Below are 57671 nucleotides of genomic sequence, written 5' to 3'. Positions count from 1 at the left end.
ATGATCTCATCTACGGCATACGGCGCTGCGTTTTGCGTGAGCGTTTCATTATAAATCGTAGGCTGCTCGTTCATCGCAAGCTCATATTCGGTCTTATTTATCCAGCCGAGCTCATGCATCCTATAAATCACGTTATTGGCGCGCGAAAGCGACAAATCCAGGTGCTTAGTAGGATCAAAGCTGCTAGGAGCTTTCGGCAAGCCCACTAAAATCGCGATCTCTTTAAGGCTTAAATCTTGCAAATCCTTTTTGAAATATCCCAAAGCCGCCGTGCGGATGCCGTAATATCCGTGCCCGAAATACACCTCGTTGAAGTAACGCTCTAGAATTTGTTCCTTGCTTAGGGCGTTTTCTATCTTAAGCGATAGGATCGCTTCTTTGATCTTGCGATCAAGCTTCTTTTCGCTAGAAAGAACTAAATTTCGCGTGATCTGCTGCGTAATCGTGGAGGCTCCTTCGACGAATTTCATCGCTTTGACATCCTTAATAATCGCCCTAAAAATCGCCTCGACATTCACACCGCCGTGTTCGAAAAACGCCGTATCCTCGATAGCTACGAGCGCCTCGATCACGCGGCCTGGAATCTCGTCGAATTTTACGTAAATTCTATTTTGTTCATTAAAAACATTGGCTATCAAATTGCCGTTGCGATCGTAAATTTTAGTCGTGAGCTCTGGATGATAATTGATTATGGAGTCCGATTCCAAGCGGATCTGCGAATAAAAATACAAAAAGATGCCGCCTGCTGCGAACGCGCAAACCGTAATAAAACTAAATAAAACTCTTACCATATAAACCTCTTTAAAATTTCCAGATCAAGCCCCATCGCCGTGAATTTTGACCCACGCGAGCTTTTGATATATTTTTCGTTAAAGCCTTCGATACTCATCGCACCCGCCTTGCCGCGCCAATCACCGCTAGCGATATAACCTTTTAAATCCGCTTCAGTAAATTCCGTAAATTCAAAGCTTGCGACGCTAAGTGCCGAAAGCTCTAACGCCTTACTGCAAAAAATCATCGCAGTATAAACGGCGCAGCTAGCACCGCTTTGGGCTCGCAGCATCCTTAACGCGTCCGCTTCATCCCGCGCCTTGCCTAAAATTTCGCCGCCGGCAAGCACAGAGCTATCGGCAAACAGCACTCTATCATAATTTTTATAAATTTTAAAAAACTGCACTTTCTTGGCTACAGCAACGCGGTAAGCATAGGTGCGTGCATCGTCCTTACTAACGCCGCTTTCGTCGAAATTAAAAGGAATTTGCGTAAATTCTACGCCGCTATCCTTTAGAATTTGTGCTCTAGTAGGCGAACTGGAAGCTAAATAAATCATCAAAACTCGCCCACCGTCACGCCTAGATAAACGCAAATCAGCGTGACTACGATATTTAACGGGATGAAATATTTAACGACGATGATTAAATGCTCATTCGCCTCAAGCTCATCGCCCGCATCCAAAGCTCGCTTCAAAGATGAAATTTTATAATGCATGTAGATAAAATTTAGTAGTATAAAGCTGGCGCCAGCCCACAACGTGGCAATCGCACCTTTTACCATAGGATCTGAAAATTTAAAACTTCCGCCGTCCGCAAGAAAAAATCCACTTACGCAAACGATCACCAAAAATAGTGCAAAGAACTGCTCATAGCGTTTCATATATCGCAAAATTTCTGTAAATTTTACATCCTTCGCATCTGCTTGGCTTTTACTGCTTAAATTCATAAAAATCCGCGCGATCAAAAATACGCAGATCTGCGCGCAGATCAAAAAAATCACGCTTAAAATGTGAATCAGCGGCAAAATTTGCGAGGCTTTGATGAAGCCGGTATCTATTTCGTTCAAATTTTACCTTTTGCGTAAGAGATCGCCTCTTTGATCGCTTCTTCGATTTTTAGCACGTCCTTGCCGCCTGCGGTAGCAAAATCATCGCGTCCGCCGCCGCCGCCACCTAAAATTTGCGCTGCTAGCTTAACCCACTCGCCCGCTTTAATAGGCGCGTTTTTAACGCCTGCTGCGATTGAAATTTTGCCGTCGGTGCCCACTTGCATCAGCATTATCGCCGCCTTTTCGTGGCTATTTTTAAACTCATCTATCATAGTTTTTATATCACCGCTTTCGACCGAGGATACGCAAAGTTTGGTATCACCGACATTTAGAAAAGCCAGTGCATGGGAACTGCTTGCATGCTTGATCTGATCTTTTAGCGATCTGATCTCATCTTTTAATTTCTCAATCGCGCGGAGAGGCTCGACCCCCTTTAACTCCGCAGAAATTTCAGCAAGCTTAGCGCGATTTTGAAGCGCCGAATTTAAAGCAGCGCGAGAACAAACTGCCTCGATACGCCTAACGCCCGCACTTACGCCGCTTTCTTTGACTATAAAAAACGACCCTATTTCGCTTAAATTACGCACGTGAATTCCGCCGCAAAGCTCCTTACTAATCTCTCCGAAGCTCACAACGCGCACTTTTGAGCCATATTTTTCGCCAAAAAGCGCAATCGCGCCGCTGTTTTTAGCGTCATCTATATCCATAATCTCAGTTTTTGCCGCACAGCCCTTGCAAACGGCGTTATTTACAAATTCCTCGATTTTAGCTAGCTCCTCGTCGCTAAGTGCCTTAGGATGCGAGAAGTCAAATCTTAAGCGGTCCGCTTCAACCAAGCTTCCTGCTTGAGCGATATGAGCCCCTAGCACCGCACGAAGCGCCGCGTGCAAAAGGTGCGTCGCACTGTGATGACGTGCAATCTGTTCACGCTCCTCAGAAACCTTAAGCCCGACTATATCGCCGATTTTCAGGTTACGATTAAGGCGCAAGTGGGATAAATTTAACCCATAAAATTTCTGAGTATCAAACACATCGGCTATGGACTCCACTTCGCCGCTATCGCCCGTCTGACCGCCACTTTGTGCATAAAACGGAGTGATATCAAACATCGCCCAGCCGATATCGCCGGCTTTGAGCTCATCCACTTCCGCAAAATCCTCGTTAAGTAGTGCTAAAACCTTGCTCGTGCGGCTAAGCTCTTCGTAACCGCTAAATTTATTCTCGCCGAATTTCTCTAGCAGCGCCTTGAAATCGCCACGGACGTTTTTATCGCCACTGCCCTTCCATGCGGCTTTAGCTATCTGCCTTTGCTCGCTCATAAGCGCGTCAAATTTAGCCTCATCCACGCGTAAATTTTTCTCGCGCAGCATATCAGCGGTCAGATCGAGCGGAAAGCCGTAGGTATCATATAACTTAAACGCGACCTCGCCGCTAAAAATTTCTTTAGTGCGCGCAAGCTCCTCGTTAAAAAGCTCGATACCGTTTGCAAGAGTGGCAAAAAACCGCTCCTCTTCGAGTTTAATCTGCTCCTTTACGGCTTGCTTTTTCTCGTTCAGATAGGCATAGTGCCCGCCCATCAGCTCGCATACTTTATCCACGAGGCGATACATAAAGGGCTCTTTTATACCGAGCAAATAGCCGTGGCGAACGGCACGGCGCAGAATTCTACGCAAAACATATCCTCTACCCTCGCGATTAAAATTTGTTCCCTGCGCTAGCAAAAACGTAACCGAGCGGATATGATCGGCGATGACGCGATAGCTCGCGCCGCTTTCATAAACGTAAGGTTTGCCGCAAAGCTTTGCAACCTCATCAATTAGCGGCATAAAAAGCGAGCTGTCGTAGTTGCTAAACTTGCCTTCTTTAATCGCCGTGACGCGCTCAAGCCCCATGCCCGTGTCGATGCTAGGTTTTGGTAGCGGAGTTAGCTTGCCGTCGCTACTGCGCTCGTACTGCATGAAAACTAGGTTCCAAATTTCAAGAAATCTGTCGCCGTCGCCGCCCATGTAGTCCTCAGGCGTGTTAAAGTGCTCGCCGCCTTGGTCGTAAAAGATCTCCGAGCACGGTCCGCACGGTCCCGTATCGCCCATCGCCCAAAAGTTATCGTGATCGCCGAAGCGGTAGATGCGCTCCTGCGCTATGTGCTGCGCCCAGAACCCAAACGCTTCATCGTCCTTTTCATGCACGGTGACGTAGAGTTTGTCTTTGGGAAGCTTTAAAATTTCGGTTACGAACTCCCACGCATAGGCGATCGCCTGCTCTTTGAAATACTCGCCGAAGCTGAAATTTCCAAGCATCTCAAAAAACGTATGGTGGCGCGCGGTGTAGCCGACGTTGTCTAGGTCGTTGTGTTTGCCGCCGGCGCGGATGCAGGTCTGACAGCTCGTGCGGATAGGCGGCGTCGGGCGCGGAACGGCTCCTGTAAATATGCTTTTAAAGGGCACCATGCCCGCGTTTGTAAACAGCAAGCTATCATCATCCGGCACCAACGGCGCGCTGGGGATGATCTGATGCCCCTTGCTTGCAAAGAAATTTAAATATTCGCTTCTAATATCCATGATTTGTCCTGATTTCAAGTTAAATTTTAAAGGCGCATTTTAGCTAAATTAGATTTTAAAAATTATAAATTTTAACCATTCTTAGTTATAATGGCGCGAAAGATTAAATTTAGGGCATGGCGATGAAAAAAAAGATAGCGATCATAGGTATGGACGAGCTTGGTCAAAAGCACTTCAGCGAGCTAAGAAGGAGCGATTATTTCGAGCTTGTAGCGCTTTATCATAAGGGCAGCAGTGAAAATTTCGGCCCGCGCTATCCGATCTTTGATAATCTAACCGATCTTTTTAACGTCACTAAGCCCGACGCCGTAGTCATCACAGCCCCCCCGCCATCGCATAAAGAGCTGATTTTAAAATGCCTGCCGTTTACCAAAAATATCTTTGTAGAATCTCCGCTCGCACAAAGCCTAGCCGAAGCCAGAGAGATAAATTACGCAGTCACCACTAACGGCACGCGCCTAGCCGTAGGCTACTCCGACCGCTACAATCCTGTCATCGTATCCTTGCTACGCGAACTAGCCAAGGGGGATAAAATTTTTTCGATGAGCTTTGTAAGCGGTTTTGCAAACGATGATAGAGCAGATATCGTAGCCAATGCCCTTTTTAGAGATATCGATCTTGTGAGGCTGCTTTCTCACAGCGAGATCGCCTGCATAGAACTTAGCAAAAATATCTCTAAAGAGCGCACTCTAGCCGCATGCGCGACACTTCACACAAAAAGCGGCTGCTATTGCACGCTAATGCAGTCCAATCTCTATCCGATCAGGCGCCACGGTATCGAAATTTGCACCGACAGCGGCGTGTATTTCGGCGATCTAATCTCAATAACTCTTTTTAAAATTACGCCTGACGGGCGTGTAAATCTGCGCGTCGATCGCGACGATTTTTCGCTACGCCGCGAACACGAAGCGTTTTGCGAGATGTGCGACAGCAGTACTAATGCAGGTCTTGCAAGCGTAGAGGATGCGATAAAAATCAGAGAAATCATCTCATGAAAAAAGCCCTAATCCTGCTGAATATGGGCGGTCCGAACAATCTGAGCGAGGTTGAAGTTTTTTTAAAAAATATGTTTAACGACCCCTTTATTTTGGGCATTAAGAGCGATTTTTGGCGCAGCGTTTTAGCCGCACTCATCGTAAGAAGTAGAGCGGCGGCGGCGCGTAGCAACTACGAAAAACTGGGCGGACGCTCGCCGATATGCTCCATCACCGAAGCGCTTTGCGAGCGAGTAAATGAACTAGCGCGAGCAAAATTCGGAGCGGGGTTAAAATTTGAAAATGCAGCGGATGCAAGCGCCGCGAATGAGCCGCTGCAAGACATTTCATTGCAGAGCAAGCCGATGCAAGACGTCCCGACGCAAAACGAGGCGCTGCAAAACGAGGCGCCGAAGGATGAAAAACCGATAGATGAGCTAATTTGCGATTATGCGATGAATTACACGCCGCCATTTGCGGAGGACGTGCTTAAAAAATACGCGGATTTTGACGAGATAATTTTGATGCCTTTGTATCCGCACTTCTCGAAAACTACGGTGCAATCGAGCCTGTGTTCTGCCGAAGCGGCACTTAAACGGCTCGGGATAAAAAATTATAAGATAGTTGATATTTTCTACGACAGCGCCGCTTACAACGAAATTTTATTAAATTTGATCGCGGAGTGCGTCGCAAAATTTAGCGCGGATGAAATTTCGCAAATTTCACTCATATTTTCCGCACATTCGCTGCCGGTAAAAATGGTCGCCGCGGGCGATCCCTACGAGGCGCAGGTAGAGGCGCACGTAAAAATTTTAAAAGATCTGCTGGCTGCGCGCGGGATTAAATTTAAAGAGATTATCTTGGCGTATCAATCGCGCCTGGGCCCCGTGAAGTGGCTAGAGCCCAATATCGCGGACGTTTTGCGAGATTTGCAGAGCAAAAAAGCGCTGATATTCCCGATCGCGTTTTGCGTGGATAACTCCGAAACCGATTTTGAGCTGGATATTTTTTATAGGGCCCAGGCGCGCGAGCTGGGTTATGAATACTACGAAGTGTGCAAATGCCCGAACTCCTGCGAGAATTTTGCGAAATTTATACTCGCGCAGGCGCTGTAAATTTAGGAATTAAATTTAACTTTTCTATTCGAGCCTTTTAAACTTTTTGCGGAGTTTGCAAGCCTAATACAATGCCGATAAAATCGGCAAAATTTCATTTTTGAGCAATCAGAAAGAGCCTTAAAATTTAATTATTTCGCAGCGAGTTGCGTAGCCGCTTACTGCTTTTGATCCTCCGCTTCCTTACTAAATAAATTTCTTTTATATTCTTTATAGTCGTTAGTTAGCCTCTCGACTTCCTCTTTAGATATATGAAAGTTGGGGTTTTTGATATTTCTTTCATCTGCCGTAAATTCTATCACGCGAACTTTTTTCCGCTCTACCGCAAATAGTATATACTCTTTAATATTTTTAAAGGTAGCGTTCTTGTCGGAACAATGTTTTTGCAAAAAAGCAAGCTGAAACCTAGCTTTGGTTGCTTTCTTATAATATTCGCTTTCTACATCATACCTATATTCCTTATAACACCTATCATCATACATTCTTTTTAAAAATTCATCGCTTGGGATTCCGCCGATATCGTATTGCAAAAGTAGATCTATCATAGCGCCGGGCTCGGGTACGTCCAGCAGATCGCCATATACCGACATATAAAGCCTAAACTCCTCTACCCCATACTCCTTGTTAGTATTTTTTATATTTTTATAGCCGGATATCTCCTCTAGTTTATTTGAAACATAGACCTCTCCCATATTGAAAGTGGAGTAGGTATACGGTCTATAACCGCTCTCTAGCACCATTTTCATTATATCGTACATATTGTTTCTAACTAGGTGGGTGATAAAATAATATGGCTCGCCTCCGCCGCTAAAAAGAACCTCTTTGGTACGGTAATGTATGATCGGCGTAGCGTTTTCGTCAAAGCTTATAGAATCTATCCAGTTTTCGACATCCATAATGCCGTAGGTTTCCTGCACGATCTCTACTTCGTCAAACTTAACTCCGCTATCTAGCAAAAGCCTGACCGACTTAGTGGCGTTATTTTCCATAGCGTATGCCATAGGAGATAGCTCGTAATTATCTTTCTTATGAGGATCGGCACCCATCTCTATCAGCTTTTTTGCGGTTTTTTCGTCATTGTAAAAGCTAGCATACATCAAAGGGGTAACGCCGAAATGAAGAGGGGTATCTACGCTTATATTATTATCCTGCATAAATTTTAAAATTTTATCCGTATCTTTTGATTTTAAGCTCCTGCGCAAAAGTTCCATCGTGGGATTATCTCTAACCTCCTCTTCGTCTATATCCCAATATCTATAGCCAACTGCGTTTATCTCCTTTTGCGTTACATATTTAGCTAGCTCGGAGTTAGGATCTACTTTGGTATTTGCAGTGACGGTATAGTGATGGGAGGTTGATTTAAATCTGCCGGTCTGAACTTTGAGCGCCAAGGCAAAAAGACCTATAAAAACAACTATATAAAATATACCTTTAAAGATGTTTTTTATGATTTTAAGCAAGGTCTTCAAAAAGGTCTTCAAATTTGATCCTTCAGCCTTAAAACACTAGCCTGTAAATAGCTCTAGCTTTTAAGCAAAACCTAAAGCGACAACAACTCGTTTTATTCCCCCGAAAGTGCCGCGATTATATAACGATGAGGATTAACTTTCACTTATACCAAAAAATTTTATCTATTTTTGTAGCTTAGTATCGTGTTTGAGCTTCAAACTTAGAAAGCAAACTACATTAATAAAGTCTAAATTTAACCCCCAAGCTAAATTTCAGAGCTTTCCTTGCGCGCCTTTATAGACGTTTTTTACGTCGTAAACCAGCGAGCCTGCGTAATCAAGCTCGAAAAATTGCTTATGCGCCACGGCGATTACGACGCAGTCAAATTTGCGCAAGTCGGGCTTTTGCAGCAGATCAATGTCGTAATATCTCTTGGCGTCGGCGGCGCTCGCCCAAGGATCATAGACGCTTACCTCGCAGCCGAAATTTTTAAGCTCGTTTATCATATCCACAACGCGCGTATTGCGGGTGTCGGGGCAGTTTTCTTTAAACGTCAGCCCCAAGATCAAGACCTTCGCGCCCTTTACCTTTTCGTCGTATTTTATCATCATCTTAACGACCTCCGTAGCGACGTAGCTTCCCATATTATCGTTGATGCGGCGGCTTGAGAGGATGATTTCGGGGTGATAGCCCACCTCGGTCGCCTTCTGCGCCAGATAATACGGATCGATGCCGATGCAGTGTCCGCCCACGAGACCCGGACGGAAGCTTAAGAAATTCCACTTCGTAGCCGCCGCGTCTATAACGTCGTTGGTGTTGATACCGAGCTTGCCGAACAAGATCGCAAGCTCGTTGATAAAGCCGATATTGATGTCGCGCTGGGTGTTTTCGATCACCTTCGCGGCCTCGGCGACCTTGATGCTGCTAGCGCGAAAGGTGCCGTTTTGCAGTATGCTAAGATAGACGCTATCTACGATGTCCAAAGCCTCCGCGGTGCTTGCCGAGACGATCTTTTTGATCTTAGTGACGGTGTGAATTTTATCGCCCGGATTGATCCGCTCGGGCGAATATCCGCAGAAAAAATCGCGGTTAAATTTAAGCCCGCTCGTGCGCTGCAACACCGGCACACAGTCCTCCTCCGTAGCGCCCGGATATACGGTGCTTTCATACACGACGATGTCGCCCTTTTTAAGCACGGCTCCGACGCTTTCGCTGGCCTTGATTAGCGGCGTAAGATCGGGGCGATTTAGCCTATCTACGGGCGTCGGCACGCATACGATATAAAAATTGCTCTGCCTCATATCATCTAACTTTGCGCTAAATTTAAGCCCGTTTTGAATCGCCGCAGCAAGCTCCTCGTCGCTAAGCTCCAGCGTGCGATCGTGCCCGCCGCGCAGCTCGTCTATGCGCTCTTGCGAGACGTCAAAGCCCACGACCTCGTGTTTCGCGGCAAACGCCGCAGCCAAAGGAAGCCCCACGTAGCCAAGCCCAATTATCGCTATTTTCATTTTTCCCTCATTTGCTTTCATGTTTTCCTCTTTTCTTTGCGTTAAATTTCATCGTTAAATTCCGCAGCCAAACCCGCTAAATTTCATGCTCGCATTGCGCGTCATAAAAATTTAAAGCTGCAAGCTCGCTCGCCGTTTTACTTGCGTTACTTGCGCGGCAAATTTAAAATTTTGCCTTGACGCGGAATTTTACGCCACGTAAAATTCCGTGTCGCGATAGAATTCCATCTTCGTGCCGTTAAAATTTTGCGCCGATAAATTCTATGCGCCAAAATTCCGCGCCGTAAAATTTAAACGTCTTAAAATTTCAAAAAGCCGCGCCAAATTTCGCGAATTTTCGTCGTCGCAAGCCGCAAAATTTTAAAAAACCTCGCGAAATTTAGCAAATTTAATCTTTAATTTCAACTGCCTCATCCTTGATCTCGACCTTTTGCGTGGCGTTTGCGTCGGCTGCGGGCTTTAGATAGCCCTCCTCTATCAAAATTCCTACCGCCCGCTTAAAGATCGGCAGCGCATTTTGAGCGGCGTAGTAGCTGCCCCTTTTAGGCTCGCGCACCAAAACGCCGATCGTGTAGCTGGTGTCCGCGTCGTTGGCAAAGCCAAAAAACGAGCTATTATAGGCGCTCGAATAGCCGCCCCCCTTAGCGATACGCGCAGTGCCCGTCTTGCCGCCGATTTGCAGCCCCGCTACCCGCCCTTTGCGCCCCGTGCCGCTCTCAACCGTTTTGATTAAAATTCCTTTTATTACGTCAGCGGTAGGTTTGGAGATTACCTGGCGGGTTTCGCTTTCGTTAACGGTGTAGGTTTTGCCATTATTTTCGAGATTTTCGACTAGGCGCGGGCTGATCATCACGCCGCCGTTGTTAAAGACGGTATAGGCATTGAGCATCTGAAGGAATGTCATCTGCGCGCCATAGCCGTAGCTGATCGTGGCTTTGTAAATTTTATTATTCAGGCTTTTGATACTAGGTATATTTCCGCTTTGCTCATACGGCAGATCGATGCCCGTTTTTTGCGACATACCGAAGTTCATAAGCCCATCATAAATAGCCTGCCCCTCCAGCCGCTCTGAAATTTTAATCATTCCAATATTTGAGCTGTGGATGATGATCTCCTCGCCGCTCATCTGCTTTGCAGGATGCGTGTCGCGGATCGTGCGAGTACCAAGCTTATAGCTGCCGTTATAGGTATTAATGATCTCGCCCGGTTTGACGGCTTTGGCATCATAGGCGATTGCGAAAATTATCGGCTTCATAATCGAGCCCACTTCGTAGGCGTATTCGCTCGCGGTAAAATTTAAATTCTTAAGATCGTTTTTCGTGATGTTTGAGGGGTCATAGCGGGCATTGGTCGCAAGGGATAAAATTTTGCCCGTTTTGGAGTTCATAATACCCACCACGATTTCTCGCGCATCGTAATTATCAGCGCCCTCATCGCTTAGGCGCTCTATCTTTCTTTGCAGCGTTAGTGGCACGCTTAGACGGACGTTGTAGCCGTCGATCCTGCCCGTTTTTTTGCTGCTACGCTCTAGGATGATGTTGCCGCCGATATCGCGCGGGCCCACGATAAACTCATCTCTAACCGGCGCTAGATAATACTCATAGTACTTCTCGATCCCTTTGATACCACTAACCTTTGTAATGCCATCAACCTCTTTTTTATTGATATAGCCGATTAACGGAGTGAGCGAATCGCCGACATTGTAGCTGCGCTTCTCGCCGCTTTCGGTCACGCTCATGCGGATAGGCGGATTTAACCTGCCGTTTGAGCCCATAAAGCTAACGAATACCTTTTTTAAATTTAGCTTATATGCAAGCTCTTTTAGATGCACGGCGGTTTTGGCGTCGATCTTATACGACAGCACGGTCGTGCCGCCAGAGCCCTCGATCGCGCTTTTGACACGCTTTTCGCTATCACCCGTGTAGATGCAGTATAGCCGCACGAAAAGATCAAGCTTGTTTTTATCGATGCTGCGCGCATCGACGCTAACTTTATAGAGTTTGACGGAATTTGCCGCGACATAATTATCTTTTGCGATTATCGCGCCGCGGATCGCGCTGTTGGTTTCATTGACATCCAGGCGCGGTAGCTTGCGCTCAGTGCTACCCCAAAAATATAAAATCGCCAAAAATACGAAAAGCGCCGCCGGCACGAATATAAACATCACGATGATCATACCGACTGAGGAGCTTTTATCTCTTTGCCACATCTTATTTCTTTAAAATTCTAAATTCCGCGCATTTTTTACGCTGCTGCATCTCAAGCTTTGACTCAATGCTGCGCTCCGCGCGGAACTTTAAGATCTGCAAAGCGCTCAAAGCCGCTATCTTGCGCACTAAGCTCAGCAAATAGAGCGAGGAATTCCGCTCGCGGCATCTCTTTAGCACCCATAAATTTCAGATGCTCGTTCATAATCTGACAATCGATTAGAAAGCCGAAATTTGCAAGCACCTCACAAAGCCTAATCAGCGCGACTTTCGAAGCGTTGCTCTTTAGGCTCAGCATACTCTCGCCGCAAAACACACGCCCAAAAATTAGTCCGTATAGCCCACCCACAAGCTCGCCGTCCTCGTACGCCTCGACGCTGTGAGCGTAACCGTCTGCTGCCAAACGCGAGTAAGCCTGCACGATCTGCTCGCTGATCCACGTGCCGTCGCTCTCTTTTTTTCGTACGTCTTTGCAGCGCTCGATGAAGCCCTTAAAATTCGCGTCAAATTTCACTTCATATCGCTTAAGATAGGGCTTGATGGACTTTTGCACACGCACTTCACACGGATCAAGCACTGCGCGCGGATTGGGCGACCACCATAAAATCGGCTCATCCTCGCTAAACCACGGAAATATCCCTGCGCTATAAGCGCTAAGCAAGCAATCCTCGCTCAGATCGCCGCCGCTTGCAAGTGGCGCAAAATCGGGCGCATCCATAGGATCTGGAAAATCGTAAAACCGAGCCATTATTTAACGACACTGCTTTGAGCTAGTGCGGGTTGCTTTTTTTCTATCTGCGGCAAAGGCGTAGAAGTAAAGCTAAAGCTTAGCTCGCCATCTTTTACGCTCACGCTAACTAAGCCGCCCTCTTGCAGCGCGCCAAAAAGCAGCTCGCCGCTTATATGATCGCTGATCTGAGAGCTGATCTCGCGCTTTAAATTTCGCGCTCCAAACTCGTCCGAATAGCCGCGCGAGATAATCAAATCTTTTGCTTCCTTGCTTAGGCTAATCTTTACGTTTTTTAGCTGCGACTCCAGCTCACCGATAGTTTTATCCACGATCTTTTCTAAAATTTCGCCGCTTAAGCGGTTGAAATTTATGATTTTATCGATACGATTGCGAAATTCTGGCGCAAAAAAGCTTTTTATGGCACTATCTACTTTATAGCTCTCGTCCTTCGTAAATCCAACTTGCGGCGCTTCTTTCGTGCCTAAATTCGACGTCATTATTATGATCGTATTTTTAAAATCGGTCGTAACGCCGTTGTTATCGGTAAGACTTGCGTTATCGAAAATTCCTAAAAAAATATTCGTCATGCTAGGATGAGCTTTTTCTACCTCATCAAATAAAATGACGCTGTAGGGGTGCTTTTTAATGTTATTCGTTAAAATTCCGCCATTTTCAAAGCCCACGTATCCAGGAGGTGCTCCGATGAGCCTAGAGACGCTGTGAGCTTCCATATATTCACTCATATCGTAGCGCTCAAAATGCACTCCAAGCTGCGCGGCTAAGACCTTGGCTAGCTCACTTTTGCCCACACCGCTGCTACCTGCAAATAAAAATACGCCGATTGGGGAGCTTGCGCCTCCAAGCCCGGCGTAAGAGCGCAAAAGCGCCTTGCAAAGGCTGCTAACCGCCTCATCTTGACCGAAAATTTCACGCTTGATATTGGCTTCCAGATTTTTTAGTACCTGTTTATTATCGACGCTACTGCTTAAATTTGCGATATTCGCGCTAATCGAAAGTGTATTTACTAAATCATCCTTACTGATTTCAAGCGGAGCTTCGTGCGGCTTAAACGCAAAGCTCGCGCCCACCTCGTCGATGAGATCAATGGCACTATCGGGAAGAAATTTATCGCTTTGATATTTTTTAGCAAGCGTTACGCTATCACGCAAAATTTCGTCGCTAAATTTTACGCCGTGAAATTCCTCATATTTTTTGGCTACGCCTTTTAAAATTTCGACGCTATCGTCAATGCTAGGCTCGCTTACATCGATCTTGCAAAACCTGCGGCTAAGCGCTTTATCCTGCGAAAACGAGCGGTATTCGCCGTATGTAGTAGCGCCGATGACCGATAGCTCGCCGCTTGCAAGCGAAGGTTTTAGGATGTTTGACATATCAAGTTCGTTGCGATTGCCCGTACCTGCGCCAACGATCGTGTGAATTTCATCGATAAATAAAATCGCATTTTGATTGGCGCTAAACTCGTCTATGAGATCCTTTAGCCTCTCCTCAAACTCCCCGCGCAACGTAGTGCCTGCGATCAGCGAGCCAGCATCAAGGGCGTAAATCACCTTGTTTTTTAGCTTTTCTGGCACTTCGCCGCGGACGATTTTTAGCGCGATACCCTCGATGATCGCGGTTTTACCAACTCCTGCTTCGCCCACTAAGATAGGATTGTTTTTCTTACGGCGACAGAGGGTTTGTAGCGTCTTTTCGATCTCTTTTTCGCGTCCGATGAGTGGATCGATCTTACCCTCAAGCGCGATTTTATTGAGGTTTGCTGTATAAAGTGAACTAGGCGAATCCTTTTTAATATCGCGCTCGTTTATGGCGTCCTTTTCGCCCTCAAACGCAGGCTCAAATTCCGTATTCTGCCACTGCCTGCGGCTTTCGTCATAATTCATCGCATGCGTGATATCATCGATATCGTATGAGTTTAGCTTAATCGCTGCGGCTTCGTCGCGAGAAACGACCTCATCACGGTGATCGAAAGCGGATTTGTACTTTCGCACAATGAGCTCAAAAATCGCGGCATTGATACCGTAGTGATTTAAAATTTTAGTGCAGTCGTTTTCCTTATCATTTAAAATTTTAAGCATAAAATCAAGCTCGTTTTTAGGCTCTTTGGCATTATTTAATTCAGTATAGAACTGCTTAAATTCTATCGTCTGCGCCGGATCCTTACCGCTTGATTTAGGCATCATATCCAAAAGCCCGCCCAGATTATCCAAGATATTTAGATAGTTAATATCCGGAATTTCTTTGGCGATGAGCCCATGGAAGGGCTTATTGTATTTAAAAATCGCATAAACTACGTGCGAAGTAGTGATGTATTCGTCCTCGCCGTCGTTTGCAACGCTGATTGCTTGTTCAAAATGTTTGTTTAAAAAAAATCCTATCATTGCTTTCCTTTAAATTTAATCCTCTTCGATCTCACATCTAAGAGGGAATCCTGCGGCCTTTGCCGCTTGTAAAACCGCTTGTTGCTTGCACTCGGCTATCTCTTTAGGATACGCGCCGCAAACCGCGCGACCCTGCCTATGAACTTTCATCATTAAATCTACGGCGTCGTTAAAGTTTTTGGCGAAAATCTCCATTAAAATATAAACCACGAAATCCATCGTCGTCACGTCGTCGTTTAGCAAAATTACTTTATACGGACGAGGCACGAAAGATTTTGTTTTGGCGCGAGTGTGAATCTGCACACCGGTTTTAGTTGCCATTTTTTATCCTGGCGATATCGCTTTTTATCACATCGGTATCGACCATACCTAAGTAATACGGCTTGCCCCGCTCATCGCCTTCATTAATGTCGGTAAGTCTTTGATATTTTCCGTCTTTAAGCACCACTTTAAAAGGGATCGAAAGCGCATGACGATAACCGATGTCGCTTAAAATTTGACCCACTATGCGCTCGTTTTGTTTGGAGTTGGCGATGAAATAATATGCGTTGAACTTTTTCGTAAAATTTTCGATCACCTGCGCATCGGTAATGTCCTCAAAATAAATCAAGCCGACCATTAGAAAATCCGCGGAATTTTTTAGCTGAAAGTCCATCAGATGCGGCGCTTCGATGCGGCACGGCTGACAGTATGTACCAAAAATATCAAACATTAAAATTTTATCGCTGTCCGCGAGCTTAAAGCCCTTTTCTGTCCGCTCGATCGTTACCTCGCCGCCTACGACGCTTTTAAGCGTAAGGCGCTCTCCCGTTTTAAACGGCGTAAAAGCTACCTCCTCGCCGCTCTCGCCGCCAATACGCTCGCCATTTTTATCTTGAGCGGAATTTTTTGCCATCTGATTCTCGCTCGCGGCGGAATTCTCGCCCGCAGAGCCCGTCTTTTTCTGCGAATCATCTCCGCAGCCGCTTAAAACAAAAATCGCCAAACATAATAGTAAAAATTTCTTCATTGCATTTCCTTGGAGTTTAAATTTAAGCCCGCATTTTAACCAAAGTTTTGTGAATTTAAAATGAATGCTTGTCGTATCGCTTCATCGCGCTTTGCGCTTCGCGGTCGGCTTCCTTGCGCTTTAGCGATTCGCGCTTGTCGTGCAGATTTTTGCCTTTTGCCAAAGCGATACGCGCCTTTACGCGGTTTTTATCATTCAGATACAGCGACAAAACTACGATGGTAAGGCCCTCTTTGCTAACCGCGCCTAAAAGCTTATCGATCTGCTTACGATGCATTAAAAGCTTTCGCGCCGCCCCCTCGTCTGGACGAAAATGGGCGTTTGTGCTTTCAAGATAGCTGATATGGGCGTTTAGCAAAAACAGCTCGCCGCGGATCACGCGACAAAAGCTATCTTTGAGATTGCCCCTGCCCGCGCGCAGAGCTTTGACCTCGCTGCCCTTTAGCACGATGCCCGCTTCAAAGCTTTCAAGTATCGTAAAATCGTGAAATGCCTTGCGATTTTTACTCAGTTCTTTCATCTTTTTCCTTCTAAATTTGGTCCTAAGCTTAGCCCGTTTTTGCTTAAATTTAAAAGTGGGCGAGCGAATTTTAAATTTTATCTTTAAATTTAGCTTTTAAATTTTAACTGCGCGCCTTGGAATTCTTATTTTAAGAAAAACACGCTACTGCCGCTGCCGCTTAAAAACATATCGCGATACTTGCTCATCTGCGGATATAGCTTTATGCACGGCGCGAAAAGATCGTTTAGCCGGGGGCCGTCGTATCGCGCTAGCAGCTGCTCGCTGCTTAAACGCAACATCTCTTGCGCCTGCGCGGCGTTTATATTTTGCATAAAGCTTGCGCGAAACTCGTTATAAACCGCGCCGGTAGAGCAAAAGATCGCGGGCGTTAAAATTTCGATCGCGGGCAAGAGGTCCTCGAAAGGCTCGATGATCTCGCCGATACCGCGCACGTTTGCGGCCTCAAGCCCGCTAACAAAAAACGCGACGTCTGCGCCGATATTTTGCGCGATCGCGATGAGCCGCTCGCGCGAAATTTTTAAGCCTAATTCCTCGTTCGCAAGCCGCAAAAACGCCGCCGCATCGCTACTGCCGCCACCAAGACCCGCGCCGATCGGAATATGCTTTTTAAGCACGATCTTGTGCGAGCCGAAAAACTCCGCAAGCTCGCGTGCAAAGCCTGCCTGCTCGAGCGCCGTCTTGGCTTTTAAAATTATGTTATCCGCGATCTGTGCGGCGCCGCATTCAAGCGCAAAGCCGCTCGCGCGCTCGAAACTTATCTCATCAAAAAGCTCCCTGCGCAGCACGAAGCGCGAAGCGATCTCGTGGTAACCGCTGCGCGTGCCGACGACTTTTAAAAAAACATTGATCTTTGCATAAGTTTTCAAAATTTTACTCCTTCTGCGCTTTGGTGCGCTTGCGTTAAATTTGGCTCACGGCAAGCTCATCTAGTGCGATTAAAATTTCAATCCGTGCGCGAATTAAATTTCAACCTGCGGCGCGCCCCGTCCAGTGCGATCAAAATTCAAAACCGCGTGCCGTGAAGTGCGCGCCGCGAAATTTAACCCACGATCGCGACGCCCAATACGTAAATTTTATAAAGCGCGAAATTTTAATCCACAACGCACGCGGCTAAATTTCAACCCGCGACGCAAATCTATATTAGCGATTAAAATTCCAAGCCGGAAAAATTCTAACCGCGCTGCGCTAAGTCGCAAATTTAGCTTGGCGATACGCCGCCCGCCGCAAAATCAAATCCATCGGTGCATACTACGCACCGACGCAAGCTAGAATTTTATTCGGCAAAGACCGCTTGCTGCGGCACTAAGCTCCAACCTACGCGCTTTTTAAATCGTCAAATTTTAATCTCGCGGCGCATCGCCATCGCGCGGCACAAGCAAATTTAAACGCCGCTTCGCCGCGTTTAAATTTAGCCCGCGGATTTATTGCTTTTGCGAGCGAGCGCCGCCCAAGAAGCCGCATGTTTAAATTTTAAATTTACTCCGCCCGATGCCGATTTTGCGATCCGTGCGCAACGAAAGAGCGATCGCTCGCCCGCTGCTCCGCACGATAAAATTTAACCGCACATGGCGGCGCGCTATACGAGCAAATTTAAAACGCGCCGTATTTATGATCGTCGAAATTCAAGCTCGAACCGCCCGATCAAAATTCCGCCGCAGGCTGGAGCCTCGGCTTAAAACGCGCCGCCTGCGATCGGGACATCATTCCAAAGATAGCGCACCTCGCCCGCGTCGATCTCGATGATCGAGTAAAAATCGCCGCAGATAAGCAGGTAGCGGCCGTCTGCGTGGCTCGCCAGATCCTTTGCGGCGAGCTTCTTGCCCAAGATCACGTCGCGCGCATCGCCGTCGTAAAAGTTCGGCTTAAGATCCAAAAACTCGAGCGGATTTAGCGCCGCCTCGTCCGCAAAGCGCGGATCTTTCAAATCAAAAGCCCCCTCGCTTTCTCGTCTAAGCGCGCTTAGCGTGCCCGTGGCGCCTAGCTTTTCTGCTAAAATTTGCGCGAAAGAGCGCACGTAGCCGCCCTCGCTGAGTGCTACGCGAAAGCTTACGAAGGGATGAGCATAACTTAAAATTTCAGCATCAAAAACCCGCATCGAGCTCTCTTTCAAGCTCACCTCTTCGCCCGCGCGAGCGAGCTTGTATGCGCGCACGCCGTCAATTTTCTTAGCGCTGAAAGCGGGCGGGATAAATTTTATCTCGCCGCGCATTTGCGTCATCGCGGCGTCTAAAACCTCGCGCGAAAGCGGCGGGATTTGCTCTACGCGCTCGATGTTTTCATTATCGCCGCTTGGGCTTTGTGCGCCCAGCCACAGCGTCGCGGCGTAAACTTTTGGCTCCTTTTTTAAAAATCTAAAAAAGCGCGCGTATTGCCCGAACGCGACGATCAGCGCGCCGCTCGCGAAAGGATCGAGCGTGCCGCTAAAGCCAGCCTTTTTCACGCCGTATTTGCGCTTAAGAGTGCTTAAAAATTTATTACTGCCGATGCCCGCGGGCTTGTCCGCCAAAAACAATCTATTCATAAAAGCCGATCTTTTCTACGAAATTCGACATTATCACGCGCGAAATTCCACCAAAATTTATAGTGAGCCGATCGCCGTTTACCGCCGTGATCTGTCCGATCCCAAATAGCTTGTGTTTGATCAGCTCGCCCTTGCTAAAGCCGCTGCTTTGCTCGCGCGGCGGCTCTTTAGCTACCAAACCTGCCTCGGCTATAAACCTGCTAGCATCGAGCCTCTCGCGCTTGCCGCGATAAAAGCGGCTAGCGGCAAAGCTAAGCGTGAGAGTGCGTTTGGCGCGCGTAATCGCTACGTATGCGAGCCTACGCTCCTCCTCGATGTCATTGCTGTCGCCCAAAAGCGGGAAAAAGCCCTCCTCCAGTCCGATTACGAAAAGGTGCGAAAACTCAAGCCCTTTGCTCGCGTGCACGCTCATTATATTTATCGCATCGCCCATGATAGCGTCTTGATCGCTAAGAAGGCTCAGCTCGTTTAAAAATTCCGCCAGATCAAAATCGGGTTTATTGCTCGCCTCGTCCTTCAGCATCGCCAAAAACTCGTCGATGTTCGCTACGCGGTCGGCGCCGTCCGGAAGCGAGGCGTAGTAGGCCTTTAACCCGAAAGCGGGCTCCAGCGCGTCTATTTTTTTGATCGTATCCGCTAGCGCTGAGATAGAAGCGATGCCGCTTTTAAGCTCCGCTAGAGCCTGAGCCGCCTTGGCGCTAAGCCCCGCGTCCGGCTCGCTAAAAGCGTCAAATAGGCTGATAAGTCGCAGGCGCGAAAGCTCCTCGAGCTTTGCCAGCGAGACCTTGCCGATGCCGCGCTTGGGCACGTTTATGATCCGCCTCATCGAAAAGTCGTCGTGCTCGTCATTTACCAAGCGCAGATATGCGATCGTATCCTTGATCTCGGCGCGCTCGTAAAATTTTACGCCGCCTACCATTTTGTACGGGATTTTGGCGCGATTCAGCCCCTCTTCCAGTGCGCGCGAAAGAGCGTTTACGCGGTAAAGCACGGCGATTTGAGAGGGCACTACGCCGCTTGAAAGCAGCTTTTTGATAGCTTCTGCGATCTTTGCCGCTTCGATACTCTCTTCGTCTGAACGCAAAATTTCGATCTTTTCGCCGCCGCCGTTCATGCTAGTAAGGCTCTTGCCGAGGCGGTTTTTGTTATGCGAAATGAGCTCGTTGGCGGCATTTAAAATTTCGTCCGTAGAGCGGTAATTCTGCTCGAGTTTGATAAATTTTACGTTTGAGAACTGATCTTTAAAATTTAGAATATTTTCTATCCGCGCGCCGCGCCAACCGTAGATACTCTGATCGTCATCGCCCACTACCGCGAGGTTTTCGTGCGCGGTGCAGAGCTTTTGTAGCAGTTTGAATTGAATGTCGTTGGTGTCCTGATACTCATCGACCGTGATGTAGGCGTAACGGCGCGAAATTTCATCGCATAGCCGCTCATTCGCGCTTAAAATTTTATACGGTAAAATTAGCAGATCGTCGAAATCCACCAGATTATTCGCCGCCAAATACGCCTCGTAGCGCTTGTATGCTCTAGCGCAGTGCGCGTAAAATCCACTATACATCCTGCTTAGCTCATCGTCCTCGCCCTTCAAAAGCTCGTCGATATCTTTGAGATCAATCAAGGAATTTTTATAGGTTGAAATTTTGGCCGACAATAGCGACGTGGGCAAATTTATCTCAAAGCCCTTGATGATCTTTTTCTTATCGTCGGTATCGATCACTTGGAAGTTTGCGCTGCGCCCAAGCTCGCTAATATGAAATTTCAAAAACAGAAGTCCAAATTTATGGAAAGTGCACAAAAGCGGCACGCTACTTAAATTTAGCCCGCTTATCAGATTAAGCGCTCGCGAGCGCATCTCGGCGGCGGCTTTATTCGTAAACGTAAGCGTGAGAGTATTTTCCGCAGGCACGCCGTTTGCGAGCAAGTAGGCAAGGCGCGCGGTGATCGTTTTGGTTTTGCCGCTACCCGCACCCGCTAAGATTAACATCGCTCCGTCCACGTGGCTCGCAGCCTCGCGTTGAGCGGGATTAAGACCTTCTAAAATATCGCTCATTTTGAGAAAATTTTACGCGATTTTTCGCGCTTAAGCCACTCGGACTCGGGCTGGGAGAAATTTACCGCGATGGGCTTGCCGTCCACGACGATCTGCAAGACCGCGTAAAACGGCACGCTAAGCGTGCTTGCAAAATCCTGCGGCCCGAAACCCGCCTCGAAAACTAGCTCATCCTTGCTAAGATGCGCGCTAGAAAGGGTGTATTCCTCCAGCTGCAAAAAGATCGCGGGCATTTTGAAGCTTTTTAAAATTTCCTCCGGCAGCGGCGGGTCAAATTTTATCTGATCCGTCCTCGCAACGATGCCAAATCCATATCCAAGAGCCAAAACGTAGTCCAAAACCGCGCCTATATTTGCACTGCTCACAGCGATAAATTTATCGTCTTTTAAAATTTTATCTATCATCCTAACCCCTCACAAACTCATCTACAAGCGCCGCGACCTGCTCTATGCCGATGCGCCAAAACTCGCTTTTATTGATATCAAAGCCGAATTTCGCCACTAGCTTTTGCGGCTCGTCGCTACCGCCCGAGCTTAAAAACTCGGTGTAAATTTGAACGAAATTTTCGAGCCTGCCGCTCTTATACAGCCCGTAAAGCGCGAGTACCAAAAGCTGCGCGTAGGCGTAGGAGTAGCAGTAAAACGGCGAGTGGATGAAGTGCGGGATGTAGCTCCACCAGCTTTTGTAATGATCCTGCAAAATTAGCTCGCCCGCAAACATCTTGCGCGACTCCTCCATCCAAAGCTCATTAATACGGTCTACGCTTAGCTCATCCGCGCTTGCATGCACGCGCCGCTCAAAGGTCGTAAATCCGATCTGGCGGTAAAGCGTAGCGAAGATATCTTCGATCTTTGCCGCAAGCATCGCCCTTAGCGCGGCCTTATCGCTTGCAGTCTGCGAGGGCGTATCCGTATCGCGCTCTGCGTATTCGCACGAACCCGCAGAGCTTTGCAAAGCGTCGCGTTCTGCAGCGCGCTCGTTTGGAATTTCACCGCTCTGAGCCTCTTGCGAAACGTCGCGTTTAAAATTTTGCGAGCCGTCCGAGGCGGCGCTTTTAAAATTTAGCAAGCCGTTTAAATTTGAAAAATTTTCGCGCATATAATCAAACACCAGCATCTCGCAGAAAACCGACGCAGTCTCAGCCGTCGTTAGCGGCGTGAAGGAGTTAAAATAGCCCACGCCGTAGCTTAGATACTGATGTATCGCGTGCCCCAGCTCGTGCGCGAGGGTAAATACGTCGCGGCGCTTGCGGGTAAAATTTAAAAGCACAAAGGGGTGCGTGTCGCGCGAGCCGGAATGCGAAAACGCGCCGCTTTGCTTATTTTGCGCAGGCATCGCGTCGATCCAGTTTCGCTCAAACGCGATCAGCGCGATCTGCTTAAATTTCGGGCTAAATTTTTCAAACGCCGCAAGCACGATCTGCTTAGCCTGCTCGAAGCTAAACTCGCTCTCATCGCCCCCGAGCGGCGCGTATCTGTCGTAATCATACAGCGCGTCGTAGCCTAAAATTTCGCGCTTTTTAGCGTAAAATTTACCGACTAGAGCGAAGCTTCGCTCCGTCTCTGCGATCAGCGCATCGACGCTTGCGATGTTTATCTGATTTTCCTCGTGCATCACCGCCTCGGCTTTATCGTAGCCGCGCAGCTCGCAGCGAATTTTAAGATCGGTTTTGATCATATTGTAGATGTAACCAAGCAGGTGGGAGTTCTGCTGCAGCACCGCGCTTAGCGAGGCTGCGGCGTCCTTTCGTACCTCGCGATCAGGGCTATGAAGCAGACTTAAAATTTCCTCCTCGCCGAGCTTGCGCCCGCGAAAATCAAAGCTCATCCGCGCCATACTTTCGTCAAAAAGCCGCGAAAACGCCTCGCCGCTTACGGGCGAAGTTTTTAAAAGCACGCTTTCTTGCGGCAAGCTTAGCTGGTGGGCCTTGCGCCGCTTAAGTAGACTCAAATAATATCTGAATCTCCCGCCCCCTGCGATAAACTCGTCCTGTTTTGCGCCGTCAAGTTCGTTAAACTCGAGCTCGAAAAATAGCAGGCTCTGCGAAATGTCGTTGCAAGCCTGCTCCGTCTTGGCCTGCTGCGCCCCAAGGCTCGTATCTTGCGCGAATCTTAGATGCGCAAAGCTCATTATCTTTCCGATCTGCTCGCTGATGCTTTCATAAAGTTCAAGCGCACCTAAAAATTCCTCCGCGCTAAGTGCGTGCAACCCGTCTTTAAATTTAAGCTCAAAATCCCGAGCCTGCGCAGCCGCGCTATCTATCGCGGCGCTAAATTCCGCTTCGTTTGCAAACAGCTCACCTAAATTCCAATTCATCATTTTCCTTTTAAAATTTTTGGATAATTTTATCAAAAAAGAATAAGTAAAATTTTAAAAACCGCAAAATCCGCCGCACGGACGGAATTCTCGGTAAAATTTTAAGGTGAGTTATTTTTGCATACTTTGCGACGCGATCGCCGTAAAAATCACGTCGGTGGAGCTATTGATCGCGGTTTCTACCGAGTCTTGAATTACGCCGATGATAAAGCCGATCGCGACGACCTGCATTGCGATGTCGTTTGAGATATTAAAGAGCGAGCACGCAAGCGGTATCAGCATCAATGAGCCGCCTGGCACGCCGCTAGCGCCGCACGCACCGACCGCCGAGACCACGCAAAGCAGCAGCGCCGTCCAAAAATCGGGGCGCACGCCGAGCGTATGAGCCGCGGCAAGCGCTAAGATCGCGATTACCACCGCAGCGCCCGCCATATTTATCGTAGCTCCCAAAGGGATCGAGATCGAGCTTAGCTCGTCGCTGATGCCGAGCTTTTTGCATAAATTTAAATTTACGGGGATATTCGCAGCCGAGCTGCGGGTAAAAAACGCCGTGAGGCCGCTTTCGCGCAGGCAGGTAAATACGAGCGGATATGGATTTTTCTTAATCACCGCAAAGACGATGAGCGGATTTACCACGAGGGCTACGAACGCCATCGCGCCTACTAGCACGACTACGATTCGTACGTATCCAAGCAGCGCATCGACGCCGGTTTGATACACAGTAGAAGCTACTAGGCCGAAAATTCCAAACGGCGCGAGCTGGATTACGAACTGCACGATCTTGGTTACCGCTTCGCTCAGATCGGTAAAAATTTTCTTTGTTTCATTAGTGCAAAATTTAAGCGCGACGCCAAGACCTATCGCCCAGGTTAAAATTCCTACATAGTTTCCGTGCGCGATAGCGTTTAGCGGATTATCTACGACCTTAAAAAGCAGATCTTTTAGCACGATCCAAACGCTCGCAGGGACCGCATTTTCTGCCGCACCGACATTACTAAGTGCAAGCTCCGTAGGGAATAAAAAGCTGGCCGCAACCCCCACGCACGAGGCTAAAAAGGTGCCTACGATATATAGAACAACCACGCGTTTTAAGCCGCTTGCACTGCCGTATTGTTTATTTACGATCGAGCTTAAGATCAAGATAAAAACTAAAATCGGAGCTACCGCTTTAAGGGCACCTACGAATAAATTTCCTAAAATTTCCGCAAAAGCTACTACGTTTATTAAAAACGAAGTGTGCTCTGCCGCAATATCGCCCGCCGCCGAACGTGCGGCAAAGCCCAAAATAGCGCCTATTATCAAGCCGGTAACTATACGCAGCACCAGATTTTTATCTTTGTAGCTGGCTACCAATTTTTGCATTGAACTCATTTCTTACCTTTCAATAAAGTGTCGTTTGAAATATATCGAAATTTTATTTAAGCACATTTAAATTTGAGCGGAATTTCGTAATTTTTAGTCAATCTTAAAACCTCGTTAGATAAAATGCCCCGAAATTTTAATTAGGAGCAGATATGTATCTATTTACCAGCGAGGTCGTAAGCCCCGGTCATCCGGATAAATGCGCCGATATCATCGCAGATAGCATCGTGGATGAAATTTTAAAACAAGATCCCAACGGACGCGTCGCGGCGGAAGTTTTCATCGCGGGCAAACACGTAGTAATCGGCGGCGAAGTAAACGCCAAGATCGATTTTACCCACGACGATTATCGCCACATCGTAAAGGGTGCGCTTGGCGAGATCGGCTACAACGACAACCCCTACTTCACGCGCGCACAGTGCTTGCACCCACAGGATCTGCAAGTGGACGTATTTTTAAACCAGCAAAGCCCCGACATCAACCAAGGCGTCGATCAAGAGGGCGGCGAGATCGGAGCGGGAGATCAGGGCATAATGTTCGGCTTCGCAAGCTGCGAAACGAAAAATTTTATGCCGGCGGCGATTACCTACGCAAGAGCGCTTTGCGATCACGTTTATGCCTACGCAAAATCCCATCCTAACGAGCTTGGCGTCGATATTAAGACGCAGGTTAGCGTCGATTACGGCACGAAGGCAAATTTTGAGGAGTGCAAGCCGCAAAGCATCCATACGATCGTGGTTTCCGCGCCATGCGTCGAGAGTATGAGCATCGAGCGCGTCCGAGATCTGATCGGAAATTTGATCGATTCGGCGGGGCTTCCGAAGGGGCTTTATGACAAAAGCAAAACGATCATCTACATCAACCCGACCGGTCGCTACGTAAATCATAGCTCACTTCACGACAGCGGCCTAACGGGGCGCAAACTGATCGTAGATAGCTTCGGCGGCTACAGCCCGATCGGCGGCGGCGCTCAAAGCAGCAAAGACTACACCAAGGTCGATCGCAGCGGTCTTTATGCGGCGCGCTATATCGCCAAAAATATCGTCGCGGCGGGGCTTGCGAAAAAATGCATCGTCCAGCTCAGCTACGCAATCGGCGTGGCAAAGCCCGTCAGCGTCAGCGTCGATTGTATGGGGACAAATTTAGGCGCAGCGAGCGACGATGAGCTATCTGCTTTCGTGCTTGAAAAATTCCCGCTCACGCCGCGCTGGATCATCGATAAATTCGGTCTTGATCGCCCTGGCAAAGGAAGCTTTCTCTACGCCGACGTCGCCGCACGCGGACAGGTCGGAAACGACGAGTACCCGTGGGAGCAGCTTGACGGCGTGGAGCTTTTTAAGGCTTTGAAATAAAATTTTACGCTTTGCAATAGCGCCTTTTTAGCTTGCGACATTCGCTAGGCTTGCAACAGCGAGCCTAGCTCAATATTCTACGCGGCTTTGCATGCCGTGTAGTTTTATCGCATCCCAAAAAATAGCGTTGCGGCAAAATTCTGCATCAAAATTCTAAGCCATGAAATTTAAGAGTTTTTGCAGGTAGAATTGAATTTTAAAATTTTAAGCGCAACTCGCGCAAAATTTTAAAATTGACGCGGTGAAATCCCAGGGCTAAGCCCGTCTAGTTTAGTGATAAATTCTAACTAGAGCAGGCTTTAAAAAAATTTACATGCAAGCTTTTAAATTTGCAATCGCTTAAAATGAAATTTGATCTATAAAATTTTTTCTAACGCGCTTTGTACTTGATCTCCGAAGGAAAAAATTTTAAATTCTCCTTACTTGTGATATTTAAGCGTGTAGATTTTAAAATTTTGCCATTTTATTTGAAGTTCACTGCTTTATACAGCAAGAAAACCCAAAGCAAATTTCATTTAAAAGCGGTATCGGCAAGACAGAAACATTAAAATTTTAAAATGCGGAATTTATGAAAGCTACTAATAAAATCTCAGATTGGCACGCTTCGCCAAAGCTCCTCTGCTAACTACGCGAAATGAAAAAGCAAGATTAATTCTCTCTCGCTCAATGTCGCCCGCAAGCAAGCACGGCGGAATATCAAGCTTAAATAACGCAAAAGGTATAAGGAATAAAGCAAAAAGATAGGAGGCTTGGAGCTTGATAAAATTCTAGCCTTGTGCGGCGGCGACCGAGCGGCTTTTAAATTGGACTTTAAAAGCAATGATGCAAATTGCACGCCTTAACTTAAATGCTAAAGCAGCGATAAAATTTTATCGCTGCTTTCGTAAATTAAAATTTTAACGATATTGCCGAACTACACAGCTGCAAATAAGTAAATCGCCTGCATTTTAATCACCCACGCCTCGTCTAAATTGCCGATCAAATTTAAGCCGCATACACCTTTATCTGGCGCTTAGTTTAGCCGCGCGGCATAAAAACGCAGCTAAAAAATGAAGCACTATTTCGTCTGATTATCCTCGTTTTTTGGCGCAGCAGTGCTTGCATTTATCTCGCTGGCTGCGCTATTTACGGGCTCAGGAACAGAGATTTTTTTCACCGAAGCGGTGAAATTCTGCTCGGCTTCAACGTCGCCCGTTTTTTCAATATATGTAAAATCGCCCATCTTCGTCCACGTTCTAGCTTTAGCTAAAAACGCCTTTTGGCTCTCCCAAATCTCTTTGAAATCGGGATTTTTCTCGCTTTCTTCGGCTAAAATTTCATCCGTCGCCTTGCGAAGCGCACGCATAATTTCAGGCGAAAACGAGCGAATCTGAACGTTTGGATATTTCTTTTTGATCTCGTCCCAAATTATTACGTTTTTATAAAACGTCTCGTTTTCTGCGTATTCGCGCGCCTTTGCGATAGAGGCTTCCAGGATATTTTGCAAATCCTTAGGAAGCTTCTGCCAAGTTTGTAGATTTATCACTATCTGCTGCTCGCTAGCGGGTTCTTGCCATCCCGTATAATAGTAATTTGCGACCTTGTGAAAGCCTAGAGGTATATCAAAGCTAGGACTTGCCCACTCGACCGCATCGATGGTGCCCATCTCTAGTGCCATATATAGCTCACCTACCGGTATCGTAGCGACTGCGACGCCAAGGCGGCTCATGACCTCCCCGCCAAAGCTTGGAATTCTAAATTTAAGCCCTTTTAAATCGTCTAGCGTATTAATCTCTTTTTTAAACCAACCGCCCATCTGCATACCGCTATTTAGAATATTAAAGACCTTTAGATTGCTTTTAGCATAGAATTTATCCGCTAGCTCCTTGCCTCCGCCGAAGTAATACCAAGCGTGCTGTTCGTCTTTCGTCATACCAAAAGGCACCGTCGTAAACAGCATATTTGCGCTATTTTTACCTTTATAATAGTAGCTCGCAGTATAGCCTAAATCGTATTGTCCGTTTTTGACCATATCATAGATCGCAAAAGGCGCTTTATGCTTGCTAGGCGCGTCGATGCTGATTTTCAGCCTGCCATCAGACATACTATCTGCAAGATCCGCCATACGCTTGGCGACATCGCCTACGATAGGCATACTAAGCTCGTAAGTCTGAGCTAGCTTAAGGTGATAAACTTTCTTATCCGCGCCCCACAGCGACGTGGCTATAATCAAACTTAATCCGACAAGAATCGATTTTTTCATATACTACTCCCAAAATGAAATGGTGCGAATTTTATATAAAATCATCTAAATTCACGCTTTTATAACTAGCTTTTAAGCGAAATTTTCGCACAATTGCAGCCAAATTCGATAAGGAAAGGGCATGCAAGAAAAACATTACGAAGTAATCATCATAGGCGGCGGTATCACGGGCAGCGCGCTAGCGTACGTGCTGGCAGAATTTAGCGGAATCAAAAATATCGCTCTACTTGAAAAATACGAAGGGCTTGCGACGCTAAATTCTAAAGCCAGTGCAAATTCCCAGACGATTCATTGCGGCGACATCGAGACCAACTACGATCTGCAAAAAGCGATCGAAGTCAAGCGCAAGGCGGATATGATCGTGAAATATTGCCAAAAGCACGGATATGAGAATAAATTTTTATTTCAAGGGCAGAAAATGGCTCTTGGCGTGGGCGAAAGCGAGGTAGGGCTAATTAAAGAGCGCTTTGAGAAATTTAAAGAGCTTTATCCGTATTTGCAGCTTTTCGACAAGGAAGAGCTCAAAAAAATCGAGCCCAAGCTAGTTTTTGACGGGCGCGGCGAGGAGAGAGCGGAGGATATCGTAGCAATGGGCGTGCAATCGGGAGTTTACACGACGATCGATTACGGCGCGATGGCGAATTCCTTCGTGCAAAACGCTAAAAACGTGGATGGCAAAACCTGCGATCTGTACCTCAACACCGAGGTGCAAAACATCACTAAAGTAGGCGATAAGTTCTATATCCGCACCGCAAATAGACTCTCGCTAAGCGCTGATTTCGTAGTCGTAGATGCGGGCGCTCATTCGCTGTGGCTAGCGCACAAAATGGGGCTTGGGCAGGATCTCAGCACGATTTGCATCGCGGGCAGCTTCTATCTAACCAAGCAAAAACTTCTAAACGGCAAGGTTTACATGGTGCAAAACCCAAAGCTTCCATTTGCCGCGCTTCACGGCGATCCGGATTTACTCGCAGACGGCTGCACGAGATTTGGCCCTACCGCACTTACACTGCCGAAGCTTGAGCGCTACAAGGGTTGTCGTTCGGTGCCGGAATTTTTTCAGTCATTAAATTTTGACATGGACGTAGCCAAGGTTATTTGGCAAAATTTTGGCGATAGCGAGGTAAGGGACTTCTTAATCCGCAATATAGGCTTTGAGATACCGATTTTAGGTAAAAAGCTTTTCATCAAAAATGCGCGCAAGATCATACCTAGCATCCGCGAGGAGGATATTTATTATGCCAAGGGCTTTGGCGGCGTGCGCCCGCAAGTAATCTCACACTCGCAAAAAAAGCTGCTTTTAGGCGAAGCTAGAATAGGCGAAAATCCGGGGATTATCTTTAATATGACCCCAAGCCCCGGCGCTACGAGCTGCCTAGGCAACGCACTTCGCGACGCAAAAAGTGCCTGCGAATATTTGGGAGTGAGCTTTGATGATGCAAAATTTGATGCGGAAATGATGCGATAAAGAGGAATTTTTAAATTTCGCTCGGGCAAGAATTTTAAAATTTTACTTCGGCGAGGATTTTAGAATTTTGCTCGCGCTTCACATATATTGGGGATTTTTGAATTTCATTCAAACGCGAATTTTTAGAATTTAACCCACACAGCAAGCTATGAAATTTTAAAATTTAGCCATGCCGTAGAATTCTAAAATTCTCCTGCGTCATAAAATTTTAAAATTCCTTCGCCTAGCGAATTTTAAAATTTAGAAATTTCAAAATTTCACGTAAAATTTCGCCAATGCGGCGATAAATTTTAAATTTAAAGGAGAAAAGATGCTTAAAAAAACCAAAATCCTAGCGACCATCGGGCCCGCAAGCGACAGTGAAGAGATGATGAGCGCGATGGTAAAGGCGGGCTGCAACGCCTTTAGGATGAACTTCAGCCACGGCACGCACGAGTATCACGAGGCAAATTTAAACAAAATCCGCGCCGTAGAAAAGAGCCTGGGCGTACGAATAGGCGTCTTTCAGGACATCAGCGGTCCAAAGATCCGCGTCGGCAAACTCGAGGAAAATTTTAAACTAAAAACGGGCGATAAAATCACCTTCCTTCCTCGCGAAATAATCGGCAAAAAGACCGCCCCAGGCGAATACGAGCTGTGTATCAACCACCCCGAAATTTTGCCGCTGATGAAGGCGGGCGAGTTTATCTACCTCTACGACGGCTCGATCCGCGCCAAGGTAGTCGCGGTAAGCGAGCAAGGCGTGCGAGCGGTGCTCGAAAATGACGGCTTTTTAAGCTCAAATAAGGGGGTGAACTTCCCAAATACCCGCCTAAATATCGACGTTATCACGCAAAAAGACCTCGCAGATCTGCGCTGGGGCGCGGCGCACGGCGTAAATTTCGTAGGCATCTCCTTCGTGCAGTCTCAAAACGACATCCTGCGCGTGCGCGAAATTTTAAACTCTCTGGGCTCAAAAGCTAAAATTTACGCCAAGATCGAGAAATTCGACGCTGTAGAAAACATCGAGCAGATCATCGAAGCAAGCGACGGCATAATGGTCGCGCGCGGAGATCTGGGCATCGAGATGCCGTTTTATGAGATCCCGCGCATCCAAAAGCGCATCATAGCGTTAGCCAACGCCCGCTCAAAGCCCGTCATCACCGCCACGCAGATGATGCTTAGCATGACCGAGCACGAGCGCGCCACCAGAGCCGAGATCAGCGACGTCGCAAACGCCGTGCTCGACGGCACCGACGCCGTGATGCTAAGCGAGGAAAGCGCCATCGGCAAAAACCCCGCAGCCGTGGTCGCCGCGATGAGCGAGACGATCCGCGAGACCGAAAAGATCTATCCTTACGATAAATTTAACGATTACGATTTCTACGACGAGACCGATATGATCACCTCAAGCACCGCAGCGCTTGCCGCAAGGCTGGGCGCAGGCGCGATACTTTCGATCACGGGCTCGGGGCGCTCAGCGATCAAACTCGCACGCAACCGCGCCAAAATCGACATCATCGCAATCGCACACGACGAGCAGACCGCGCACGCGCTAAGTCTCGTGTGGGGCGTAAATCCAGCGATGGTTAAGGAAAAAACTAGCATCAACTCGCTGCTCGCACGTATCATAAGCGAGGCTCTGCAGCGCGGGCTCATCGAGGAAGACGGCACCTACGTGATGACGGCGGGCTTTCAAAGCGGGCATCCCGGCAGCACCGACTACATCCGCATTATCAAAAAAGATCAGATCGATTTCTACCGCGACGCGGCAGAAACGGGCTTTGAAAGTAAAATTTAAAGCGCAGCTAAAGGCAGTAAAGTCAGAGGCTGCAGATAAATTTAATTTCGCTACGAGATTACGAGCAGCAACGTCGCGTTTATGTCGTGATAGAATTTGCTAAATTTAATTCCATTGCGAGATGACGGTGCAGGATTTAGCCGCTAAAACTTTGGTGGCGCTTCGGTGGCTTTATTTCGCGCAGATCAAGAACAAGCGTGTGAACAGTTACGCCATTGATTTTAGAGCAACAGCTAGTAGATAGATATGTTTTATACAAGGATACGAGCGATTGCAAGAGCGACTACGACAAATAGTTTTTGTCGCTAGTTAACGATCAAAAGCGTGCAAAGTATAATCAGATGGTGTTTGTATGTGCATTCTACGTGAACATTCGGGTGATTTAGACGCAAACTACGGTAATATAGAGTTCAAAAAGGTAGATAGCGCTCTAGTCTCCATCAGTGCTAGGTGCGTTTTATCTACGATAGTGAGTTTGAGTTCAACGATAAGATCGAGATCGGCATGCAAGAATTACATGCTATAATGTTGATAGGAGCAATAGAACCCAAACACATGCAAGTACTTAGTACACAAAAAGGGCAAAATAGATGATGAATAAAGAAGTTTCCAACTTTTGTAGAGATATTATTTATCTACAAAAAAATCAAGATATAATAGAAATCTATAAGTTATACTCGTATAATTCTCAAATATTTGAGAATTATACTTTTATGATTGGAACTAATGATGATACGTTTATACAACAAGATATTTTAAGGCAGATCACAAATTTAAAATATGATAAATTTTCTTTTAAAAGCTCGTTATCTGCCTACAAAAACATACTATTGCTGGATAAAAATCTCAGTAGAATCAAGAAAAATATTGACATATCTATAAATATCGACTCTAATTCCTTGGGGCTTTTTATTGAGAAAGATAAAAATAGTAATAGTTTTATTCCAAAAGGCATAGACAGCAACCCTATAGCAAAATTTGTGTTTGAAAATAACTTAGATATAAATCCGCAGCCTTATATAGATGAAGATCTTATGAATTCAAACCATACTTATTCGTTAGAATATGAAAAAGAATTACAAAAATATAATATAAAACTTAACAAACTAAGCGCTTTATTTAAATTTCAAAATTTAAATGTTAAAGATACGTCTTTACTTGATAATATAGTAAGACGCAGAATTTATTATTTTACACATAATTATCTAGACGAGGATTGCAAGCTTTGCCGTAATATGGATGGTTCTCCTATGTATTTGGATATAAGCAAAAAAGAGTATTGGTTAAATTTTAATGGATTTAAATATTCAAATCATACTTTTATATATTCCTATGTGTTATTAATGTTTGTAATATCATTTAAAAGGATTAGCTATAGCGAGAAAACTATAGAATTTTCAAAAATAATGAGAAAATCTGGACCTATTTTTTTAGAAGTATTAAATTTCGCTTATGAGTATTTTAAGGATAACTCCAAAATGACAGAATTTATGAATTTTGATATAAGACAGTGGAACTTAGACAAAATTTTTCAGGAAGCCAAAAATAAAGCTTGGGATATATTTTGTTTTTATGGGATTCAGTATATTGAACTGTTTAAAAACGAAAAAGCTGATTTTGGTGTTGGATTTTTCCTAAGCGGAGATAAAAAATTTATTAATGATTATATAAAATTCTCAAAAAGACGAATAGTAGTAATAAACCATAAAGAAAAAACATTTCAAGCCATTGCAGACACAAAAGAGCTAGATAAGTTATTATACGAAAATTGCTTTGACAATACCCTACCTCCAGGGTATGTTAAGCATAAAAATCTTATAGCATTATCGCTTATATTAAAAGAATATGCTGAAAAGAGAGTAAAAGAATTGAAGGTGGCATTATAACTAACTAAGTTACTAGCGATTAGTTGTGCATTTCTACAAATTACTATGTGCTTTATAGCAAAAGCGATAGAGGCAAATAAACTTTTATAAGATTCATATTATAAGAAGTTTTTTGTGCAGTCTATTACAAAGCGAATCAAAAGTCCTACGAGTATGAGTGTGTATTTGTCTGCAATTGCTGCTCAATGAATATTTAGGCGACTGTGATATATTACTCTATTAAAGCGGCGACTTTTATTTCGCGCAGATCAAGAACCAGCACGCGAACATTTATGCCTTTGATTTCATGGCTCACCGCGGACTGGCAAATTTTCTTGTTCGATACCGCACGGCGCGCCACGGCCAGTCTATAGCCGCATTCAGCGATAAATGACTAGCATACGATGCTTAAAAGGGCGAAATTTTAAAATTTTAGTAAGCACTTTGAACGATTTCATGCGATCTAAATTATGAGCTAAATTTTACGACTAACGGCGCTTAAATTTAGCCGCTCAAGCATCGCGCTAAAGCCTGATCAAAAGAAAATAGAACCGCCGCAAAAATTAAAATTCCGCAAAAATATATTCGTTAAAAATCAAGCTCGCGCTCTTAAATTTCAGGGTATAATTACGAAGCAAATTTACAAAATTTAACCGAAGGAGAGGTTATGAAAAAATTTCGCTCACTGCTGCTGTGTGCGGCGGCGGCTGCGACTTTGAGCGCCCAAGGCGAGAGTGAGGACAAGGTGGAAAAAATCACTTCGATCGACATCTATGTCTCGCCGTTTTATTCGGCTAAGGAGGGCAAGCCCGAATACGTGCACGTTTACGAGCCGATCGACGATCTGCTGATGAAAAACAACGTGGCGAGCCTAAAAAAGGCGATCAAAATCATAGAGGACGCTCCGGACATGGTCGCTCCGACTACGCTGATGACCGTCGCAGCGCGCGCTTATGATCTGGGGCTTAAGGACGACGCGGTGTTTTGGTTCTACGCAGGCAAAAATCGATTCCTAACCTTCGCTCGCGTCATCGACATCAAGGACGAGATGTTTCGTGAGACCGAGTCCGCGAACGCGGCGTTTTTACAGCTCGTCGGCAACGTGGTAAATCCATACGCATTCTGCGATCTCGCTAAACAGCGCGATGCGGCGGCACGCGCCAGGGACTGGGTCAAGACGCACCCGTATAAAGCGATATTTGATGAGAAATTTCCATCTCACTTCGCAGATCGCGCCGCCGCGCTCAAGGCAGCCGAGGACAAAATGGACGCCGCGCTACTTAGGCAGGACGAGTTTTTCGCAGACCCCGCTAAAAAGGCGGACTTCCTAGTCAAGCGCAAAGCAAATAACACGGATAAGCGCTTCTGCGATTAGTATCGCCTAACCAGCGGCACTCTTTAAAAACCGGCATTATTTGAAATTTTGAGCTGCCAAAAATTTAGTATTGCATTTTTATCTCCTCAAGCGGATCTGCGCGTGAATTTAAAATTTTATGACGTAGAATTTTATCGCTAACGGCACGCAGTGAAGCTTTGATATAAATCAGCCTAGATCTGTTTAAAATTTAGCAGAAGCTCGCACGTAATTCTATTTCGCATAAATTCTATCGACAACTAACACAAAATCAGATCAAATATTGCTAAAATTCCAGCCGTTTGGCGACGTAAAATTCCACCGCTACCGCCTAAAAATCGAAGTTTTTAAATTTAGCCGCGCAGCGAAATTTATCCGTTTTTATATACGAACATTATATAATTATCAAAATTTTTTCAAGGAGAGAGGATGAAAAAGCTCGCTACGATACTTGCGCTGCTCTGTGTGGCGGCGTTTGCCAAGGAGTATGAGTATATGGTGCAAAGTATGAGCTACAGCTCACTCGGACAGCGCGAAGAAAGCACGCATCTAAGCTACGACGCGGCGGCGCGCAAGCTGGAGCAGGTAAGAGATACGAACTCCTCGGACGGCCTAGGCTCTAGCTACAAAGAGATCAGCTACTTTGACGAAAAGGGAGGAATGGTTAAATTTGAAGTATTTGGCCTCGATCTTAAAAGCGGCAAGTGGAAAAAAATAGAAGACTACACGGAAAGCGTAAAGGGTAACGTCACGACGCGCGAGAGCAATTCGATAGCGGATGACGGCACGCGCAATGCGAGCAAAACCGTTTCCAGCTACGACGGCAACGCGACCGAAGATGTGCGATATAAGCTCACAAAGGGCAAATGGCATAAAGAGAGTATGAACAGATCCGTAAAAAACGCGTGGGATAAGGAGGAGCTTACGATAAGCTTCAAATGGGACGGCAAGAGCTGGCAGCCCAAAGATAAGACTGAAATTTTCTACGACGGCCTAGGAGAGATGAATGGATACGTAACCTACGAGTTTGTAAACGGCGCGTGGCAAAACAGCGAGCGAGAGATGCTTAACGGCGATCGAAACGGCAGCTACGAGCAGATCCGCAGCACCTTTAAGGGCGGCGCGTGGCAAAACGCGACGATGAGCAAGCACGAGCTTGATGCCGCAAAGGGCGAGGAGGTCGTTACGAGCTTCATCTGGAATGACGAGAAGGGCGCGTGGGATAATATGAGCAAACAGACCGCTATCAAGAAGGGCGCGGATCTTAATATGACCTCTTATCTGTGGGATGAGCAGCTTAAAGATTGGGTCAAAAGCTACTCAAACGGCGAAATTTACGATAAATCGGGCGAGCGCCCGCTCGTGCAAAGCTACGAATCAAATTCCAGTAGCGGCAAATACGTCTATAGCTACGACGAGCGCGGCAGCAATACGGCGATGGATACCTACAAGCTTGACGCGAGCGGCAAATGGGTGCAAACCGGGCGCTCGGAGGCTACTTACGATACCCAAATCCCATCAGACAGCGTGGGGCACGGCGCCGCGCTGATGATGTTTGAGATGCCTAGTATCTACGCGATAACGAGCTTTAAGGAATTTAAGCTTAAAGACGGCAAATCCGAGCTCATAACGGAAAAGACGTGGAAATATAAAAAGATAAAGTAGCGTTTGAAGATGCGTCGGTAAAATTTCGCGACTAAATTTTACCTGCGCGATCTACGAGTGCTGCGCGGTTAGATTTAGCAGGTGCGGCGTCGCGTTTAAATTTTACGGACGCGGTGTTGCGCGAGCTTTGCGTTTAAATTTAGCGGACGTAGCATGGATTAAAATTTAGATAATAAAAGGATCGGTCATGAGAGGTATTTTTAAAATTTCGCCCGAGGATGCGGCAGATTTTGCGGCGCTAAATTTAAAGGCGCGAGCGATTGTTTCGGCGGGCGCTTTTAGGGCGCAGACGGCGGTTTCGGCAGACAAGCTTCGAGCGCGGGCGGCAATTTTAGCGGCGACATTAGTTCTCGCGATGCCTGCGGGCGCGACTGAGGCGGGTGCGGCGGCAAAACACGCGGCGGCGGATAAAATTTGTCTGCAAAAGACGAGCTATAAAACAGAGGGCGGCGCCGTGCCGCGCTACGAATATGAAGTGAGCCAAAACTACGACGCCAAAACCCGCCGCCTAGAAAAAATCTACAAAAAGAGCGGCGAAGAGGGGGCATCCGTATCGAAAAGCTTTAGCAAATTTGACGAAAGCGGCGAGCGCGAGATCGAAAATATCGAATACGACTGGGACGCGAATACAAACAAATTTCGCGAAACGGCGATGAGCAAGCACGAGATCGCAAAGGACGGCTCAAAAATTTATTTCAGCCTGCAAAGCAAGGACGGTAAGCCGTACGACGGAGAAGAAGCCGTCGAAAAGCGCGAGGGCAAAACGGAAATTTTGCAAAATTTCACGCTAAAAAAGGGCAGATGGACGCCGACGCACCTTACAAAAAGGATTGTCGATGAAAACGACAGAAATAATTTCGTAGCGACCTATGAATGGAACGCCAAAGCGAAAAAATGGGTGCCGTACGAAAAATCGATATATCACTACAACGGCGACGCTTACGCGGGCTCCGAAGGCTACGCGTGGCGCGGTAAATGGGTACCGCTTACAAAACACACGGTCTTTACGGCCGCGGACGGGACGCGCAGCGAGATAAATTTTATATGGAAGGACGACACATGGCAGCGCGATGAAAAGATCTTGCGCAAGATCGAGCCCAAGTATAGGCGCTTTAGCGAGCTAAGATCGCGCTGGGACGCCGCAAAAAACGAGTGGAGGGAGTACTACAAAAACGTGCACGAGGAGACCGAGGAACGCAGACCGCTACGCGAGCAAACCGCGCTTTGGTGCGAGGAATCGCAGCGATGGGAGGTCGTGTTTGAAAACGAGTTTAGCTACGACGCGCGCGGCAATGTGATAAAAAATCGCGGGGCCTCCGACGGCAAGCAGTACGAGTATATCTACGACTACGACGAGGCGGGCAATAACATCTCGATCACCCTGCGCGAGCCTGATGAGAGCGGCAAATGGCGCGAGACGCAAAGGACGCAAAACGTCTTTGAGCGGAGCATTTTAGCGCAGGACGTCCTGGATCGCGGCTTCATCGGCGACTACATAGCCACGGGCGAAAACGCGATCAAAAGCAGCAAGCAGTATTTTCTAAAAGACGGCGAGTTTAAGCTAAACGAAACTCGCGAGTGGGTTTACGGAAAATGCGAGCTGCAATAAAATTTGGAAAATCCTATGAACGAGCCTTATATCGTTAAAATTTCAGATAGCGACGCGATGATGTTCGGCTGCGAAGCGGACGAGCGGGTGCGCGAATTTGCCGCTAAATTTGACGGCCGGGAGTACGAAAGCGAGTTTGAGCGAACCAGCTATCTGCTCGGCACGGACGTTTTTATCGAGGTCGCGAGCGAGGAGAACTTAAATGAAGGCGCTTTACGCGCTCAAATTTTAAACGAGAAGGCTTTGGACGCTGACGGCGGCACAGCGTTTTTGAGCCTGCGCGAGTGGGACGGCAAGGAACATTGGCGGGTTCGCGCGAGCGGTGAAATTTTACGCGCCATCAGCGAGGATGAGGACGGCGGCGCAGCGTATCTGCTCCTTAGCCCAAAACATATCGCCGCAGAGGAGCTGCGAGGCGCCTTTGCGGACAAGCCGCCGCAGGAATTTGCGCGCATTATCGAGGCTCTCGAAGCCAAATACGACTGCAAAGACCGAATGCTCTGCTACATCGTTTGCTATTTTACGCCGAAAGGCAAAGAGGGGATGCGGACGGACTTCGGCGTCTGAATTTAAAGCGCGGCGGATTAAATTTAAAATTTGTCTGCGCAGCGCGCTTGCGCCGAATAGCGAGAGTTTGATCTTGCGTGCAAAACCTGCGCCGTATGGGGCAAGTGAAATTAAGCAATGAAATTTAAAATCGCCGCGACGATCGAAATGGGGTCAAAATGATAAAATCCATAAAATTTAAGGGCGAAAGCATCGAGGAGCTGGAGGTTTGGTACTACGCCCCAAAGCACGAATGCAGCGCGGCGGAGTTCGCGCAGCAGTGCGGCAAGCTCGTGCGTGCGGACTTTAGGCTCGCTTCCCTTTACGAGATAAAATTTGAAAAATTTACGCCCTGCGAGCCCGATGATTTTATGAAAGAGCGTATAGCGGCTGCTTTGAGCGCGGCCGGCCTATCAGGCGAGCCTCAAAATTTTGCAATGGGTGGCGAGAACGACTGGGACTGGCAGGAGTGCTCGTTTGAGGCGAGCGGACGGCGATTTTTACGCGTCTGGGCAACGTCGGCTTGATAAATTTAGCCCCGCTAGCGGGCTTTGAGGCGAAGTGCGAGTTTTTAAAATTTAAAGTTTCAAGCGGCGCATACCATCGCGCCGAAACGTATTTCATCGAGCCTTAAATTTTAAAATTTCGGTCGTGAGCTTTCGGATTTTAAAATTTAAACGACGCTGGGCTTTGAGGTGCAGCGCGAATTTTGCGGCGCGATAAAATAGCAGCGCAAACGATAAAAAACGGCGCTAGTTAGGTAGAATTTTATAAAAGGTGAAATGCGGCGCGCCGTATTTAGGACGCAAAAAGCTTAAACGGGCTTAGGAAGTAAATTTCGATCTAAATTTAGGCGAGGCGCCAAAAATTTTAAAATTTAAACGCAAGGAGTGAAAAATGGATGTTTTGCAGAGTTTCGGGCGGGAATATGTGCGGCAGCTCAGGGACGGGTCGCTGGCGTGGTTGGATGCGGTCATGAGCGGGCGGATGAAAGGCGCGCGGTGCGAGCGACTATATGCATCGATAGCGGACTTTTCGCCGCAGCAGAGGGAGGCGCTAAGGACGCTTTGCGCGCATCTTACCGATCACGTCCTGCATGAGACGCTAAGCTTTTTCGAGCAAAGCGAGCGCTGGCGGCTTGCGGACGAGGCGGGCGAAAATCTAGCCGAGCTCTCGGACGGGCTTTGCGGCGAGCTCTACGGCGAGGACGGCTGGATCGAAAAATTTAGCGGCTATCCTGCAAGTCTAAAATAATGCCCTACGAATTTACCGCCCTGCTTTGAGACAAATTTATTTGAAGGGAAAATATGAAAAACCTATTTCTGGCCGCGCTTGCGGCATTAGCGCTTAGCGGCTGCGCGGGCTTAAAATGCGGCGCAAAGGACGGACGAGACGTCGCCGAGATCGATGTGCCCGAAGATGGCTGGACGAGGTACCTAGGCACCGACGGCGAGATCAAAGAGGTCGCGTTTTTCACGGCGTTTTTCTCGGGGCAGTTCCGCCAGAGCCCAAAAGATGGCGAAAAGATCGGCTTCGTGCTTACCAAAAAGAGCGGCGAACGCATACCGATAAGGCTCGGCAATATGTATAAGGCGGCAGACGGCGCATTCGCGCTCGCAGATCTCGACGCGCAGAGCGACGTATGGGGCGGAGTCAGGGAGCTACGAGGAGCGAAACGGGCGAAATTTTATAAATTTCAAGAGGGCAGCGTCAAAGTGACGGACTATGAGGCGCAAGGCGGGCTTTGCGAAGCGTTTTACGCAGGCGAAAAGATAAGCGTCAAAAGCGTGCTAAGCCGCCGCACGAGCAAGGCTGGCGGGGCTAGCGGCGAAATTTCCACCGTGCAGACGCAGGGCGAAATATCGCGCGACGCCGTCAAGGCTTTAAACTCGCGGGAAAAACCCTCGCCGCAAGGCTCTAGCAAAAATTTAGCGAACAAAAATAGCGCTGCGCAAAAAACCGATAGCGAGGCGTTAAAATCAGAGACGGAAGCGCTAAAAAACATCATCTGTATTGTAGGCAAAAACGAAGTTGATTGAAATTTCAGTTTAATGAGTAAAAATTTTGCTAAAATTTTAAATAAAAATATCTTTTCAAGGAGTAAAAAATGAGAAAAAGCGTTTTATTTTTCCTATTGCCGCTGTTTTTGTTCGGCGGCGAGGCGCAAAAGCAGCTAAACGTCTTTCAGCTAACGCCGTCAAAGATGCCGCCGCAGCAGTTTAAAGTCGAAGCGATCTTTTCGAAAGAGATCAAAGCCGACTGCAACGACGCGTATCTGATCGGCGGCAAAATAGAGCCAAAAGAGGGCTCGGACGGGCTTTATTATGAGTTTAGCGGCGGCAATGAGCTTGCTCAAACGCTGATGCTATGCGACGGCAAGAAGCAAAAGAAGCGGATCTATTACGAGCTCACGCATCCATTCGCCTACGACGGCGGCGAAATTAGAATTTTAGCGCCCAAAGACGTTAAGGTCGAGCTTAAAATTTACGAACTCGTAGAGAGCAAAGAGCCTAAAATCCGCAAGATGAAATAATTTCGCAAGGAGCGTTAATGCAAAAAAGCGGATTTGCAAAGGCTCTGTGCAGCGACGCACGGAGCGCAAAGATACCGAGCGAGCACGATTTTTTCGCACCGCTCATCGGCGATTGGGACATATGGTGGACGGACGGCCTGCAGAGCGGCACGCCGCGTGAAGTCAGAGGTGAGTGGCTCTTCGCGCGGGTTTTGGACGGATCCGCGGTACAGGACGTATTTATCGTGCCCTCGCGCGCGCAGCGGCTCGCAAATCCGCAACCGGACGCCGAATACGGCACGACGATAAGGATTTATGAGCCCGCAAGCGGGACGTGGGATATTTTTTACGGCTGCGTCGGCACGGCGCTGCGCCTAACCGCGCACAAAGAAGCGGAGGAGATTGTGCTCGTGCAAAACGGCGAGGGGGCGATGCGCTACGTCTTTTCATAGATGAGCGAGGCGTCGTTTTCGTGGCGGAAGGAGCTGCGAAATGATACAGGGCTTTGGCAGGTCGTCGCACGGGTGCGTGCACGCAGAAAAGCCTAACCGCCTGCAAAAGAGATACGCGATCTGCTTTTAAGCCCCGCCTATAGATGTCCGCGCCGCAAGGAAAGCCTAGCCGTTTGCAAACGAGCCGACTAGCCGAACTACTTGCAAAAGCCAAACTGCTCACAAAAGTCAAATCGCTCGCAAGAGCTGAACTGCGCGTAGAAAATTTAACCGCCCTTTTTAAAAACTATGCTGCGCCTTTGCACAAATTTTAACCGCGAAATTTTACCGCGGGCTTTGCGTAAATTTTATGCGCGGCGGGACCTAATCGCGCTTTTGCGTAGATTGCAGCCGTAAAATTTAGCATCCCTCCTTTTTCTCGCCTGCGCGCCGAAATCTAGCGCTCTCCAGCTTGCGCGCCTTTTAAATTTTAAAAATTTAGCCGTAAAATGCGCGACATACAAAGCTCGCGTGGCGGCGCAAGCTATTGCGCCAACAAAAGTGGCAAGGCTGCAAAATTTGGCGCCGATGCGTCGTTTGGTTAAAATTTTAGTATAATTTTGCAAAAACAAGGAGAGAGCATGTCAGAGAGAATTTTTGAAAACCTAAAAGAGCTTTTGACGCGGCAGGGGGCGCGCTTCCGCGTCGTAGCTCACGAAAGCGCGGGCACATCCGCCGAAGTCGCCAAAATCCGCGGCACGCAGCTAGGACAGGGCGCAAAGGCGCTGGTTTGCACGATCAAGGGCTTTAAGGATGGGCAAATTTCTTTTTCGCAAAATTTAAATTTAGTAAGCGCCGATGACGCGCAAAACTCCAATGCTTCCAGCTTTGCGAGCGCTCAAGGCTGCGAAAACGGCGCCTGCGCGGGAAATTTAACTTTAACCGCCGATCAAATTTGCGCAAACGTGCCGCAGCAGCTGAAGCTTCCTAGCGACAAACCCGCGGGCAGAAACGGCAGAATTTACGTCCTAGCGGTCTTCGCAGCCGATCATAAAACCGATTTAAAGCGCTTGGCAGAGGGGCTCGGCGGCACGAAAGCATCGCTCGTAAGCCCTGATGAAGTGGGCGATCTCACGGACTGCGTCATCGGCTCGGTGCCACCCTTTAGCTTCCACGACAAACTGCTGCTAATCGCCGATCCGTCGCTGTTCGGACGCTTTGATGAGATCGCTTTCAACGCGGGCTTGCTCGATCACTCGATCATTTTAAACGCGCGGGATTACGCGCGCATCGCAGCTCCGCGCATCGTTAGCTTCACCGAAAAGGCTCAGGATGACGAATAATCGCGCATCGTCCATTTCACACAAGAACAAGAGGGCTCGGATTAAATTAGCCCAAAAGCAAAGGCAAAATAGAAAAAGATGGCTAAGGATGGCTGTAAAAGCGACGCTTTGATTTTTGATCTTTTTTCTTCATATTAAGGCTTTAAAATTTGCAGTATGATCAGGAGCAAAGAGATTGCGACCGAAACAGGGGGGATGGGGAATGCTATGAAAAAGGTGTGGATATTTTTGCTGTGTCTACTTGCGCTATGCGGCATGGAAAATGCTGCGGCTAAGGGAGGCGATGCGCCGCGACCGGAGATTTATCAGAGTATGAAAGATATTTACGACGATCTGCCGATCGCGCAACTGCCGATACGCTATCCGGGAGAAATTTCGCCCTTAGCGGCTATCGATAAAAATTTACTTGATAAAAATGAGCTGTTTTCGTTCGCAAAGGAGAACTTTTTAATCGACAATCTAAGCGCGTATTGGGAGAGGATCAAAGACATAAGGGCTTGTCGTTTGCCAAAAAAAGAGCGCCAAAACAATTCTGCTAAGGCTTTATCTGGGGGATTTCCAAGATAGCAAGCACGGGCACGAATATGTTTTTATGTGCCTTTTAAACGACGCATTTCGTATAAGCGATTGTCGCGAAATTTACGCCGATTACGTGCACTGCGGTAAAAGCAAGCCGCCGATGCGCGCCAAGCAGGAGTTCGTCATCGACGCCGATTTACGCTGCACAGTAACAACGCACTACTATACTTTTGATAGCGATAAAGAGCTGCACAGAAATGTCTGCGTGCACGAAATACAAAACGGCACGATCGTTACTAAGGATTAAAATCCAAGCCGATCTTGCGAGATGTTTTTGGTCGTAAAGCCGTAAATTCATAAGCAGAGCCGCAAACTGAGACGCGAATTTGCTCTATCTATGAGCCCAGCTATTTCAAATCGCGATAAAATAACGCTCAAACCGAGCCTCGAATTCATCATATTGATGAGGCGCTGTTTCGAGCCGCGCCAAAACGGCTCGTAAATCTTTGGTGCACCGCAGCGTCCCACTAAGATGCGTCGCCTTGCGGAGCATTTTAACGACGACGAGCGCTTTATTGGTTTTGACTTCCTGCAACAAGCTAAATATCAAATCTGAAATTCTTGGTGCGCCCCGAAAGCAGCGAGGATAAAACATCCAAATTTTAAAATTTAAAAATTTTTAAAATAAAAGTGTGAGTTTAAAAAGAATTAATCGCGACGATATCGCATCGCCGCGACTGAAGAAGGCATCATCATGCCCGCGAAGGTATTTATTTCATAGCGCCTTGTTGTTTCATCTGATCCATCATCTGCTTAAATATCTCTTTAGCTTGTTTGCAAGTGGCCTCTTGCTGCTCCTTAGGAAGTGCGCTGATCTGATCCATAGACTGCTTTTTTTGATCCTCATACATCTTGACCTGCTGCTCTTGACCCGCTTGTTTGTAGGTATCAACCATCTTATCAAGCTCTGCGAAGTACTCTTTGCAGCTATCTGAAAGATCTGCGGCGCTAAGACTTAGCGCAAAGCCAAAACTAGCCAAAACTAAAAGTGATTTTTTCATTTTTCTCTCCTTGTAAAAAATCAGCGAAAGTATATCATTTCGCTTAGTAAATTTGCCTTAAATTTTAATCAAATACGGCTATTTTTTTAAATTTATAGCGCTTTTGAAATTTTAAAATTTTACTCTCGCTGCGACGCTTACGTTTTTTAAAATTTAACTCATCTTTAAATTTTAAAATTTCAGCTTTTGGTTTCGCAACTGCCGCCGGTGCTCTTTAAAATTCGGTCCTCGCCGCCTCTTGGGGTTGCAGCGTAAAATCACTTCTCATCAAATCTGATCTGCACCGATTTTTTATGCGCGCCGAGCCCCTCTGCGTCCGCTAGCGCCATGCACGCGCCTCCGAGCTCATCTATGGCGCACTTATTTAGCGCTATGATCGAGCTTCGTTTGATGAAGTTATAAACCCCCAAAGGCGAAAAAAATCGCGCGCTTCCGCCGGTCGGCAACGTGTGGTTAGGGCCTGCGAGATAATCGCCCATCGCCTCTGGCGTGTAGTGGCCCAAAAATATCGCGCCTGCGTGGCGTATGCGCGGAAGCAGCTCGTAGGCGTTCTCGGTCGCGATCTCGAGGTGCTCGACCGCAAGCTCGTTCATTAGCCCCACGCATTCGTTCATATCGCGCGCGATGATGATTGCGCCCTTGTTTTGCACGCTGGCGCGAGCGATCGGCTCGCGCGCGAGCGTAGGCAGCTCGCGCTCGATGTGCTCTGCGACGGCAAGAGCGAATTTTTCATCGTCGCTTATCAAAAAGCTGCTTGCGATCTCGTCGTGCTCGGCTTGGCTAAGCAGATCCACGGCGATGTTGCGCGGATTTGCCGCAGCGTTTGCGATGATGCCCACTTCGCTAGGGCCCGCGATCATATCGATATTCACGTCGCCAAACACGAGTTTTTTAGCGGTTGCGACGAAGATATTCCCAGGGCCTGTGATGACATCGACCTTGCCGATCGTGCGCGTACCGTATGCCATCGCCGCGATCGCGCTTGCGCCGCCCACCTTGTAGGCCTTTTTGATCCCCAGCACATGCATCGCCGCAAGCAGTAGCTCATTTACGGTGCCGCCCACGGCGGGGGTGCAGACGCTGATATCCTCCACGCCCGCGACGATTGCCGGGATAGCGTTCATCAGAAGCGAGCTTGGATACGCCGCCTTGCCGCCAGGGATATACAGCCCCGCGCGATCTACCGGCGTGATCTTTTGCCCAAGCATCGCGCCGCTTGGATCGAAGCTAAACCAGCTTCTCTCAAGCTGTTTTTCATGATAAGCGTAGATGCGCTCGTATGCGACCTGTAGCGCGTTTTTAAGCTCTGCGCTTAGACCTTCGTAGGCACGGCTCATCTGCTCTTGCGTGATAGCCAGATCGCCCTGCACGCGCCATCTGTCAAATTTCTCTATCTGCTCGCTCAGCGCCTCATCGCCGCGCGCTCTGATCTCCTCGATGATGCCGCTTACGACGGGCATTACCGATCTCATATCCGTCTCGCCGCGGCGCACCAGCCTTGCAAACTCCTCTTTGAAATTTGCCTTCGTGCTTTTTAAAATTTTCATTTTTGCTCCTTGTAATGCTTGGAATTTTAACGCTTTTTGCTAAATTTCGCCTTTAAGCTTGCGACCGCGCAAATTTATAGCTCGCCGATTTTCAAAAGATTAAGCGAAAATGAAATAAAATAGCCTAAATTTCAGACGGAGTGATGTATGAAAAAGATATTTTTAGCGCTGATCGCCACGGCGGCGGCTGTATCGTCGGCGGGGGCCACGGCTTTGTCGTCGGCAGAACAAGACGATCCCGGTATAAGCAAGTTGCAAAGCGAATGCGATAGCAACAACACCTTAGCATGCGTAAATCTCGCCATGGCATACTATTCAGGGGATGGTGTGAAGCAGGATTATGAGAAAGCAAAAGAGCTAAATTCTAAAGCCTGTAATTTGGGCGATGGCTGGGGTTGCACTACCTTAGGGGCGTCATACGAATACGGCAAGGGCGCAGAACAAGATTATAAAAAAGCGGCCGAACTATATTCTAAGGCTTGCGACTTAAAAAATAGCATAGCTTGCGGCAATCTGGGTGTTTTATACTACTCAGGCAAAGGGGTAAAGAAAGATTACAAAAAGGCGACTGAACTGCTTTCCAAAGCTTGCGATTTGCAAGAAGGTGACGGATGCTACAATCTCGGGCTTTTATATGCATCTGGCGAAGGCGTAGAACAGAACTACAAAAAAGCAAGCGAGCTATATTCAAAAGCTTGCGATTTGAAACATGGCGAAAGCTGTCATAATCTTGGAGTTTTATACGAAAAAGGAGATGGCAGCGTAAAGCAAGACTACCAAAAAGCAAATCAATTCTATTCTAAGGCCTGCGATTTGGAGATTGCCGAAGGGTGTTATAATCTTGGAGCTTCATATGAAGATGGCAGTGGCGTAAAACAAAATTACAAGAAAGCGTTCGAATTATATTCTAAAGCTTGCAATTTAGGAATGGCCAAAGGATGCTACAATATGGGTGTTTTATATAATTTAGGTAAGGGTGTGAATCAAGATTATAAAAAAGCAAACGAATTATATTCTGAGGCTTGCGACTTGGGATTTGGCGACAGCTGTTATAATCTCGGAGTTTTATATTTCTATGGCAAAGGCGTGGGGCAGGACGCGAATACTGCAAAAAAATATTTAAATAAGGCTTGCGCTTTGGGATCCAAAGCCGGTTGTGACGGATATAGAAAGCTAAACGAACAAGGCTTTTAATCCATTTAAATTTTAAACCGCTCGCGAAATCCGCTTAAATTTAAAGATCTAAATTTAGACTATATCATCCGCAGGGCAACACTAAAAGCGCGCAAAATGCGCGGACTTAAAATTTAAACCCATTCCGCCGCGGCAGATGCTGCGTAGGCACTGCGTAAAATTTAGCAAGCCGCCAAATACGACATTCGTGCTAAAATAAAGGGATGCGCTCCGCCGCCGTTAAAATTTCAGATGAGCCGTTAATTCTTTAGGAATTTTAAAATTTTAAGCTCTCCCCTTTGCGGGCTAAAATTTCGAGCGAGCCGTTAAGGGCGAGCTTCTAATTCGTAGCGTTCGCGTCGAACTGCAAAAATTTCCTGATCTCCTCCATCGCCTCTTTGTTTGAGAGAGTAAATTTGATCTCGATGCGGCGGCTGGCGTCCTTGTCCTCGACGCCTCTGCGCATCACGGGCTGCGTGTAGCTGCGACCGCTGGCGATGAGATATTTTTGCAGCCGCTCATCTTTATTCCACGAATTGATGAAATCCATCACCGCAAACGCCCTGTTTTGCGAGAGCTCTAAGTTATACAAATACCCGCCGTCGCTGTCCGTGTGCCCCTCGATGATGATCTGATCTAAATTTTCGCGAATTTCATCGTTATTCAAAAGCGCGGCAAAATAGCTCTGCAGCGTCGAGCGGAGCGCCTCTTTGGCGCCCTCTTTAAGCTCGCTTGAGCCTTTGTCGAAAAGGATCGACGAGCTTAGCGTCATCGCGCCGCTTTCGTTGTCGATGCGGATCTTGCCGCCCAGCTTCTCCTTCAGATCGGCGATGATCTTGACCTTCATTCCGGTGAGGTTGCGGATGCGGTTTTTCGTGACGTTGAGGTCCTGTAAAATTTTATTAAAATCGCTCTGCTTCTGCGTAAGCTGATCGAGTAAAAAGGCGATTTTAAGCTCGTTTTGGCTGATCGTAGCGTTGGCGTCGTCGCGCACTTTTTGCAGAAGCGAGTTGATGTCTAAATTCTCTTTTTTCAGCTTCTCCGCCATCTCGGTTAGATCTTCGATCTGTATGAAGTAGATGGAATTTTGCTTGCGAAGGTCGGTGTTTTCTATGTTCAGCTTCTCAAGCTGGTCGCTAAAAATTTTATTCAGCGCTTCAAGCTCGGCGCTTTTTTTCTCCTGGCTTTGCAGGCTTGCTAGCGCACTTGAAATTTGGCTTTCTTTCTCCTGCAGGTTGCTTTGCGTGAGGAAGTATTTGACGATGATGCCGCCTACTAAAAGCACGAAAACAAAAAGCAGCCCCGCCATCAAATCGGCGTACGCGATCCAAAAGGTCTCTTTTTCTTCGTTATTCGTTTTCATCTAAAAGTGCTTTTTCATCGATGCTCGCAAGCGTTTTTCGAAGCTCTTCGATGATGCTTTCGTTGCTCGTCCGCGCAGCGCCCTCTCCACCTAAAAGTGCCTTCAAATCCGCGCTTAGCCCTTTAAAGCTAGCGTCAATTTTAGCGGCGTAAGCATTCTGCGAACTTGAAATTTCGCCCGCAAACCCACCTAAGGAGGCATTTAGGCTCTTTATTTGAGCGCTTAATGCATTCGTAACGTTAGCCAGCTCGCCTTGTCCGTCCGTTAAAGCCTTGGACTGGCTTAGATACTGCGCGGAAATTCCGTTTTGAATTTCGATTAGGCTTGCAGACACGGACTTGAGCGCAGATAAAATTTGAGCGAAGCTCTTATCTAACTCGCCGTGAGCGAGATTTGTCCTTTGGACCATCTCTCCTGCTTTTTCAAGCTCTTCTTGTGTAATCGCCATACTTCGCTTCTCAGCTTCCATCACGCTTTCAAAAGCGCCGATTTTTTCATCGATTAGGCGGTTTAGCCTTTCGGTAAAATTCGTAGAGCTCATCATCGCAAATGAGCGCGAAATTTCAGAATTAGCGTTTAAAATTTCACTCAGATAGCCCTGTGTTATTTCGTCTTTGTTCCAGAAAAAATTTTTAGTGGAATTTTTGTATTTGATGAGCAGGCGCTCATATTTGCTAATGCCCTTTTTCTCAAAATATATCCACCAAAGCGCCAAAAAGATTCCATAGATCGAGACGTAAAATGCTGTACCTACGCCGCCTAGAAGCTGCGCGATCTCGGTTTCGAGCCCATCAATATTACTTGAGGAAAAGTGTGGCATCGAAATCGCAATCGAGATGAAAGTTCCTAAAATTCCAAGCATCGGAAAGACTGCCGATGCGACGGAAGCGTAGTTTTGATTACGCAGCGAATAGCCGTATTCGTCCACAAAAAGATCAAAGCTGGCATCGGATTTTTTCTTACCGCCAATGCTTAGGAGATTGGCGACGATGTAATTTTTTAGCTCTCGCTTGAAATCATCGATATTATTTTGAAAATTTAAGCAGCCATATTCTGCATTATGACGAGCTAAAATTAGTGCAATAATGAGCAAAACCGCAAGCATTAGGATCGAGTGCGTCTCTACCTTCAGCCCGATAAGCCCCAAATAGCCCAGCAAAAACACCACAAAAACCGCGATCGGCAGAGCTGCGATCTTAAAAAAAACGCCCGCTAGCGAGCGCTCCTTCGCCTCAGGTAGCGTGATATCGAGCACTTCGTTATTCGGGCGATCCATATTAGTTCCTATTTAGGCAATTTAGATTGTCAAATGCGACCTGCAAGCGCGCCACCATACTCTGCTCGCCTGCCCTCAGCCACTTGCGAGGATCGTAGAATTTTTTATTCGGTTTATCCTCACCTTCCGGATTGCCGATTTGAGCCTGCAAATAGCCGCGATTTTTGACCTCATAAGCGCGCACGCCGTCCCAAAATGCCCACTGCGTGTCGGTGTCGATATTCATCTTAACTACGCCGTAGCTTACGGCTGCCTTGATGTCGGAGGTATCGCTGCCGCTGCCGCCATGAAAGACGAAATTTACGGGCTTTTCGGATTGCAGATTAAATTTCTCGCGCACGAATTTTTGAGAATTTTTTAAAATTTCGGGTCGCAGCACGACGTTGCCCGGCTTATACACGCCGTGGACGTTGCCGAAGCTCGCTGCAATGCTGAATCTATCGCTGATTTTGCCAAGTCGCTCGTAGGCAAGCGCGACATCTGCGGGCTGGGTGTAAAGCCGCGCGTTATCGACGCCGGTATTATCGACGCCGTCCTCTTCGCCGCCTGTGACGCCAAGCTCGATCTCAAGCGAAATTCCAAGATCGCTTAAAATTTCCAAATACTTCTCGCAGGTCGCTAAATTTAGCTCCAAATCATCCTCGCTAAGATCGAGCATATGCGAGCTAAACAGCGGCACGCCGTGAGCTTTTTTATGAGCGGCATTAGCTTCGATGAGCTCGTCGATCCACGGAAGCAGCTTCCTCGCGGCATGATCAGTATGCAAAATCACCGCAACGCCATAATGAGCTGCCAGAGCATGCACCTGGCGCGCGCCTGCAATAGCGCCTAAAACTGCGGCATTAGGGCAAGTAGCGCCCGCATAAAACGCTGCGCCGCCGTTGCTAAACTGAATAATAACGGGCGAATTTGCGATTTTAGCGCTTTCCAAGACGGCGTTTATGGAATTTGATCCCACTACGTTTACCGCAGGGATCGCAAAGCCCTGCTGCTTCGCATACGCATAGACTTTACTTACGTCATCGCCACTTAAAACGCCCGGTTTTACTATATCTAAAACGCCCATTTTTAGCTCCTATATTATTTATACTCGATTTTAGCGTTTTTGTGAAGATCTGCCGCTTTTTGCTCGACTACTTTCGCCGCTTTTTGCTGTCTAAGCACGCGCTCAATAAAAGGCTTTGCTTCGCTTTGACTTAACTGCTTTTTAGCTTGAGACTCCTCTTTTAACACGACGTGATATCCGACCCTGCTTTTAATCGCTTTAGTGGTGATTTGACCATCTTTTATCTTAGAGATCGCATCGGCAAAAGGCTTGACCTGATCGCTAGGCATCCAGCCTAGCTCGCCGCCGGTTTGTTTAGCCTGCGGATCGATAGATTTAGCTTTGGCAAGCTCTGCAAATTTAGTAAATAGTGCACTGTCGCTAAGCCCTTTTAACTGCTTAATGATATCGTTTGCCTCAGCTTCGGTTTTAACGACGATCTGAGCCGCTTTGATTCTCGCAGGCTCGGTAAAGCGCGCTTTGTTTTTGTTATAAAAATCGCCTATTTCTTTATCGTCGATATTTATTTTGCTAGCTTCTTTAGCCTGCCATACACGAAGCGCTAAGTTATCTTTTACGATTTCAAGCTCTTTTTTATAAACGTCTTCGTCCATAACGCCCGATTTTTTAGCTTCATCCGTTAGCAGCATCAGATCGATGCCTTTATCGATAAGCTCCTTTTTTTGCTCTGCATTAAGAGCGGCGATATCTACATTGCCTATGCCTTGAAGTAGCGGAGCAAGCTCTTTTTCGGTTACGTCTTTGCCATTTACGGTAGCGTAAACAGTAGCGTTAAGGCTGATAGCAGCAGCCAAACTAATTGCTGTAAATAAAACTTTTTTCATCATAATTCCTTAAAAAAATTTTAACGGCGATTATAACTCAAAGTTGTTAACAATCAAACTGTACTTTAGAATTTTAGGGTAGAATTCCGCCTTGAGGAAATGCAAATGAGAAGTAAAAAAGATATTTTAGAGATAAAAAAGAGAATTCTGCAAAACTTCGCGGAAGAGCGCAGCGAGCTGAAATTTAAAGATACCTATCAGCTTTTAGTCTGCGTGATGCTTAGCGCGCAGTGTACCGACAAGCGGGTAAATTTGATCACGCCGCGCTTTTTTGCGGAATTCCCTAGCGTTGCAGAGCTTGCAAAGGCCAATCTGGCAAGCGTTAAGCTGCTAATCAGCTCGTGCAATTTCTACAACAACAAAGCGGTAAATTTAATCAAAATGGCGCAGGCGGTAGTTAGCGACTTTGACGGCGTCGTGCCGCTTGATGAAGCGGGGCTCAAATCTCTTGCGGGCGTGGGGCAAAAGACCGCTCACGTCGTGCTTTTGGAGGGCGCGGGCGCAAACGTGATGGCGGTGGATACGCACGTCTTTCGCGTCGCGCATCGCCTAGGGCTGAGCCGTGCAAAGACGCCCGAGCTTACGGAGCGCGATCTTAGCGAGGCTTTTAAAACAGATCTTGGTAAGCTGCACCAAGGCATGGTGCTTTTCGGTCGCTACACCTGTAAGGCGATAAAGCCGAACTGTAAGGAGTGCTTTTTAAACGAGCTGTGCCACAGCAAGGATAAGAATTTTCCGTAAAATTTAAGTCTATGTTCGCGAGTTAAATTTTACGGATTTAAATTTTATGAAATTTTACTTTTCGGGACCTACTGTTTTGCCAGCCAAGCCTGGTAGCCTTCGCTTTTAATAACGTCCGCGATGCTTTTTGCCATCTCCTGCGGCAAAAATTCGGACTTTTTATCGATGACGGACGCTAACGCGTAAGCGTTATCGTAATCTTGCAGCTCCAAGCTCGCGCGCACCAGCGTTTCATATAAAAACGGCTCGTCCTTTTCGATGCTCACCGCATCATCGTTTAAAAATTCATGGATGAACGCAAGCTGTTTTTTATCGCCGATCTTTAAAAAATAATCAGCCAAATTAGTCGCGCTCTTAATGATGATTTTGCGTAGCTCGTCTATCTGCCGCGCAGAGTAACGCTGCATAATCAGCCGCCAATTTTCCGCCATTCTCGCCGCGACGATAGATAGCTCGAAGGCCCTGCCGCCATAAGCGTATTTTTCGCTTTCATCGTCTATTTTTTCTATGGCTCCGAATTCGCTCGCCATATACTCGTATAACTCCTCATCGCCACCGCTGAAATTTTCTAAATTTAATATCTCGGCGATGGTTTCGGAATTTTTAGGCAGATCGTCCGCGCATTCTGGCTCTTGCTCTTCATTCTCTTCATCCATGGCGGCTTTTCTAGCTTCAAAAGTTTTAAAATCCACCAGCGGATTAACGCCCTTTTTTACAAATTCAAAAAAGGCGGAAATATCGATCTGATGTTCATCTTCGCAAATTCCGTCCTTAAACATCAGCTCGCTATTTTCGAAAAATTCCCAACCCTCAAGCGCGCCCGGGTAGCTTTGACCGATCCGTCCATCTAGGACATAGACGCATTCTCTAGCGCTATGATCAGGCATTGTGTGGTCATTTGAGACGATATACGGCGCTTGCGTTTTTCCAAAAACCTGCAACATTCCGTCGTTGTATTCGCCGCTTATGCCCCAAAGCGTCGTTAGATTGCCGCCGATTGCGATAACGCCGTCCTGCGAATGCAGATAATTACACGCCGTATCTTTGGCGACTTGCAAAAACAGATAATCATCATCGACGATATCGCCGCCGATAGATAAATTTCCATTAACAAACATCGCTCGCGCGTTATTTCTGCCACCCGCTTCGTTAAATTTATCCTTAAGCCAAGCGGAATTTATCGTGCCTCCCGACAGGCTAAGATCGCCGTCAAACACCAGCACGCAGGAACTGCTATCCAAATGTAAATTTGAGCCGTATTTTTTCTCAAATTTATCATAAGACAGTATAAAAACGGGCGGAATTTTGGTTGCGAAAGAGCTACGGTTTTCGTATTGCTTTGCTTGCAATTTAACGATCTGCTCGCAATTTTGCAGAAAATTTTTGACCTGGCTTTCCATTTTTATCTCCTTTTAAATTGCTATTTCGGCAAGCGGTTCCGTCATATAGCCTGCGGAGCGAAAATTTGCGTTCTGCTTGCAGTTGCGAGTGCAACAAAGCAAAAATCTCTTTCAAAACCAACGTAGCGACGCCGCAAGCGTAATTTCTATAAAGACGCTCAAAAGAGAAACCGCCGTTAAATTTTAAAGGCGAAGTATTTTTTCTTTAGACTAGACGGAAACGACGGAGGCGAGGGAGCGTATACGCAATACGTGACCGAAGCCGACCGAGTTTCCAACGACGTATAAAGGAAAAAGACAAGCCGCTAAATTTATTGCAGTCTAGCGACGATATTTCTCGCCACCTCCGCCATCATCTCCACCGACGCTATCTCACAGTGCTCGTTCACCGAGTGAGGCGAGTGGATGTTGGGGCCTATGGAGCAGGCTTGCAGCTCGGGTTGTTTTGCGACCAGTACGCCGCACTCAAGGCCAGCGTGGACGGCGGCAAATTTGGCCTGCGGCTTTTGTTTTTGCAACTCCTCAAGCACCAGATGGGCAAAGTCGCTGATGCACGGCGCCCAGTTCGCTGAGCGGTCGGCTACTCTCACATCAAAACCCAGCGCATTAGCTAGCGTAGCGGTCTCAAAGCCCAGATTTTCAAGCCCCTCGCGCTTCATCGCTCGCGCGAAAAAGTCAAACTCGATCACTTCGCCCTTTTGCTTGACGGTCGATAGATTTATGCTTTCATTCACCATGCCAAGCTGCGTATCGTAGCTGCGCACGCCCTGGGCAAACGAGTTGATGAGCGCCAAAATTTTACCGCTGTTTACCAGCACGTCCGCTTCGCCCTCGCCGAGGCTCTTTACCCACGCTAGGCCGCGCTGCCTTGGCTCATGCGCGCAGAGCGCCTTACACACGGCGTTTGCGGGGATCGAGTTACTCCTCTCGCCAAAATCCAGGCTAATAAGCTCACAGCCCTCCTCGGCAAGGAATTTCGCTAGCAGCTTGGTCGCGTTTGGGATATTTTTATGTATCTCGTTGCCCGAGTGCCCGCCGCTAAGCCCCGTGACGCCGATCTCGTAAATTTTACCGCTCTTTTTGATGGTCTGCGCGCCGATTTTTGCGCTTACGTTTATGCCGCCGGCGCATCCCAGCGTTACGCGGTCGTCCTCTTCGCTGTCTAAATTTAGCAGATTCGGCGATAGAATTTTACCCTTAAAGGCGTTTGCGCCCACGAGCCCAACCTCTTCGTCGTTGGTGAATAGGCACTCTAAGTTCGCAAACTCCCGCATCGCGCCCATCATCATCGCCACGCCGATACCGTCGTCAGCGCCCAAGCTCGAGTTTTTCGCCCTTAGGATGCCGTTTTCTTCGATGAGCTGCAAATTCGGCGCTGCGCCCACGCAAACCATGTCGTAGTGGCTTTGCAAGCAAATTTTAGGCTCGCCCTTTATGGCGTGGATGTTACCCGCCTGATCGACGCTCACGCTAAAGCCCTGGCAGCGCGCAAAATCCGCTAAAAACTCCCTCATCTGCTCCGTTTCGCAGCTGCAGTGCGGTATCTCGCACAGCTTTTTAAAATCATTCATAACCTCGTTTTTTTGCATGTTTGCTCCTTGTGAATTTATTATATCCGCGCGTTATTGCGACACGCCCGTTGAATTTAAAAGCAACCGCACTCGCTTAAGCGCTTGCGAAATTCTGCTAAATTTAAACGCGACCGCGCCGACATAGCGCTTCCGCAAAATACGCGCAGAATTTCAATCGCGCTAGCTTACGCTGCAGGCAAGCCGCGCAAAATGAAATTTTATGCAAAGTCGCATGAATTTTACCGAAATTTAGCAAGAATTTATTTAAAATTTAGTCAGAATTTTGCCGGGGATTTTTATTTTACGATTACGCCCTTATAGCCCGTTTTTGCGATCGCCTCAAGCATCGCGGTCGCGTTTGTATCATCCTTTGCTACGACGGTCGCGGTTTTGCTCTGCTGCGAAACCTTTGCGCTTATCACTCCTGGCGTTTGCAAAAGCGCCTTTCGCACGATCGCGGTGCAGAGCGGACAGTGGATTTTTTCCACGTAAATTTTAACCTCTTTGTCGGCAAAAAGCGCCGTAAATCCAAGCATCAAAAACAAAATTTTACGCATAAAGCCCTCCTAAAATTTCGGGATATGTAAGCATAAAGGCAAGCAAGGCTCCTAAGAGCGCGTAGATCAGAATCCATTTTTTGCGCCCGCTTTGCAGCGAGCATGCGCGCGGCTTTTTGAAAAAGAAAAATGCAGAAAGCGCGAAGCAAAAAAGCGCTAACGCAGAAAGCGGCGCACGGTAACCTTCCAGCGCCTCTGCGCCTGAAAAAATGGAAAAGCTCGCGCCGAAAATCAAAAATAAAAGCGCGGGCAGGCAGCAAAACGTCGCCGCAACCGCGCTAAAAATCGCGGCGAATATCAGCCACAGACTGCGCGTGCTGAAGCGATTTTTGCCAGGATATTCTCGCTTTTGCGTCAAGGTTTCTTGCGCGGGATTTTCTAGTTCGGTTTTCAAATTTTGCCTTTAAGTATAATCTTAATAATCTTGTCGCACCCTCGTCGGCTTTAGGCGTGGAATTTTATCTGCAAATTTTACCGCTACCAAATTTCGCACAGAGTGGCAAAGAGGCGAAATTTTAAATTCCGCAAGCCGTAAATTTTAAAATTTCGCGCCGAAAAATTTCAAAATTTTGCTCGCTTTAAAATTTCAAAATTTCGCCGCCATGTCGCTCGCAAAATTCTAAAAATTTTAAAATTACACGCCAAATAAGACGCAGAATTTTTTCTGATGCAGACGCGGCAGCATGTAGATTAGGCGCGCTTTTACACATCCGCCCAAAGTCGTCTAGCGGGAAGCCTCTCTTGTATACCTACTCAAAAAGCTCAAGTAGTTCGACGTGCCGCATAGCAAAACGCGAACCGCTACAACTCTTTCGATCTGTAATCGTAGCTGAAATCTTTCGGCGAGTAGTAATTTAGCGTGTTGCCGTCCACTTCGCCGTAAGGATAGCCAAAATTATTGATCGGAAATTGCGCCGGACGCGGGCTTAGCGTGAAGTCTCTGCCGTAGTTAAAGCCGATCCAGCACATCTCCCAGTTGCCGAATAAATACTCGCGGATTTTAGCGAGCTTGCTGTCGTCATTGCTTAGCTTCTCGCCCAATCGCACCTTTGTAACGTCCGCAGGATCGACCGGGATCCAGCCGTGGCCTTTTAGATAAAATTCCGCCCTGCAGTGCTGCGCGCCCGAGATATGGCTGACGCCATCTTTAGGCGCGGCGCCCATTTGAGCGCTAAATCTTGACGCGCCGACGCGGATACCAAACATCTCTCTTGCGGCGATGCCCTGTGCGCGGCAAAGTGCGACGAAAACGCTATTTATGTCGGTGCATTTGCCGCTTAGCTTGCCGCTGCTTAAAATTTGCTTCACGTCCCCTAGCCCGCAGCCTAGCACGCTGTTATCGCGCTGCATAGTGTTTGCCACCCACGTATAAATCGCGCGCGCCTTTTCCAAATCGCCCTTTATGCCGCCTGCGATCTCGTCTGATTTTTGCTTGACGATGCCGTCGATTTGAATCTGCGTGCTAGGCTCTAAAAACTTCGCCACCTCGGGGTTAAGCTTTTCGTTCGGATTAAATTTTACCTTGCTAAAGTCGGTATTTCGCTCAAAGGTCTCGACGCTAAATTTAATATTTAGCGTGGGCTTTGCCACACCGACGTAGCCGGCATAGAGCGTCGGAATTTCGCCATAGTCCACGGACGGATCGTTGAAATTGCCGTCAAATTTTATGTCGCTTACCTTTTGATACTCCGTGATGAGAGGAAGCGGTATCCAAAGCCGCGTCTGCTTACCCTCCTCCAAAATTTCGTGATTTAGCGATAGCCCGAAAGTTCTCTTTTTGCCAATGACTTTTTCCCCGCCCAAAATGGTACTCGGAGTTGCCATAACGGCGCCTAAAATCGCAGTGTTTCTTAAAAAATCG

At 47.3% G+C, this 57671-nt stretch carries 50 protein-coding genes (1 of these 50 running past the window's edge); 20 read left to right on the top strand and 30 right to left on the bottom strand.

Annotation, left to right across the window (positions count from 1 at the left end):
- The 4 genes in view from Q0369_RS07630 to alaS are tightly spaced (each overlapping or abutting the next) and all read right to left on the bottom strand, a layout consistent with a single transcriptional unit that may run on beyond the window.
- On the bottom strand, positions 1–791 hold the beginning of the coding sequence (locus Q0369_RS07630; RefSeq protein ID WP_298098201.1) for a transglycosylase domain-containing protein. Its footprint begins 1120 nt before the window's first position; only the first 791 of its 1911 coding nucleotides appear in the window; the start codon lies at positions 789–791; its stop codon lies beyond the left edge, outside the window.
- The gene (gene maf, locus Q0369_RS07625) at positions 785–1330 is read right to left on the bottom strand and encodes a septum formation inhibitor Maf (protein WP_298098198.1); all 546 of its coding nucleotides are present in this window, start codon (positions 1328–1330) and stop codon (positions 785–787) included. The genes Q0369_RS07630 and maf overlap by 7 nt, the downstream gene beginning before the upstream one ends.
- On the bottom strand, positions 1330–1839 hold the full coding sequence (locus Q0369_RS07620; RefSeq protein WP_298098195.1) for a hypothetical protein: 510 nt from the start codon (positions 1837–1839) through the stop codon (positions 1330–1332). Before Q0369_RS07620 ends, maf begins: the two co-directional genes overlap by 1 nt.
- Entirely contained in the window at positions 1836–4379 is a 2544-nt protein-coding gene (alaS, locus tag Q0369_RS07615; protein WP_298098192.1) for an alanine--tRNA ligase, read from the bottom strand. The genes Q0369_RS07620 and alaS overlap by 4 nt, the downstream gene beginning before the upstream one ends.
- Positions 4380–4501: 122 nt before the next feature.
- Between alaS and Q0369_RS07610 the strand changes: the two genes are divergently transcribed.
- A complete protein-coding gene (locus tag Q0369_RS07610) occupies positions 4502–5374 on the top strand; it encodes a Gfo/Idh/MocA family oxidoreductase (protein ID WP_298098189.1) in 873 nt (290 codons plus the stop codon).
- Positions 5371–6468: a ferrochelatase gene (hemH, locus tag Q0369_RS07605; RefSeq protein WP_298098186.1), complete on the top strand. Its 1098-nt coding sequence runs from the start codon at positions 5371–5373 to the stop codon at positions 6466–6468. Before Q0369_RS07610 ends, hemH begins: the two co-directional genes overlap by 4 nt.
- 158 nt (positions 6469–6626) lie before the next feature.
- On the opposite strand, the gene Q0369_RS07600 is transcribed toward hemH, so the two are convergent.
- From Q0369_RS07600 to sstT, 14 genes are all read right to left on the bottom strand, one after another.
- The gene (locus tag Q0369_RS07600; RefSeq protein ID WP_298098183.1) at positions 6627–7949 is read right to left on the bottom strand and encodes an ankyrin repeat domain-containing protein; all 1323 of its coding nucleotides are present in this window, start codon (positions 7947–7949) and stop codon (positions 6627–6629) included.
- A gap of 240 nt (positions 7950–8189) precedes the next feature.
- Positions 8190–9425: a nucleotide sugar dehydrogenase gene (locus Q0369_RS07595; protein WP_298098180.1), complete on the bottom strand. Its 1236-nt coding sequence runs from the start codon at positions 9423–9425 to the stop codon at positions 8190–8192.
- Between the two features lie 388 nt (positions 9426–9813).
- On the bottom strand, positions 9814–11634 hold the full coding sequence (locus Q0369_RS07590; protein ID WP_297895846.1) for a penicillin-binding protein 2: 1821 nt from the start codon (positions 11632–11634) through the stop codon (positions 9814–9816).
- 62 nt (positions 11635–11696) lie between these two features.
- The gene (gene aat / locus Q0369_RS07585; RefSeq protein WP_298098173.1) at positions 11697–12380 is read right to left on the bottom strand and encodes a leucyl/phenylalanyl-tRNA--protein transferase; all 684 of its coding nucleotides are present in this window, start codon (positions 12378–12380) and stop codon (positions 11697–11699) included.
- A complete protein-coding gene (locus tag Q0369_RS07580) occupies positions 12380–14761 on the bottom strand; it encodes an AAA family ATPase (protein ID WP_298098169.1) in 2382 nt (793 codons plus the stop codon). Before Q0369_RS07580 ends, aat begins: the two co-directional genes overlap by 1 nt.
- Positions 14762–14776: 15 nt before the next feature.
- Complete coding sequence (locus tag Q0369_RS07575) at positions 14777–15082, bottom strand: ATP-dependent Clp protease adaptor ClpS (protein ID WP_297895840.1); 306 nt, start codon at positions 15080–15082, stop codon at positions 14777–14779.
- Positions 15072–15770 carry a TlpA family protein disulfide reductase gene (locus Q0369_RS07570; protein ID WP_298098166.1) on the bottom strand — a complete coding sequence of 233 codons (699 nt, stop codon included), beginning with the start codon at positions 15768–15770 and terminating at the stop codon, positions 15072–15074. The genes Q0369_RS07575 and Q0369_RS07570 overlap by 11 nt, the downstream gene beginning before the upstream one ends.
- A gap of 55 nt (positions 15771–15825) precedes the next feature.
- Positions 15826–16290 (bottom strand): SsrA-binding protein SmpB, encoded by a 465-nt coding sequence (gene smpB / locus Q0369_RS07565; protein WP_005871759.1) that lies wholly within the window; start codon positions 16288–16290, stop codon positions 15826–15828.
- Between the two features lie 125 nt (positions 16291–16415).
- The gene (locus tag Q0369_RS07560; RefSeq protein WP_298098163.1) at positions 16416–17159 is read right to left on the bottom strand and encodes a 4-(cytidine 5'-diphospho)-2-C-methyl-D-erythritol kinase; all 744 of its coding nucleotides are present in this window, start codon (positions 17157–17159) and stop codon (positions 16416–16418) included.
- Positions 17160–17965: 806 nt separating this feature from the next.
- Entirely contained in the window at positions 17966–18814 is an 849-nt protein-coding gene (gene truB / locus Q0369_RS07555) for a tRNA pseudouridine(55) synthase TruB (RefSeq protein WP_298098160.1), read from the bottom strand.
- The gene (locus tag Q0369_RS07550) at positions 18807–20867 is read right to left on the bottom strand and encodes an ATP-dependent helicase (protein WP_298098157.1); all 2061 of its coding nucleotides are present in this window, start codon (positions 20865–20867) and stop codon (positions 18807–18809) included. Before Q0369_RS07550 ends, truB begins: the two co-directional genes overlap by 8 nt.
- Positions 20864–21271: a hypothetical protein gene (locus Q0369_RS07545; protein ID WP_298098153.1), complete on the bottom strand. Its 408-nt coding sequence runs from the start codon at positions 21269–21271 to the stop codon at positions 20864–20866. Before Q0369_RS07545 ends, Q0369_RS07550 begins: the two co-directional genes overlap by 4 nt.
- A gap of 1 nt (position 21272) precedes the next feature.
- Positions 21273–23183: a M3 family oligoendopeptidase gene (locus Q0369_RS07540; protein ID WP_298098150.1), complete on the bottom strand. Its 1911-nt coding sequence runs from the start codon at positions 23181–23183 to the stop codon at positions 21273–21275.
- A 111-nt stretch (positions 23184–23294) separates the two neighbouring features.
- The gene (gene sstT, locus Q0369_RS07535) at positions 23295–24554 is read right to left on the bottom strand and encodes a serine/threonine transporter SstT (protein ID WP_298098147.1); all 1260 of its coding nucleotides are present in this window, start codon (positions 24552–24554) and stop codon (positions 23295–23297) included.
- Between the two features lie 143 nt (positions 24555–24697).
- On the opposite strand from sstT, the gene metK reads away from it, so the two are divergent.
- Positions 24698–25897, top strand: coding sequence for a methionine adenosyltransferase (metK, locus tag Q0369_RS07530; RefSeq protein ID WP_298098144.1), 1200 nt, complete (start codon positions 24698–24700; stop codon positions 25895–25897).
- 1057 nt (positions 25898–26954) lie between these two features.
- Here metK and Q0369_RS07525 read toward each other — a convergent pair.
- On the bottom strand, positions 26955–28139 hold the full coding sequence (locus tag Q0369_RS07525) for a TRAP transporter substrate-binding protein (RefSeq protein WP_297944883.1): 1185 nt from the start codon (positions 28137–28139) through the stop codon (positions 26955–26957).
- A gap of 121 nt (positions 28140–28260) precedes the next feature.
- Here Q0369_RS07525 and Q0369_RS07520 point away from each other — a divergent pair, with 121 nt between their 5' ends.
- From Q0369_RS07520 to Q0369_RS07450, 15 genes are all read left to right on the top strand, one after another.
- Positions 28261–29607, top strand: coding sequence for an FAD-dependent oxidoreductase (locus Q0369_RS07520; protein WP_298098139.1), 1347 nt, complete (start codon positions 28261–28263; stop codon positions 29605–29607).
- 310 nt (positions 29608–29917) lie between these two features.
- Positions 29918–31387, top strand: coding sequence for a pyruvate kinase (pyk, locus tag Q0369_RS07515; RefSeq protein ID WP_298098134.1), 1470 nt, complete (start codon positions 29918–29920; stop codon positions 31385–31387).
- Between the two features lie 590 nt (positions 31388–31977).
- Complete coding sequence (locus Q0369_RS07510) at positions 31978–33273, top strand: hypothetical protein (protein WP_298098131.1); 1296 nt, start codon at positions 31978–31980, stop codon at positions 33271–33273.
- Between the two features lie 646 nt (positions 33274–33919).
- Positions 33920–34627: a cytochrome-c oxidase gene (locus Q0369_RS07505; RefSeq protein ID WP_298098128.1), complete on the top strand. Its 708-nt coding sequence runs from the start codon at positions 33920–33922 to the stop codon at positions 34625–34627.
- Between the two features lie 408 nt (positions 34628–35035).
- On the top strand, positions 35036–36271 hold the full coding sequence (locus tag Q0369_RS07500; RefSeq protein WP_298098125.1) for a hypothetical protein: 1236 nt from the start codon (positions 35036–35038) through the stop codon (positions 36269–36271).
- 187 nt (positions 36272–36458) lie between these two features.
- Positions 36459–37880 carry a hypothetical protein gene (locus Q0369_RS07495; RefSeq protein WP_298098120.1) on the top strand — a complete coding sequence of 474 codons (1422 nt, stop codon included), beginning with the start codon at positions 36459–36461 and terminating at the stop codon, positions 37878–37880.
- A 15-nt stretch (positions 37881–37895) separates the two neighbouring features.
- Entirely contained in the window at positions 37896–38447 is a 552-nt protein-coding gene (locus tag Q0369_RS07490; RefSeq protein WP_298098117.1) for a hypothetical protein, read from the top strand.
- 158 nt (positions 38448–38605) lie between these two features.
- Entirely contained in the window at positions 38606–38953 is a 348-nt protein-coding gene (locus tag Q0369_RS07485; RefSeq protein WP_298098114.1) for a hypothetical protein, read from the top strand.
- A 370-nt stretch (positions 38954–39323) separates the two neighbouring features.
- Complete coding sequence (locus tag Q0369_RS07480; RefSeq protein WP_298098111.1) at positions 39324–39680, top strand: hypothetical protein; 357 nt, start codon at positions 39324–39326, stop codon at positions 39678–39680.
- A 53-nt stretch (positions 39681–39733) separates the two neighbouring features.
- On the top strand, positions 39734–40465 hold the full coding sequence (locus Q0369_RS07475) for a hypothetical protein (protein ID WP_297924385.1): 732 nt from the start codon (positions 39734–39736) through the stop codon (positions 40463–40465).
- 68 nt (positions 40466–40533) lie between these two features.
- Positions 40534–40959: an ecotin family protein gene (locus Q0369_RS07470; RefSeq protein WP_298098107.1), complete on the top strand. Its 426-nt coding sequence runs from the start codon at positions 40534–40536 to the stop codon at positions 40957–40959.
- Positions 40960–40976: 17 nt separating this feature from the next.
- A complete protein-coding gene (locus Q0369_RS07465) occupies positions 40977–41390 on the top strand; it encodes a hypothetical protein (RefSeq protein WP_297924389.1) in 414 nt (137 codons plus the stop codon).
- A gap of 620 nt (positions 41391–42010) precedes the next feature.
- Positions 42011–42712: a YbaK/EbsC family protein gene (locus tag Q0369_RS07460; protein ID WP_298098105.1), complete on the top strand. Its 702-nt coding sequence runs from the start codon at positions 42011–42013 to the stop codon at positions 42710–42712.
- 156 nt (positions 42713–42868) lie between these two features.
- A complete protein-coding gene (locus Q0369_RS07455; protein ID WP_298098102.1) occupies positions 42869–43279 on the top strand; it encodes a hypothetical protein in 411 nt (136 codons plus the stop codon).
- A 25-nt stretch (positions 43280–43304) separates the two neighbouring features.
- Positions 43305–43538 carry a hypothetical protein gene (locus tag Q0369_RS07450; protein ID WP_298098099.1) on the top strand — a complete coding sequence of 78 codons (234 nt, stop codon included), beginning with the start codon at positions 43305–43307 and terminating at the stop codon, positions 43536–43538.
- 463 nt (positions 43539–44001) lie between these two features.
- Here Q0369_RS07450 and Q0369_RS07445 read toward each other — a convergent pair whose 3' ends face one another.
- Together Q0369_RS07445 and hisD are read right to left on the bottom strand one after the other, a co-directional pair.
- The gene (locus Q0369_RS07445; RefSeq protein ID WP_298098096.1) at positions 44002–44292 is read right to left on the bottom strand and encodes a DUF5339 domain-containing protein; all 291 of its coding nucleotides are present in this window, start codon (positions 44290–44292) and stop codon (positions 44002–44004) included.
- A gap of 257 nt (positions 44293–44549) precedes the next feature.
- A complete protein-coding gene (gene hisD / locus Q0369_RS07440) occupies positions 44550–45839 on the bottom strand; it encodes a histidinol dehydrogenase (protein ID WP_298098093.1) in 1290 nt (429 codons plus the stop codon).
- A 147-nt stretch (positions 45840–45986) separates the two neighbouring features.
- Here hisD and Q0369_RS07435 point away from each other — a divergent pair, with 147 nt between their 5' ends.
- Positions 45987–47033, top strand: a complete 1047-nt coding sequence (locus Q0369_RS07435) for an SEL1-like repeat protein (RefSeq protein ID WP_298098089.1) — start codon at positions 45987–45989, stop codon at positions 47031–47033.
- A gap of 319 nt (positions 47034–47352) precedes the next feature.
- Here the strand turns inward: Q0369_RS07435 and Q0369_RS07430 are convergent, their stop codons facing one another.
- The 4 genes from Q0369_RS07430 to Q0369_RS07415 are packed head-to-tail and all read right to left on the bottom strand — an operon-like array spanning position 47353 to position 51541.
- A complete protein-coding gene (locus Q0369_RS07430) occupies positions 47353–48375 on the bottom strand; it encodes an OmpA family protein (RefSeq protein WP_298098086.1) in 1023 nt (340 codons plus the stop codon).
- A complete protein-coding gene (locus tag Q0369_RS07425) occupies positions 48362–49651 on the bottom strand; it encodes a MotA/TolQ/ExbB proton channel family protein (protein ID WP_298098083.1) in 1290 nt (429 codons plus the stop codon). Before Q0369_RS07425 ends, Q0369_RS07430 begins: the two co-directional genes overlap by 14 nt.
- Position 49652: 1 nt before the next feature.
- Entirely contained in the window at positions 49653–50717 is a 1065-nt protein-coding gene (gene fbaA / locus Q0369_RS07420) for a class II fructose-bisphosphate aldolase (protein ID WP_298098080.1), read from the bottom strand.
- Between the two features lie 14 nt (positions 50718–50731).
- Positions 50732–51541, bottom strand: a complete 810-nt coding sequence (locus tag Q0369_RS07415; protein WP_298098076.1) for a peptidyl-prolyl cis-trans isomerase — start codon at positions 51539–51541, stop codon at positions 50732–50734.
- 105 nt (positions 51542–51646) lie between these two features.
- On the opposite strand from Q0369_RS07415, the gene nth reads away from it, so the two are divergent.
- On the top strand, positions 51647–52282 hold the full coding sequence (gene nth / locus Q0369_RS07410; RefSeq protein WP_298098073.1) for an endonuclease III: 636 nt from the start codon (positions 51647–51649) through the stop codon (positions 52280–52282).
- A gap of 68 nt (positions 52283–52350) precedes the next feature.
- On the opposite strand, the gene Q0369_RS07405 is transcribed toward nth, so the two are convergent.
- From Q0369_RS07405 to Q0369_RS07385, 5 genes are all read right to left on the bottom strand, one after another.
- Complete coding sequence (locus Q0369_RS07405; RefSeq protein ID WP_298098071.1) at positions 52351–53682, bottom strand: hypothetical protein; 1332 nt, start codon at positions 53680–53682, stop codon at positions 52351–52353.
- A 311-nt stretch (positions 53683–53993) separates the two neighbouring features.
- Positions 53994–55271: a M20/M25/M40 family metallo-hydrolase gene (locus tag Q0369_RS07400; RefSeq protein WP_298098068.1), complete on the bottom strand. Its 1278-nt coding sequence runs from the start codon at positions 55269–55271 to the stop codon at positions 53994–53996.
- A 278-nt stretch (positions 55272–55549) separates the two neighbouring features.
- A complete protein-coding gene (locus Q0369_RS07395; RefSeq protein WP_298098065.1) occupies positions 55550–55810 on the bottom strand; it encodes a heavy metal-associated domain-containing protein in 261 nt (86 codons plus the stop codon).
- Positions 55803–56204, bottom strand: a complete 402-nt coding sequence (locus Q0369_RS07390; RefSeq protein ID WP_298098062.1) for an aryl sulfotransferase — start codon at positions 56202–56204, stop codon at positions 55803–55805. The genes Q0369_RS07395 and Q0369_RS07390 overlap by 8 nt, the downstream gene beginning before the upstream one ends.
- 407 nt (positions 56205–56611) lie before the next feature.
- On the bottom strand, positions 56612–57671 hold a 1060-nt coding region (locus Q0369_RS07385), incomplete at its 5' end, for a transglutaminase-like domain-containing protein (RefSeq protein ID WP_298098059.1).

The organism is uncultured Campylobacter sp. (genome assembly GCF_938030685.1).
In the GTDB taxonomy this organism is placed as follows: Bacteria; Campylobacterota; Campylobacteria; order Campylobacterales; family Campylobacteraceae; genus Campylobacter_B.
This window is presented reverse-complemented; position numbering and strand designations above follow the sequence as displayed.

Bases quoted from the DNA above. Each gene is read 5' to 3' on its own strand.
- hisD (WP_298098093.1), bottom strand. From the start codon at position 45,839: ATGAAAATTTTAAAAAGCACGAAGGCAAATTTCAAAGAGGAGTTTGCA.
- Q0369_RS07510 (WP_298098131.1), top strand. From the start codon at position 31,978: ATGATGAATAAAGAAGTTTCCAACTTTTGTAGAGATATTATTTATCTA.
- Q0369_RS07505 (WP_298098128.1), top strand. From the start codon at position 33,920: ATGAAAAAATTTCGCTCACTGCTGCTGTGTGCGGCGGCGGCTGCGACT.
- Q0369_RS07550 (WP_298098157.1), bottom strand. From the start codon at position 20,867: ATGAGCGATATTTTAGAAGGTCTTAATCCCGCTCAACGCGAGGCTGCG.
- smpB (WP_005871759.1), bottom strand. From the start codon at position 16,290: ATGAAAGAACTGAGTAAAAATCGCAAGGCATTTCACGATTTTACGATA.
- Q0369_RS07435 (WP_298098089.1), top strand. From the start codon at position 45,987: ATGAAAAAGATATTTTTAGCGCTGATCGCCACGGCGGCGGCTGTATCG.
- Q0369_RS07490 (WP_298098117.1), top strand. From the start codon at position 37,896: ATGAACGAGCCTTATATCGTTAAAATTTCAGATAGCGACGCGATGATG.
- alaS (WP_298098192.1), bottom strand. From the start codon at position 4,379: ATGGATATTAGAAGCGAATATTTAAATTTCTTTGCAAGCAAGGGGCAT.
- Q0369_RS07460 (WP_298098105.1), top strand. From the start codon at position 42,011: ATGTCAGAGAGAATTTTTGAAAACCTAAAAGAGCTTTTGACGCGGCAG.
- truB (WP_298098160.1), bottom strand. From the start codon at position 18,814: ATGAATAGATTGTTTTTGGCGGACAAGCCCGCGGGCATCGGCAGTAAT.
- Q0369_RS07540 (WP_298098150.1), bottom strand. From the start codon at position 23,183: ATGAATTGGAATTTAGGTGAGCTGTTTGCAAACGAAGCGGAATTTAGC.
- aat (WP_298098173.1), bottom strand. From the start codon at position 12,380: ATGGCTCGGTTTTACGATTTTCCAGATCCTATGGATGCGCCCGATTTT.
- Q0369_RS07470 (WP_298098107.1), top strand. From the start codon at position 40,534: ATGAGAAAAAGCGTTTTATTTTTCCTATTGCCGCTGTTTTTGTTCGGC.
- maf (WP_298098198.1), bottom strand. From the start codon at position 1,330: ATGATTTATTTAGCTTCCAGTTCGCCTACTAGAGCACAAATTCTAAAG.
- Q0369_RS07580 (WP_298098169.1), bottom strand. From the start codon at position 14,761: ATGATAGGATTTTTTTTAAACAAACATTTTGAACAAGCAATCAGCGTT.
- Q0369_RS07430 (WP_298098086.1), bottom strand. From the start codon at position 48,375: ATGAAAACGAATAACGAAGAAAAAGAGACCTTTTGGATCGCGTACGCC.
- Q0369_RS07405 (WP_298098071.1), bottom strand. From the start codon at position 53,682: ATGGAAAGCCAGGTCAAAAATTTTCTGCAAAATTGCGAGCAGATCGTT.
- Q0369_RS07480 (WP_298098111.1), top strand. From the start codon at position 39,324: ATGGATGTTTTGCAGAGTTTCGGGCGGGAATATGTGCGGCAGCTCAGG.
- Q0369_RS07400 (WP_298098068.1), bottom strand. From the start codon at position 55,271: ATGCAAAAAAACGAGGTTATGAATGATTTTAAAAAGCTGTGCGAGATA.
- fbaA (WP_298098080.1), bottom strand. From the start codon at position 50,717: ATGGGCGTTTTAGATATAGTAAAACCGGGCGTTTTAAGTGGCGATGAC.
- Q0369_RS07495 (WP_298098120.1), top strand. From the start codon at position 36,459: ATGAGAGGTATTTTTAAAATTTCGCCCGAGGATGCGGCAGATTTTGCG.
- Q0369_RS07465 (WP_297924389.1), top strand. From the start codon at position 40,977: ATGCAAAAAAGCGGATTTGCAAAGGCTCTGTGCAGCGACGCACGGAGC.
- Q0369_RS07475 (WP_297924385.1), top strand. From the start codon at position 39,734: ATGAAAAACCTATTTCTGGCCGCGCTTGCGGCATTAGCGCTTAGCGGC.
- Q0369_RS07610 (WP_298098189.1), top strand. From the start codon at position 4,502: ATGAAAAAAAAGATAGCGATCATAGGTATGGACGAGCTTGGTCAAAAG.
- Q0369_RS07520 (WP_298098139.1), top strand. From the start codon at position 28,261: ATGCAAGAAAAACATTACGAAGTAATCATCATAGGCGGCGGTATCACG.
- Q0369_RS07485 (WP_298098114.1), top strand. From the start codon at position 38,606: ATGATAAAATCCATAAAATTTAAGGGCGAAAGCATCGAGGAGCTGGAG.
- pyk (WP_298098134.1), top strand. From the start codon at position 29,918: ATGCTTAAAAAAACCAAAATCCTAGCGACCATCGGGCCCGCAAGCGAC.
- Q0369_RS07590 (WP_297895846.1), bottom strand. From the start codon at position 11,634: ATGTGGCAAAGAGATAAAAGCTCCTCAGTCGGTATGATCATCGTGATG.
- Q0369_RS07525 (WP_297944883.1), bottom strand. From the start codon at position 28,139: ATGAAAAAATCGATTCTTGTCGGATTAAGTTTGATTATAGCCACGTCG.
- Q0369_RS07415 (WP_298098076.1), bottom strand. From the start codon at position 51,541: ATGAAAAAAGTTTTATTTACAGCAATTAGTTTGGCTGCTGCTATCAGC.
- Q0369_RS07575 (WP_297895840.1), bottom strand. From the start codon at position 15,082: ATGGCAACTAAAACCGGTGTGCAGATTCACACTCGCGCCAAAACAAAA.
- sstT (WP_298098147.1), bottom strand. From the start codon at position 24,554: ATGAGTTCAATGCAAAAATTGGTAGCCAGCTACAAAGATAAAAATCTG.
- Q0369_RS07395 (WP_298098065.1), bottom strand. From the start codon at position 55,810: ATGCGTAAAATTTTGTTTTTGATGCTTGGATTTACGGCGCTTTTTGCC.
- metK (WP_298098144.1), top strand. From the start codon at position 24,698: ATGTATCTATTTACCAGCGAGGTCGTAAGCCCCGGTCATCCGGATAAA.
- hemH (WP_298098186.1), top strand. From the start codon at position 5,371: ATGAAAAAAGCCCTAATCCTGCTGAATATGGGCGGTCCGAACAATCTG.
- Q0369_RS07545 (WP_298098153.1), bottom strand. From the start codon at position 21,271: ATGATAGATAAAATTTTAAAAGACGATAAATTTATCGCTGTGAGCAGT.
- Q0369_RS07445 (WP_298098096.1), bottom strand. From the start codon at position 44,292: ATGAAAAAATCACTTTTAGTTTTGGCTAGTTTTGGCTTTGCGCTAAGT.
- Q0369_RS07450 (WP_298098099.1), top strand. From the start codon at position 43,305: ATGTGCCTTTTAAACGACGCATTTCGTATAAGCGATTGTCGCGAAATT.
- Q0369_RS07595 (WP_298098180.1), bottom strand. From the start codon at position 9,425: ATGAAAATAGCGATAATTGGGCTTGGCTACGTGGGGCTTCCTTTGGCT.
- Q0369_RS07425 (WP_298098083.1), bottom strand. From the start codon at position 49,651: ATGGATCGCCCGAATAACGAAGTGCTCGATATCACGCTACCTGAGGCG.
- nth (WP_298098073.1), top strand. From the start codon at position 51,647: ATGAGAAGTAAAAAAGATATTTTAGAGATAAAAAAGAGAATTCTGCAA.
- Q0369_RS07570 (WP_298098166.1), bottom strand. From the start codon at position 15,770: ATGAAGAAATTTTTACTATTATGTTTGGCGATTTTTGTTTTAAGCGGC.
- Q0369_RS07455 (WP_298098102.1), top strand. From the start codon at position 42,869: ATGATCAGGAGCAAAGAGATTGCGACCGAAACAGGGGGGATGGGGAAT.
- Q0369_RS07500 (WP_298098125.1), top strand. From the start codon at position 35,036: ATGAAAAAGCTCGCTACGATACTTGCGCTGCTCTGTGTGGCGGCGTTT.